The sequence below is a fragment of the Bradyrhizobium sp. FW305-F6 genome, assembly GCF_058782905.1.
This window is the reverse complement of record NZ_JBYSYD010000003.1, coordinates 388,596-440,739: the sequence shown is the minus strand read 5'-3', so window position 1 is coordinate 440,739 and position 52,144 is coordinate 388,596. Positions and strand designations below refer to the sequence as shown.

Sequence of the window (52,144 nt, the reverse complement as noted above, 5' to 3'; positions counted from 1 at the left end):
AGTCGTTGACCGCCGACTTCAGCCGGGCATCGCCGATATCGAGGGCCCGCATCCCCTGCGCGGCCTGCTCGGCCGCGGACTGGTTGCGTGCGAGCAGCCCGAGCGCGATCCGGCTCTGCGCCTCGGACAGGCGGGACGCCAGCTCGCGGTCCGCGGTGCCCGCGACGGCCGCGTCGAACTGCTCGCGCAGCGGCGGCAGTCCGGCGAGCAGCTGGGCGCGGCGTTCGATCAGGGTGGAGATCCGCTCCAGGCCGGTGCGATAGGTCGCGAGCCGCTCGGTGACCCCGTCGAGCATGTCCTGCTGCTCGGGCGCGAGCTCGATGCGGGTCTTTTTCAGGATCTCGCTGAGCGTCGATGCCGCCTCGCCCACCTGCTGGAACTGGATGCCGGCGCCGGGGTCCGTGACGAAGTCGCGCGCGGCGAGGCGCAATTCGTTCATGCGGCGGTCGATGTCCTCGGCGAGGTCCCCGACGCTCTGGAGCCGCTGCAGCTCGGCAAAGGTGGTGTCGATATGGCGGATCGCGATCACGCTCGCGGTCGAGGTGACGATGATCACCGCCAGCACCAACAGAAAGCTGCCGAAGGTGAGCTGGCCGATGGAGAGCGAGAAGATTCGCTTTTTCTCAGGGGTCGGCGTCAATTCGGCGGACATTGGTGCGTGTGGGGGGACTGGGCTATCGGAGGCCCAATATACGACGTATTGCAGCCCCGGGGGAACATGCCCCGGGCCACGGAACATCGTTAATATTCTGGACTGCCACCCCTCCTTGCGTCTCGGGGCTATGCGCCCTCCACGTTCGTCCCGGCCAGGCCGGGATCAGCCGGCGGCGCCGACCTCGAACACCTCGCCGTCATAGCCGGCCTCGCGGGGGATGCGGAGCTGGCGGCCGGTTTCGGTCTTGGTCATGACCGGCATGACCGTGACGATGGACAGGCCGCGGGCGTGCTCCAGCGCCGCGCTCACATTTGGCTGCTTGGCAAGACGGATCAGGTTGCGCGTGGTCGGGAATGGCAGCTTGAAGCGGCCGTTCTCGCCGCCCTCCACCGCCTCGCGCGGCGAGACCCAGATCGAGTCGGTGGACTCCAGGCCGTCATGGGCGCCGAGCTGGTCGGGCGGTGCGGCCGCGAGAAAGAACCAGGTGTCGAACCGCTTCGGCATGCCCTCCGGCGTGATCCAGTGCGCGTAAGGCAGGAGCGTGTCGAGCGCGAGCTGGAGGCCGTTCTCGGCGAGGATGTCGAGGAAGCTGACCTTGTGCTCGTTGAGCGCGACGCGATGCGCGTCCGCGATCTCCCCCGCACGCCGGGCATCGACAGGCGCGCCCGTCTGCTTCGAGCGGGCCAGCAGGATGCCGCTCTCTTCAAAAGTCTCGCGGATCGCGGCAATGCGAAACCCGCGGTCGGCTTCGCTCAAGCCTTCGCCGCCCGAATAGAGATCGGCGCGGGCGACGATCTCCTTGTCGCCGGCATCAACGCTGCCGCCGGGAAACACCAGCGCGCCCGAGTTGAACTCGATCTGATGATGGCGAACCATCATGAAGACCTCCAGCTCCTTCGCGCCGTCGCGCAGCAGGAGGATCGTCGAGGCCGGGCGGGATGCTGGTGTCTCGGCCATTCAATTAACCCGCGGCGCTGGATTGCGGGCCGAGATTGGCGCGCTTGTCGAAACGGGCAACCCGCGACAGCAGATAATCGACCTCGGCCTTCGCCGTCGCCGTCATCGTCGCACCGGGCTTGCGCTGCGCGCTGGAGGCGATGATGCCGCGCTTCTGCAGCACGTATTTGCGCACGGTGAGGCCGACGCCGGGCTGCTGCTCGTAGCGGATCAGCGGCAGATGCGCATCGAAGATGTCATGCGCGGCGTCACGCTTGCCGGCCTTGGAGAGGTTCACGACGTCGATCAGGAGCTCCGGGAACGCATAGCCGGTCATGGCGCCGTCGGCACCGCGCTCCATCTCGAAGTCCAGGAACGTGCCGCCATTGCCGCAGAGGATCGAGAGCGGGCGCAGCGAGCCGTCCTTCTGGAAGCCACGCAGCGTCGTGATCTTCTCGAGACCCGGCCAGTCCTCGTGCTTGAGCATCACACAGTTCGGATTGTCCATCACGATCTTGCGGATCACGGCGGGGGTGAACACGACCTGCAAGGTGAGCGGATAGTCCTGCAGCACCCAGGGCACATCAGGGCCGATCGCTTCTGCCGCCTGCTTGAAATAGCCGATGATCTGGTCGTCGGTGCGAAGCGAGGGCGGCGGCGCGATCATGACGCCGGCCGCGCCCGCATCCATCGAGGCCCTCGCCAGCGAACGCATGGTGGCAAAGCCCGGTGCGGAGACGCCGACGATCACCTGCATCTTCTTGGCGCGCTTGACGTAGCGCACCGCCACCTGCTCGGCTTCAGCGGCGTCGAGCTTCGGGGCCTCGCCGAGGATGCCCAGCACCGTGACGCCGTCGCAGCCGACCTCCTCGTAGAAATCGGTCAGGCGGTCGATCGAGCGCTCGTCGATCCGGCCGTCGTCGTGGAACGGCGTCGGGGCGATTGCGAAGGTGCCCTTGGCGTCGGCGGTGAGTTTCATTGGGTCTCTCTGTCCTATCAATTGTCGTCATTCCAGGATGGCCCGAAGGGCCAGGCCCGGAATCCATAACCCCAGCTGGTAATTATGGATTCCGGGCTCGCGACTTCGTCGCGCCCCGGAATGACAGTGTGGCTAAAACCGCCGCGCCCCCATCTTGATCTGCTCCTCGGAGAAAAATATCTCCTTGGCGTGATCGGCGATGTCCTGGGCCTTCCAGCCCGAATGCGGCGGTTTCCAACCGTCCATTTCCATCATCCGCATCTCGCGCACGCCGCGGGGCCCGGACACGCCCAGCACCTTGCCGGTCTGGTCGCCGGACAAGTCGCTGACCATGTATAGCACGGCCGGCGCGATGCCGTCCGGCCCGAGCGCGGCGCCGGGGTTCTCCTTATAGCGGGGCAGGTCTGCGGTCATGCGGGTCAGGGCGCCCGGGGCCAGCGTCCAGATCCGAATGTTGTATTTGCGGCCCTCGATCGCCAGCACGTTGGACAGGCCCCAAATGCCGCCCTTGGCCGCGCCGTAATTGGTCTGGCCGAAATTGCCGATCAGGCCCGATGTCGAGGAGGTGTTGACGATGACGCCGCCGCCGTTTTCCCGCATCCAGCGAAACACCGGCAGGGTGCAACAAAAGGTGCCCTTCAGATGGACCTTGATGACCTTGTCCCAGTCGGCCTCGCTGGCCTTGTGAAAGGTCTGGTCGCGCAAAATGCCGGCATTGTTGACGAGGATGTCGGCGCGGCCGAAATGCTTGATGGCGTCGTCGAACACCGATTGGCCGCCCTCCATGGTGGAGATGTCGGCGCCGTTGGCGACCGCCTTGCCGCCCTCGGCCTTGATCGCGTCCACCACCTGCTGCGCCATGGATGTGTCGGTACCGGAGCCATCGCGCGGACCACCGAGATCGTTGACGACCACCGAGGCCCCTTCCCGCGCGAACAGCTTGGCGTAGGCCTCACCGAGGCCGCCACCCGCGCCGGTGATCAGCGCGACCTTGCCGTCGAGTAGTCCCATGGTGGCTCCTCCCTGTTATGATCGTCATTCCGGGGCAGCGCGCAGCGCTGAACCCGGAATCCAGAAATTGTAGCGCAAGATTCCGGGGTCGCGCTTCGCGCGCCCCGGAATGACAAAGATGGCTAACCCAGCACCGTCTTGCCGTTCTTGATCACGGTCACCCCGCGCGACTTCACCTTGGCTTCGAAGGAGACCACGTTGCCGTCCTTCCAGAGGTCCATGGTCACGGTCTCGCCGGGATAGACCGGGGACGAGAACCGCGCGACGTGCTGGCGGAAGGCGGAGGCGTCGTAATCCGCGTACGTCTGCAGCACGCCGCGGCAGGTGATGCCGTAGGTGCACATGCCGTGCAGGATCGGGCGCGGAAAGCCGGCCTTCTTCGCGAACTCCGGATCGGAGTGCAGCGGATTGCGATCGCCGCAAAGGCGATAGACCAGCGCCTGGTCGGGGCGCGTCGTGATGTCGATGATCTGATCGGGCGCACGGGAGGGGATCTTGTGCGGATCGGACTGGGTCAGGTTCGGCCCGCCGAAGCCGCCGTCGCCGCGGGCAAAGCGCGAGGCAACCAGAGTGGCGAGCTTCTCGCCCTTCTCGTTTTTCAGAACGGTCTGGTGAACGATGACGACGCCCTTGTCCTTGCCCTTGTCGTAGACTTCGAGCACGGAGGAATCGGCGGTGATGTTCGCGGCCACTGGCAGCGGCTGGTGGAAGGTGATGTCGCGCTCGCCGTCGACCACCATGACTCGGTTCAGATTCATCTCGCCGGGCCCGGAGCCCCAGGCCGCGACGGAGGCGAAGGTCGGCACCACCTTCAGCGGACGCGGCGTGAACGTGCCCTCGTTGACGAAGGCGAGTTCGTTCTCGTCCATGGGGTCGGCGCCCAGGCCAATGCCGTAGGCATAGAGCATCACCTCGCGATCGGTGTAGGCGTATTTCTGGCCGATGTTCTTGAGGCCTTTGAGCTCTTCGTATCTGGCGGACATTCTGTTTGTTTCCTCCCGGTCTCTCCGCGAGCAGCGGCGCCCGTTGATGTGCCCTCTCCCCTTGTGGGAGAGGGCAACGAGAGCCGTGCGGCAAACTCATTTGGGTGAGGGGTTGCTTCCGCACGGAGCAATCTCTCTGTGGAGAAAGACCCCTCATCCGGCGCTTCGCGCCACCTTCTCCCACAAGGGGAGAAGGAAGAAGGCAATCAAGCCACGGTGAAAAACGGCAGCGGGGCGCCATCGGTCGGCTTGAACACCACCTTCACCTTCTGACCGATCTTCAGTTTCTCGAGATCGCAGTCGACGAAATTGGTCTGCACCGACGGGCCCTCCTTCAGCGTGACGTAGCCGATGGCGTAGGGGCCGGTCGGCGACTTCCGCATCAGGCTCCAGGTGTAGATGGTGCCTTCGCCCGAGGCTTCTTCCCACACCGTCTTGTCGGAGTAGCAGAACGGGCAGATCGAGCGCGGGAAGTAATGCGCTTCGCCGCAGGCGGTGCAGCGCTTGATCATGAACTTGCCCTCTTTCGCCGCGTCCCAGAACGCTGCGGTCTCGGGGTTCGTCACGGGGGCCGGATATTTCTTCGTGTCGCTCATCACACGCGCTCCAGAATGGCGGTCGAGGCGGCGTGGCGTACACCCAGAAGGCCGCCAGTGCCGTGGGCGATGGCGAGATCGCAGTTCTTGACCTGTACCTTCGGATGCGCCTCGCCGCGCAGCTGGCGCACGGCCTCGAGAATCTTGGTCATGCCGCCGCGGTTGACGGGATGGTTGCTGCAGAGGCCGCCGCCGTCGGTGTTGAAGGGCAACTTGCCGACGCCCGAGATCAGATTGCCGTCTGCGACGAACTTGCCGCCCTCGCCCTTCTTGCAAAAGCCGAGGTCTTCGAGCTGCATCAGCACCGTGATGGTGAAGCTGTCATAGATCGAGGCGTATTTGATGTCCTTCGGCGTGATGCCGGCTTCCTCGAACGCGCGCGGGCCGGACCAGATTCCGGCGGAGTAAGTGAGGTCGAGATCCTTGCCGCCGCGCGGGCCTTTCATCGCCTCGCCATGGCCGATGAGGCGCACCAGCGGCTTCTTCAGGCTCTTGGCGATCTCGGGCGTCGTCACGATCATCGCGCCGCCGCCGTCGGAGACGACGCAGCAATCCATGCGATGCAGGGGATCGGAGATCATCGGCGAGTTCAGCACGTCCTCGACGGTGACGACGTCCTTGAGCATCGCATGCGGATTGTACTGCGCGTGGTGCGAGGCCGCGACCTTGATCCAGGCGAGCTGCTCGGAGGTGGTGCCGTAGTCGTGCATATGGCGCATGGCACACATGCCATAGGCATTGTGCGTGGTCGCGCCGTAAGCCGTCTCGAAGTCGGCCTCGGCGCCGGCGGCGCGCGGCGGCATCGCGCCGGTGCGCGGCTTGCCGGCCAGCGTGACGAGCGCGATCGAGCACTTGCCCGCCGCGATCGCCTCGGCGGCATGGCCGAGATGGATGATGTAGGAACAGCCGCCGGTCTCCGTGGAATCGACATGGCGAAGCTTCTTGGTGTTCAGGCCGAGATAATCGACCATCGGCCAGGCCCCGCCGGGCGCATCGCCCGCGCAGAAATAGCCGTCGACATCGTCCTTGCTGATCCCGGCATCCTCAATCGCGCCCTTGGCGACCTCGGCATGAAGCTGGGCGGTGGATTTGTCCGGCGCGTGCCGGGTCGGGTGTTCGTAGATCCCGGCAATGTAGGCCTTGCCCTTGATGGTCAAACTTCAGGTCTCCGCTCGCGTGTCTCGTGGCGTCGTTTTTCTGAACCGCGGGGGGCGGATTGGCAAGCGAGGAAATATTCCGCCCGGCGAGATGGCGGCGGGTGGCGAAGGAGCCCGTCCAAAGCCAGGCCGTAGACAGGAAGCGCCCCTGCCCGCCGCGTCGTCATTGCGAGGAGCCCTTGCGACGAAGCAATCCAGAGTCCTTCCGCGGAAGGATCCTGGATTGCTTCGCTGCGCTCGCAATGACGGAATTCGCGGAGAACGACGCCGCTTTTTCCTCTCGCAACTGAATCGCAGACACACGCTCGCATCCTCGCGGCGCATCTCGCCCGAGTTTTGCTCCCGTCTTGCTCCCTCGGAAAACAGAGGGCGCAGGGAAGACCGGGTGCCGGCTGGGCACCCACGGTCCGCTGTGCGCGAATTGCGCGAAGACAGGTGCACAGCGGCATACAGGTGCGGCCAAACATCCGGCCTTCCCTGCGCAGTGGTTTGACGGCTTATGTCGCGCTCTCCCCGGGGAGCGATGCACTATTGCCCCCGTCGCCTCGCGAGTGACCCGCAAGACTTGACGCTCAGACCCCGGGCGTCAGGACCACACGATTTTGCCGTACGCGAGACCGCGCCCGTCGTGCACGAGGCAATCGCCCGCGCGACGCCGCCCGCGCCCACCGCCGCTCACCCCGCGTTTCGTGACGATCGCGATACGCCCCTTTGAGAGGGATGAGGTGGCGGATGGATACGACAAATCAGAATTTCGGTAAAGCGGAATGTTTTCGTGCGCACGGATTGACCGATACAATGGGTGTTTTGCCCGACGGGCGGCGCAAGGGATAGTGCTGTAGGGTGGGCAAAGCGAAAGCGTGCCCACGTCTTCTTCGTAGTCAATGGCAGGTGGTGGGCACGGCGCTTTGCGCCTTTGCCCACCCTACGGGAGCGCCTACTCCGCTGCGATCTGCCTGGGTGCGGGGGGCGGATTGGCCAAGTCCGCGGCGAGCTGGGCGTAGCGGGCCTTGGCGTCGGCGACGGCCTTCTCCTTCACCGGGCCGTAGCCGCGGATGCGGTCGGGCAGCGAGAGCAGCTCGACCGCGGTGTCGACCGTGACCGGCGACAACAGGCCGAGCACGGTGGCGACGTCCTTCTCGTAGCCGGCGATGAGGTCGCGTTCGAGCTTGCGGTCGGCGCTGCGGCCGAAGATGTCGAACGGCGTGCCGCGCAGGAACTTGAACTTTGCCAGCATGCGGAAGACGCTGAGCATCCACGGACCGAAGGCGCGCTTTTTGGGACGTCCCAGCGCATCGACGCCGGACGCCAGGATGGGCGGAGCCAGGTTGAAGCTGAACTTGAAGTCGCCCTCGAACTGGTCGCGGAGCTGCTGCTCGAAGGCGCCGTCAGTGTAGAGGCGCGCGACTTCGTACTCGTCCTTGTAGGCGAGCAGCTTGGCATAGTTCACCGCGACCGCGCGCGGCAGCGCATCGCCATAGCCGCCCTTCGCCGCGGCTTCGCGGACCTGATCGACCAGCTTGCGATAACGTCTTGCCAACCGGCCATTCTGGTAGGCGGTCAGGTGCTTGACGCGATGCTCGATCACCTCGTCGAGCGTCATTGCGTCCAGGGCCTTGGGCGGGACGACCTCATCCGTACCCTTCAGCATGCCGGCAAGGCGCGCAGGGTCCGCGACCGCGAGGCGGCCGAGGCGGAAGGCTTCCTTGTTCATCTTGATCGAGACGCCGTTGATCTCAATCGCCTGTTCGATCGCTGCCGCCGACAGCGGAAACAGGCCCTTCTGATAGGCATAGCCCATCATCATCATATTGGTGGCGATGGCATCACCGAGCAGCTGCTCGGCCGGCCTGGTGAAGTCGAAGAACACCGAGTCCTTGTGCAGCGCCGTCTCCAGCACCGCGTTGAGCTTGCGGGTCTGGAAGTTGAAGTCGCGGTTGAGGACGAAGTCGGCGGTGGGAATGACGTGGCTGTTGATGATGCCGCGGGTGCGGCTGGTGTCGCAGAGCGAGATGGTGTCCTTGGCGACCGCAACCACCTCGTCGGCGGCGAGCACGAGATCGGCCGTGCCGGTGACGATGCGCGAGCAGGTCACCTCCGCCGGATGATCCGACAGGCGAACGTGGCTGAGCACCGCCCCGCCCTTCTGCGCAAGGCCCGACATGTCGAGGATCATCGAGGCCTTGCCCTCGATATGGGCGGCCATGCCGAGCAGCGCGCCGATCGTGAGCACGCCGGTGCCGCCGACGCCGCCGACCGCGATGTTGTAGGGCTTGTCGAGAGTCGGTCGCGAGGCCGGCTCGGGCAGCTCGCCGATCTCGCTGAGCTCGGCCGGCGCACGGTGACGCGGCTTGCCGCCGTCGACGGTGACGAAGGACGGGCAGAAGCCCTTCAGGCAGGAATAGTCCTTGTTGCAGGACGACTGGTTGATGGCGCGCTTGCGGCCGAACTCGGTCTCCAGCGGCTCGACCGAGATGCAGTTCGACTGCACCGAGCAGTCGCCGCAGCCCTCGCAAACGGCGGGGTTGATCATGACGCGGCGCGCCGGATCCTCCATCAGGCCGCGCTTGCGGCGGCGGCGCTTCTCGGCGGCGCAGGTCTGCACGAACACGATCGCCGAGGTGCCCTTGAACTCCCGGCACATCTTCATGACGTTTTGCAGCTCGTCGCGATGGTACAGCTTGACGCCGGGCGCGATGGTGTCCGCCGGATAGGTGTCGGGCGCCTCCGAGACCAGGTAGATCTCGCGGATGCCTTCGGCGTGGAGCTGATGCGTGATCTGCTGCGGCGACAGGTCGCCGTCATGGCGCTGGCCGCCGGTCATGGCCACCGCGTCGTTGTAGAGGATCTTGTAGGTGATGTTGGCCTTGGAGGCGACCGCCTGGCGGATGGCAAGAATGCCGGAGTGAAAGTAAGTGCCGTCGCCGAGATTGGCGAAGATGTGGTTCTCGTTGGTGAACGGCGCGATGCCGACCCAGGGCACGCCCTCGCCGCCCATATGGGTGAAGGTCTCGGTCGAGCGGTCCATCCACAGAGCCATGAAGTGGCAGCCGATGCCGGCCAGCGCGCGGCTGCCTTCTGGAACCTTGGTCGAGGTGTTGTGGGGACAGCCGGAGCAGAAATACGGGGTGCGGGAGACCGGCGCCGTCGGGATCATCTGCGACGCCTGGCGGCCGTTGAACCAGTCGGCCTTGGCGCGGAGCATCTCCGCGATCTCGGGGTTGAGGTTGAGTCGAAGCAGGCGCTCGGTCAGCGAGGTCGCGAGCGAGGCGACGCTGAGCTCGGCGGCGAAGGTCAAAAAGCGCTTGTCGTGCTCGTCCATCTTGCCGACGATGCGCGGGCGTACGTCGTCGCGCCAGTTGAACAGCACCTGCTTGACCTGGTTCTCGACGATCTCGCGCCGCTCCTCGACGATGAAGATCTCCTCGAGGCCGACGGCGAACTCATGCACGCCTTCCGGCTCCAGCGGCCAGGGCATGCCGATCTTGTAGAGACGAAGGCCGATTTTCGCGGCGACCTGCTCGGTGATGCCGAGCTCGCGCAGCGCCTGCCGCACGTCCTCATAGCTCTTGCCGGACGCCATGATGCCGAAGCGGGCGTTCGGCGAATCCATGGTGACGCGGTTGACCTTGTTGGCGCGGGCGAAGGCAATCGCGGCAAAGCCCTTGTAGTCCTGCAGGCGTCGGTCCTGCTCGAAGCGGTCGTCGGGCCAGCGCAGATTGAGGCCTCCGGGCGGCAGCTCGAAATCGGTCGGGATGATGAAGGGCTTCATCTCGTCGGTGAGATCGATTTCGGCGGTGGTCTCCACCGTCTCCGTGATCACCTTCATGCCGACCCAGCAGCCCGAATAGCGCGACATCGCGATGCCGAGCAGGCCCATCTCGATCATCTCGTGGATGCTCGAGGGGTAGAGATACGGCATCAAGGCCGACATGAAAGCATGGTCGGACTGATGCGGGACGGTCGAGGACTTTGCGCCGTGGTCGTCGCCGGCAAGGCAGAGCACGCCGCCGTTCTTGGCGGAGCCCGCGGCATTGCCGTGGCGGAACACGTCGCCGCAGCGGTCGACGCCGGGGCCCTTGCCGTACCAGATGCCGACCACGCCGTCGTATTTGGCACCGGGCGAGAGGTTGAGCTGCTGCGAGCCCCAGACCGCGGTGGCCGCGAGGTCCTCGTTCACGCCGGGCTGGAACTTGATGTTGTACTGCTCGAGGTGCTTGCGGGCCGCGAACAGCTGCTGGTCGTAGCCGCCGAGCGGCGAGCCGCGATAACCGGAGATGAAGCCCGCGGTATTGAGGCCGTTGGCGCGGTCGCGCCGGATCTGGGCCATCGGCAGGCGGACCAGGGCCTGGATGCCCGTGGTGAAGACGTGTCCGGTTTCCTGGGTATATTTTTGATCGAGACTGATCGGACCCTGGTTGATGCCCATGCTGTCCTCTTTTGCCGCCCTGTTCCGGACGTGCTGACTTAAGCCGTTGCCTTCCCGTTGTTTTTAGCTAGGGCGCGCCGACCACCGCCGCCACTCTATGTCGGATATTTCATGGACTGCATCACAAATCTGGACCAGGGAGCCCGCCGGGACAAAATCGCAATTTAGTGGCCTGAAATACGCTGGGCGTTTTCAATTTGTGTCACCATACCCCCGGCATCGCGAAATGAATCGATGCTGCCTCGTGCGGGATGCGGGCGATTGGTCGCAGGAGTGGCTTTGATGCGGACGATTCTGGCTGGCCTGGCGCTCGCCGGCCTCGCGTTGTGCAGTGCGGCTGCAACGGCGGCCGGACCCTCGCCCGAGCTGATCGCCACTGGCAAGGCGCTGGTCGAGACCGGCGACTGCGCGGGCTGCCACACCGCCGATCCGGCCAAACCGTTCGCGGGCGGCAAGCGCATCGACACGCCCTTCGGTGCGATCTATGCGCCAAACCTGACGCCGGACCGAGACACAGGGATCGGTGCATGGACGGATGCCGATTTCACCCGCGCCTTGCGCTATGGCATCGCGCCGGACGGCTCGAACTATTACCCGGCGTTCCCCTATCCCTACTTCACGCGCATGACGAAGGACGACACGCTGGCAATCCGCGCCTATCTCGGCACGCTCGCGCCTGTGATGAACCGCAACAAGCCGCCGGAGCTGCGCTGGCCGTTCGGCTATCGCGGCCTGATGCGGCTCTGGAACGCCATGTATTTCAAGCCCGGCCTGTTCGAGCCGGACCAGAGCAAGAGCACGGCCTGGAACCGAGGCGGCTATCTCGTCACGGGGCTCGGCCATTGCGGCGCCTGCCATACCCCGAAAAACTATTTCGGCGCCGACAAGGATGCGCAGGCGCTCTCCGGCAACGAGGTCGGAGGCTGGTTTGCCCCGCGCCTCGACGGCGCCGTGCGCACCGGGCTGAAATCGTGGAGCGAGGCTGACATCACGGAGTATCTGCAAAGCGGGCGCAACGCCAAGAGCCATGCCGGAGGGCCGATGGCGGAGGTCGTCGTCAACTCGACCTCGAAGATGAGCGATGCCGATGTGCGCGCGATCGCCATTTACTTGAAGAGCCTGCCGTCGATGCGACGCGAGACGATCGTGACGCCGCCTGGCGATGCCGAGATGAAGGCCGGCCATGCGGTCTACGCAAAACTCTGCATCGCCTGCCATGAGGCCGACGGCACGGGAGCCCCGCGCATCTATCCGCCGCTGCCGGGCAATGCGCTGCTGCAATCCAACAACCCCTCCTCCACCTTGCGCATCATCCTCGACGGCGCCCACACCGTGACAACGCCGCGCGCGCCCAACACAGGCGAGATGCCGGGATACGCCAAACAACTGTCCGACCAGGAGATCGCGGCGGTGACGAACTACATCCGCAATTCCTGGGGCAATGCGGGCCTGCTGGTGACGCCGGCCCAGGTGGCGAAGGCAAGGAAGCGAGAGGCGAATGGGGAATAGCGACGGCGTTCACCGCTCCTTCTCTTCATCCCCCGCGAACACGAATTTCGGCATCTCCCATTTGTAGTACACCGCGAGCAGGCGGAAGCTGAGGCCGAGCACGAAGGTCAAGATCGTCCAGAGCTCGGCATTGAGATTGAAGCCGAACGCGGTCGCATAGAACAGGCCCGTCACCACCGAGACGCTGGCATAGAGCTCGGATCGGAACAGCAGCGGTACGTCGTTGCAGAGCACGTCGCGCAACACGCCGCCGGCGCAGCCGGTCACCATGCCCGAGACGATCACGATCGGCAGCGAGGCATCCATCTGCCAGCCGACATTGCAGCCGATCATGGTGAAAACGACGAGGCCGATCGCATCGAGCACGATGAAGGCGAGGTGCAGCCGATGCACGAGGCGCGCGATCAGGATCGTCAGCAACGCTGCCCCGCCCGGCAGTGCGAGGTAGATCGGGTTGGCCACCCATATCAGCGGATAGTGACCGAGAAACAGATCGCGCAGCGTGCCGCCGCCGAGCGCGGTAATGCAGGCGAGAAGACAAACGCCGACATAATCCATGCTGCGCCGCCCTGCGGCCAGTGCCGCCGTCATGCCCTCCGCGGTCAAGGCGACCAGAGCCAGAAAGTGCAGCACGCTATCGGTCGGCGGCAGACTCCACATCGGCTTCGTTCCCCTGTCGCAGCATGGAACCCGCGGTTCAGCTCCCAAGCCAACAGGTTCCCGATTCCCGACACCAGAGCAACATGCGACGAAAGCATAACAGGCGCGGAACGGAATCTCACATCTGAGGGTTGTCTTGGCGTCATAACCGAGGAGATCCAATCGATGGCTGACGACCGTTTTCCCAACGATCCGTACCGCCCGAACCTCGCCGACGATGAGTATTCTCGCACGGCGCGCCGGGATGCTGACCTTCAGGCCGATCCCCAGCTCAGCGAAGGCCCTGCCTCAAGCGGCAAGGTCGCGATGTTTGCGGTGGCAATCGCCCTGGTGCTGGGCGCCGTGTTCTATGGCTTGAACAATAGCAGCACGACGAACGAGGCCAGCAACCCGTCGGCCTCGCAGACGGCGCAGACGGCTCCGGCCAACCCGGCCGCACCTTCCGGCATGCGTGACGTGACCCCGCGCAGCAACACCGAGCCGGGCATGACCACCGGCGCGGCGCCGAGCAGGCCGGCTCCGGTTACGCCGGCACCGTCAGAGGGCGCGAAGTAAGAGCGAACCACGTAGGACTAAGAGAGCGGCGGGATACACAAGGTCCCGCCGCTTTTCCTTGTCCTGCTAACTGAACATCTTGTTGAGCTCGCCGCCGGGATAGCCTTTGCTGAGCTCTGCGAACGTCCCTTTCTCCGCCATCTCTTTCGCGGCGCGCATGAAGCCGCCCCAGGCGGCGCGGGCCAGCGAGCCACCGACGCTGATCCGTCGCACGCCGAGGTCCTCGGCTTCCTGCAGCGACAGGCCGCTTGCGCCGATCAAGAGGTTGAAGGGCTTTGGATGAACCGCCTTCACCACCGCGCTGATGTCCTCGCGGCTCTTCAGTCCCGGCGCATAGAGACAGTCGGCGCCGGCATCGGCATAGGCGGTCAGGCGGTCGATGACGAGCTTGAGGTCGGTCACGCCCCACAAATACGCCTCGCAGCGGCCGACCAGCAGCGTGCCGCTGTCCCCGATCGCCTTGCGCGAGGCCGTGATGCGCTCGACCGCGAGCGCACGGTCGTAGAGCGGCTTGTCCTTGTCGCCGGTGGAGTCCTCGATCGAGAGGCCTGCGACACCGGTGCGCACACAGCGCTCGACGTTGTCCGCGACCCTCTCCGGCTCGACCGCAAAGCCGCCCTCGAAATCCGCATTCACGGGGATGTCGACGGATGAGCTCAATGCTGCCAGATGCTGACAGACATCCTCGACGGTGACGTGATTGTCGGCCTTGCCGATGGTCCAGGCGAAGCCCGCGCTCGAGGATGCGATCGCCTTGAAACCGAGATGCTGCAGGCCTTTTGCGCTGCCGACATCGACCGGATTGGGCAGGATAAAGCAGCCGCTCTCGTGCATTTTCCTGAACGTCGCGCGCTTGTCGGCGGTCGTCACGTGCATGTTTCTCTCCCTTGTTGGTCGCGCAGACATAGGCGCCTGCTTTCGGGTCCGCTAGTGCGCGTCATGCACCGCGCGGCTGTCCTTCGGAGCCTGCTCGCGGTCGCTCATGCTGTAGTCCCGGATCACGCTGGCGATGCGCAGGTGATAATCGGCGAAGATCTTTGCGCGGCCTTTGGCCTGGGTGCGGCGATGCTCCATCGTGTTGCGCCAGGCCGCGACTGCTGCCTCATCCCGCCAGAACGACACCGACAGGATCTTGCCCTTCTCGGTCAGGCTCTCGAAGCGCTCGACCGAAATGAAACCGTCGATGGTTTGCAGCAGCGGCTTCAGATCGGCGGCGAGCTCGAAATAGTCCTGGCGGTGTTCCGGCTTGGGCCAGACTTCGAAGATCACGGCGATCATGGGCGTCTCCTCGCGTTGCTGACCTACAATACCACCTTGCGCAGGAAGGTGCGCTCTTCCGCGAGGATGAATTTCTCCGCCTCCGCGTAGTTGAAATTCGCGGTGCCGTCGAGATCTGCGCGCAGCCGCTTGCGGTAGGACTCGTACGCCGCCAGGCTCTCGAACGAAATCAGGGCGGAAGCGATGTTGTTGGTGCCCTCATGCGGCATGAAGTAGCCGACCAGATCGCCGCCACATCTCGGGATAATGGTGAGCCAGCGCTTCGCATATTCCTCGAATTGCGGGCGCTTGAAGGGATCGAGCTGGTAGCGGATGAAGACGGTGACGGACATCTGAACTTTTCCTGTTCTCGAGATTGCGCGAACAACCGTGAGCTCCTCATCCTGAGGAGCTTGCGAAGCAAACGTCTCGAAGGATGCAGGCCCGGCCGAGCCTCGCTGCGCCGTTCGTTCGCGACGACGGTGTGAGAACACGCTACGCGCTTGCCCGGCGACAATGCTTCGGTTACCATCGAAGCATGAAAGCAGGTCCTGACATTGCCATGATCGCCTCTCTCGTCGGCGACCCCGCGCGCGCCAACATGCTCACCGCGCTGATGAACGGCCGTGCGCTCACGGCGAGCGAGCTGGCGCAAGAAGCAGGCATCACACCGCAGACCGCGAGCTCGCATCTGTCGAAGCTGGAGGCCGGCGGCCTGATCGAGCCGGAAAAGCAGGGCCGCCACCGCTATTACCGCCTGACCGACGACGACGTCGCCGGCGTGCTCGAGGGCCTCGCGGGCCTCGCCGCGCGAACCGGCCACATGCGCGTCCGCACCGGACCGAAGGATCCGGCGCTACGGCGTGCGCGGATCTGCTACGACCACCTCGCCGGCGATCTCGGCGTGCAGATGCTGGACTCCTTCCGCGAACGAAATTTGATCAGGCAGAAGAAGCAGGACATCGCGCTGACGACCGAGGGCGAGCGCTTCCTCGCCAAGCATCTGCAGATCTCGCCCGCAATGCTCACGCATCCGCGCCGGCCGGTGTGCAAGGCCTGCCTGGACTGGAGCGAGCGGCGTCACCATCTCGCCGGCACGCTGGGCGCGGCGTTGATGCAGCGCTTCGCCGAGCTGAAATGGGCCGCGCGCGATGCCACGCCCGGCAGCCGCGTGGTGCATTTCACCCGTACCGGCGAGAAGCAGTTCGCCGCGCTGTTCGGGAATGATGCTGGCTAGCCCTCGCAACTCTTGAACCATTCGCCCCGCCGGGCGACCAATCGGGGCGAGGACGCTTTCGAGACCCCCATGCACCGCCTGCTACGTCTGCTTCCTGCCCTGCTTATTGCGGGGGACATCCTGCCGGCCCATGCGGATATCGCCCCCAAATTCGCCGACTATCCGGCCAAGGTCTTCACCGGAAAACCGGCAAGGCCGCGCCTCCACAACCAGTACTTGCGCGACGTTCGCGAGCAGTTTGATCGCGCCATTGGCGACGACAAGGTCAGCGCGGCCGGCCACTATTACGTCGTCAAGCTGCCCTGCGGCTCGACCTGCGTCGCCCCCGTACTGCTGGATGCCCGTACCGGCCGCATCACCGAACTGTTCACGGTGTCCGGCTGGCGTGAGGTCGGCGACGATTTCGACGCCGTGGTCAGCCGCGTCAGCAGCCGACTCATCGTCTTTCGCGGCGCGCGCAACGAGACCGGCGTCGTCGGCAATCACTACTACCTGCTCGGCGAAGGTGGCCGCCTGAAGCATCTGTACACGATGGATACCGACGGCAATTTCGAGAACTCGCCGAAGATCGAATGATGCATCCAGACGCCTTCCTCCAGCTGCCACAGGCACAACAATGCCCGGGCTGCATTCATGCCGCGTGCAGGTCATGATTGACAGGTTTGGATCGCGCCGTGTCCATGTGTGCAAAATTGTAACATGTCGAATCGTGTCTTTTGATTCATTGTGCGCCACAAGCGCCGAACCGCTAAAGAGTTGCTCCAGAGCCTTGCCACCAAAGGCTCGCCACTAAAGGCTCGCCACTAAAGCCTTCGCTTCCTTGTAAAGCATATGCAGATCTCAAATGGGCGGCGCCCGACGCCACGCCGGGCAGCCGCGTCGTCGACTTCACCCCCACCGGCGAGAAGCAGCTTGCCGCGCTGTTCGGCGACGGAAAGGACTGATCACGCCATTCGCGTGACGTCGCACGTTTGCGTGTGAACTCCCACTCTCGGCGTGGCCGGGCTTGACCCGGCCATCCACGCGCCTATGCGAACGGTCATTCAGTGACCGTTAGAGAGCCACCATGATCCGCACCCTCCCGGCCGCCCTCGCCGCCACTCTCCTTGCTTCCCTGCTCACCACCGCGCACGCCGCAGACACGCCCCCACGCGAGCCCTATGGCATCGCGCTCGAGGGTTTTGCCTATCCCTACCCCGTGCACCAGTTGCCGCTCGTCAACGACGGCGAGCAGCTCAGCATGGCCTACATGGACGTCGCCGCCGCGCAGCCGAACGGCCGCACCGTCGTGCTGCTGCACGGGCGCAATTTCCCGTCGAGCTATTGGGCGCCGGTGATCAAGATGCTGAACGAGGCCGGCTTCCGTGTCGTGGTGCCGGACCAGATCGGCTTCGGCAAATCCTCCAAGCCGCAGGGCGAGCTGCATTTCGACAATCTTGCACGCAACACCATCGCGCTGCTCGATCATCTCAAGATCGACAAGGCCGAGATCGTCGCCCACTCGCTCGGCGGCATGCTCGGCGTGCGCATCGCACGCGCCTATCCCGACCGCATCGCCCATCTGGTGCTGACCGCGCCGATCGGGCTCGAAGATTACCGCCTCTTCGTGCCGCCGACCCCGACCGAGAAGATGATCGAGACCGAGGACAAGCTTACGGCGGAGGGCTATCGCAAGCAGCTCCAGACCAACTACGCGATCAAGCTGCCGGCCGAGGCGATCACGCCGTTCATCGACGCCCGCTTCAACATCAAGGGCAGCCCCGACTATCCGCGCTGGCTGCGCGCCTTCGTCAGTTCCGGCCAGATGATCTACCGGGAGCCGGTGGCGCACGAGATTTCGCTGATCGCGCTGCCCACGTTGTTCATCATGGGAGCCGACGACCACAACGCGCCGGGCCGGCCACTCGCGCCCGAGGCGCTGCGGGCCAAGATGGGGCAGAACGCCGAACTGGCGAAGGCGCTGGCGGCCAAGATGCCGAATGCGCGGGCCGAGGTGATCCCGAACACCGGTCATCTCGTCTTCCTCGAGGCGCCCGAGAGGTACAAGGAGGTGGTGCTTGGTTTTCTCGGCCGCTAGCGACAATTACGTGTCGTCCGAGGCCTGATGCGCGGAACGTTCATGCCGCATTCAGGTCATGATTGGCAGGTTTGGATCGCGACGTGTCGGCGCGTCCCGATTCAGCGCGTTTAGTCGTCTCTCTGATTGATTGTGCGCCCCGAGCGCCATCCCCTAGGTCTGCCCCAAAGGACGAGAAGGAATATCCCATGAAATACCTGTTTGCCGCAGTCATGCTCGCCAGCGCGGCGGTCGTCGGTTTCAGCGAGACGGCCAGCGCCGCCGGCGGTTGCGGCCCGGGATGGTATCGTGGCCCCTATGGCAACTGCCGTCCGATGCGCGGCCCGGTTGTCGTTCGCCCCGCTCCGATCGTGGTCGCCCCGGCGCCGGTCGTCGTGGTGCCCCGCGCGCGTGTGTGCCCCTACGGCTTCCGCTGGTACGCCGGGCGCTGCCGTCCGGTCTGATCTCTCCATTCGCGTTGCAGAATGGCCGCTGGCGGAAGCCGGCGGCCGTTTTTTTTCGGAGGTGTTGCCGGCCGTTCGGCAGCTGCGGAAATGGAGCCCGTACAGAAACACAACGGGGACCGCCGGCAGCGGTCCCCGTCCAGTTCGCGAATGGTGGCGATCTCACCAATGATGGCGGCGGTGCCAGCGCCGGCGATGCCGGCGCCAATGACGGCGGTGCCAGCCCCGGTGGCGGTGATGGCCATGCCAGTGAACCTGCTCCGGGCTCAGCTCGGCAGCCTCCTCGCGGGTGGTGACAGCAGGCTGAGCGTCGGGATTGCCATGCGGCATGCGATTGGGGTCGACGACCGGCTGCGGTGACAGCGGCGCGGCCTGCGCCGCGGTCGCGGCGAAGGCCGCGGCTCCTGCCGTCAGTCCCAATGCAAGCTTCAAAAAGTTCCGGCGCTCCATGGCTTCTTCCTTCTTGGATCATCGCTTGTGATGCAGAAGGAGTGTCGCGGTGATGGCATGAACCGACGCTGAATCGCGCGTTCAGATTTGCAACGATGAGCATGAAGAATTCGTAGCCTCGATGGCGCAGTGCAATCCGGGGTTCGTGCTTGATGCGACGACGGCGGAGTGCGCTTGCGCTCAGGTCTACAGATCTCGCTAGGTCGCAAACTCCTGCGCCAGCACCAATGTCTCGCGCGTGCGCTTCACGTCGGGCCAGTCGCGGTTGAAGTCGGCGACGAGCTTCTGCAGCGCGTCCCCTCTCAGCATCGCCGCGAGCTTGGCCTCGTCATCGAACTGATACATGGCCTGGTGCAGCGAGGGATCATCGAGACTCCAGAATCGCAACGCCTTGCTGACGCCGAACGCCTTTACCGCATCGGGCAGGTGTTCCCTCTCGTACCATCGGTCGAAGGCGGCGCGCTTGTTGGGATCGGTGACGATGGCCCGGACGACGAAATAGGCTGCTGGCATCGGATTTCCTCCTGTTGTTTGACGCGACCCTAGCCGCTTCCGCCACCGGTGACAAAAAGAGTCGGCGCCGGTGTCGGAATGGACGTCCTTCCCTCGTCCTTTGCCTCGAAGCAGGACACGGAGACAGCACATGGCCGACCTCACCCTCACCACCTTCGATTGGGTTCCCGCTGCGCCGCGAGGCTTCGTGCGCGACTTCCGCGTGCGCTGGGCTCTCGAAGAGGCCGCCTTGCCGTATCGCGTCGCCAGCGTCCCCTTCGACGATCGCGGGCCCGCGCATTTCACCCACCAGCCGTTCGGCCAGGTTCCGTGGCTGACCGACGGCGACCTCTCGATCTTCGAGACAGGCGCGATCCTGCTGCATCTCGGCGGGCTCAGCGATAGGCTGATGCCCACAAGCCCGCGCGGCCGCGCCGAAACGACAGAGTGGGTATTCGCGGCACTCAATTCGGTGGAAATGGCCAGCCTGCCCTGGGGCATGTCGCAGTTCATGGGACATCCGACCGACACGGCGGCATGGGCATTCGTGGATGACTTCCTCAAGCTTCGGCTGAGGCGTCTCGAACCGGTGCTGGGCAGCCGCGAATGGCTGGCCGGCTCTTTCTCCGTAGCCGACATCCTGATGGCGGACGTGCTGCGCGTCGTCGATGGCTTCGACGGGTTGACGGACAGTCCGGCCTGCCGCGCCTACGTCTCGCGCGCGACCGGTCGGCCGGCATTCGCCAAGGCCCACGCCGACCAGATCGCCCATTTCGCCGCGGCGGATAAGGCACGGGAAACGTGATGTGTCTCACACAATTGGTTTAGAACCCGGCTTACAATCGTCGCCAACTGAAAGACGCCATTCGACAGGTGCAACATGACCCGCATCGAATATCTCAAGCAACAGATCGCCCGCGCCGAGCGGCTGGCAAAGGCCATCCTCGACCGCCAGACCGCCGACCGGCTTCAAGCCTTCGCCGCCGAATGCCGCACCGAACTGTCTGAGATGACGGTCAAGCAGGCCGCGTGAGTCGTGCTGGCGCAAGGCCTTGCATACGTAGGGCGGATTAGCGAAGCGTAATCTGCCACGTCTCCATCTGGTGACACATACCTTGGTCGATTACGCTTCGCTAATCCACCCTACGCATCACACCAGTTTCAGCGGCACATCGGTGACCACGCGAAGGTCGATGCGCCCGATCAACGCCGCCCGCCGCGCCTCCGCAGCACCGATGGCCTCGTCCGTCTGCCGCAACGTCGAGACGTTCGAGCCGAGCGAGACGATCCCGCCCAGCACCAGCGCGATCGATCCGAGCGCCGCGGTCTGGCCAAACCCGAACAGCCCGAGGATCGTCACCAGCAGGAGCGCTGCCCCGCCACCAATAGCAATCTTGGACGCCAGGATGTACTTGCGGCACCGCTCGGCAATCTCGGCTAGCCGCTCGATGCGATCTTCGATGTCGGCGATTTCGTCGGTTGGGTCGTCTTCGGTCATGAGATCTGTGAGCGAGCAAATCGGGACAATGGCGTCAGGTGTCTAGGACACCGGCACAACGCAAGCAGGGATAGGGCCAATCGACATAGCTGGCTCGCCCGAAGAATTCCAAGGCACAGCCGGTGCGTGAGCATGGTTTGCAGAGCTTGGCAACACGCTCACGCGAACATCCACGCGGTCCCGCCTATGATCGGTGATCGCTTCGTATCGGAGACTATCGGGCCCGCCGTAACCAGGTCGAGCCAAGTAGAAAACGCTTATGCCGCGAACCCAGCGCCCGACACAAGCTCGATCCGTTCCAGAGTCGCCCGCCACCTCGAAATCCTCGATACGGTAACAGACAAACCCATGCTCTGGTGACTTCATGAGCACGAGCCGGGGAAGCTCCACCGGCGCACAAGTCTTGTCGGCGTCGGCGTAACCTTCGATAACGGTCTCTTCTGGCGTTCGGACGGTAACGGTCAACTCGGTGTCTTGTGCGAAGCACGATATGCTCATCGCCAGCACTGCGGACCACGCACCCAATTTCAGGGCGCACCATCCTTTGGCGCTCCGCCACAAGCTCGATCGTCGACGCCAGATTGCCACCGACGCCTTCATCCCTCACAACGGCAAATTGTCGTGCTTCTTCGCCGGCATTTCCGTCTTCTTGTCCTTCAGCATCGCCAGCGCCCTTGCGATCCGCTTCCGCGTCGAGTGCGGCATGATGACGTCGTCGATGTAGCCGCGCTCGGCGGCGATGAAGGGCGACAGGAAGCGGTCCTCGTATTCCTTGGTGCGCGCGGCGATCTTGTCGGGGTCGCCGATGTCGCTGCGGAAGATGATCTCGACCGCGCCCTTGGCGCCCATCACCGCGATCTGGGCGGTCGGCCAGGCGTAGTTCATGTCGGCGCCGATCTCCTTGGAGGCCATGACGTCGAAGGCGCCGCCATAGGCCTTGCGGGTGATGATGGTGACGAGCGGCACGGTGCACTGCGAGTAGGCGAACAGCAGTTTTGCGCCGTGCTTGATCAGGCCGCCATATTCCTGCGCGGTACCGGGCAGGAAGCCCGGCACGTCGACGAAGGTGACGATCGGGATGTTGAAGGCATCGCAAAAACGAACAAAGCGCGCCGCCTTGCGTGATGCGTCGCTGTCGAGCACGCCGGCCAGCACCATCGGCTGGTTGGCAACGAACCCCACCGTGCGGCCGGCAATGCGGCCGAAGCCGGTCACGATGTTCTTGGCAAAGCTTTCCGCGATCTCGAAGAAGTCGCCCTCGTCCACGACCTTCAGGATCAATTCCTTCATGTCGTAGGGCTTGTTCGGATTGTCGGGGATCAGCGTGTCGAGCGACATGTCGACCCGCTCGATGTCGTCGAAGCTCGGCCATTCCGGCACGCCGTCGGTGTTGTTGGACGGCAGGAAGTCGATCAGGCGACGCATCTGCAAGAGCGTCTCGACATCGTTCTCGAAGGCGCCGTCGGCGATCGAGGAACGTGTGGCGTGCACCGAGGCGCCGCCGAGCTCCTCCGCCGTGACGACCTCGTTGGTCACGGTCTTCACCACATCGGGGCCGGTGACGAACATGTAGCTGGTGTTCTTCACCATGAAGATGAAGTCGGTCATGGCAGGCGAATAGACGTCACCGCCGGCGCAGGGGCCCATGATGACCGAGATCTGAGGGATCACGCCGGAGGCCAGCACGTTGCGGCGGAACACGTAGGAATAGCCGGCGAGCGCGGCAACGCCCTCCTGGATGCGGGCCCCGCCGGCGTCATAAAGGCCGATGATGGGCGCCCGCGCCTTCATCGCCATGTCCTGGAGCTTTGTGATCTTCAGCGCGTGCGTTTCCGACAGCGAGCCGCCGAACACCGTAAAGTCCTTGGCGAAGACGAAGGTCTTGCGGCCGTTGACGGTGCCCCACCCCGTGACGACGCCGTCGCCTGGGATCTTGTTCTTCTCCATTCCGAACTCGGTGGAGCGGTGCTCGACGAACATGTCGAACTCCTCGAACGATCCCTTGTCGAGCAGGAGCTCGATGCGCTCGCGCGCGGTCAGCTTGCCGCGGGCGTGCTGCGCCTCGATGCGCTTCTCCCCGCCGCCGAGCTTGGCACCGGCACGACGATCTTCAAGGGCGTCCAGGATGTGTTTCATTTGCTCCCGCCAGTTCTTAACTAAGCCACGCTTGCGGGGGGTTCTAACACGGCATTTTGCAGGCCGGGAAGCTGCTTTCGGCACCGCAGGGCTGCCTTGCCACAGCGGGAAAGCGCAAGGAATTACAAAGTTTTGCCTGGAGGCGGAGATGGACGACCGAGCGATCGAAACAGGGGCTGCGACTGGCGGCGTCAATATCCTGCTGCGGCTGGAGGGGCTGACCCTCTTCGTGGGCATGGTGGCGCTTTACGCGGCCTGGGACGGCTCGTGGCTGGTGTTCGTCCTGCTCTTCTTCGTTCCGGATTTGAGCTTTCTGGCATACCTCTCCGACGCCAGATTCGGCGCGATGGTATACAACGCCGCCCACAGCTACATGGCCCCGGTGTCCCTGCTGACACTGGGCTTCGGCCTCGCCTCACCGCTGACCTTGTCCATCGCCTTGATCTGGCTCGCCCATATCGGCATCGACCGGGCGCTGGGGTATGGGCTGAAATATTCGGCCGGGTTCGGCTTCACCCATCTGGGGCGGATCGGCCGGAAGGACGCCTGACCTCAGAATTTAGCGGTCGGCCATCACGTCATCCGGATCAGATCGCGCCGATCTCAGCCAAGCAGGCCTGCGTCAGCGGCATGCGCTCGCCGACGTGGCGCGGCTCTTTGCAATCCATGTTGAGCGCGAACACGGTCTGTGCCTCGCCCTTCTCGGCCCAGCCGACCATCCAGCCGAGCGACGGCTCGCCGCGTTCGGCCCCGAGCAGGCCCGACTTGGCGCGAATGATGCTGTCGCCCACCTTGGTCACCGGCAGGATGTCGGCGACGAGATCCTGGCTGCGCTTCGAGATCGGCAGCGCGCGGCGGCGCAGACGGTCGACGAAATCGATTTGCTCGACCGGATCGATGCGCAAATTTCCGGTGAGCCAGAACCGGTCGATGCCGCCGCCGATGTCGCGATTGCCGTAGTCGAACTCGTCAAGGTATTTTTGCATGCGCTCCTGGCCGATGCGGCGGGCGATCTCCTGATAGACCGGCACCGCGCTGACGGCGATCGCGCTGCGCAGCGTGTGATCCTTGTTCCAGGCTTCGATCGACCGCTTCACGCCGTCCCAGGCAAAGACGTCCTTGTCGGGGTCCGCGACGACGCCGGTCTCCAGCGCAATCAGCGAGTTGGGAATCTTGAAGGTCGAGGCCGGCAGCTTGCCCTCACCCGAACGATCCTTGTCGCTGGCGATGATCAGATAGTCCTCGACCTTGTAGCCGACGAAGGTGCCGGACGTGCCGAGATCGGTGAAGCGCTTGGCGAGACTATCGCGGATCTCGTTGCGCGGCGGCGCGACATGGCCCAGCGCGCGCTGCGGCAGGATGGCCGATGCGGCAAGAAGGCCGAGAGTGGAACGACGGGTGAGCAAGGGCGATGTCCGTTGAACAGTTGAAAGCGCCGCGACCATGCCGTCGCGACGTGGTGAAAGGATGACAGCCCGCTAGCGCCCTCGTCCCGAGAGCCGCAGCACGAACACCAGGACTTCCGCAACGGCCTTGTAGAGATCCGGCGGTATCTCGTCGCCCAGCTCGACCTTGGAGAGCGCCCCGGCCAGGATCTCGTTCTCCTCGATCGGGATGTCATGGGCCTTGGCGATCTCGACGATCTTCTCGCCGATCGTGCCCCTGCCCTTGGCGACGACCACCGGGGCGTTGGTGCCCTTCTCGTAGTGCAGGGCAATCGCTAGCTTGGGCGCCTCGCTCATGTCGCCCGATCCAGGAAGTGTCCGGCGCGGGCCGGTGCAGGCTGCGGCGGCGTGCCGTCGCGCACCACGATGTCGCCGGGCTTGAGCTCGGCCCTGGTCAGGGCCTGGTTGAGCTCTCCGATTCCGGCGCGAAGCTGCTGCGCGGTCGCCGGCCGCTCCGCCCACATCCGCACGAACGTCGTGTCGCCGTTCAGCGTGATCAAGGCATGCACGGGACCGGCCGGCTCGACGTCGAGCGAGAAGCGGGCGCGCCAGCCCCGCGTGTTGGCAGCATCCGCGGCTTCGTTGCCGCCGTCGCGCGAGATCTCGAACTGCGCCATCGCGGTGCCCTGCGGCGTCGCGAACGGAATTTCGAAGTTCCATTGCGGCACGGCCGGGTCGATGCGGTGCCCGCTGGCATCGGTGCGATCGGGCAGCGAGGCAATCTGCAACAGCGTCTGGCGCGCGATCGCGGCATCGGTGTCATCGAGCAGGCGGTGAACCGTGGCCGCAAGTGGCGTGTTCGGTGCGAGCGATGGCGAGGCGATGGCCTGCGACGCCGGCAATGCGCCACGGAACGGCGGTGGCGTGGTCGCCTGGCTGGCCGCCTCCGAGACATGGCCATCGGGCACGGCCTTGTTGGAGCCCGGCAAATTGCCGAGCATGCGTGGCAGGTTTTGCGTCATCTCCTGCAACAGGCTGGCGGCAAGGCCTGCGGTCATGGTCCGCGGCGATGCGGCCTGCGAAACGGCGGCGGCATCGGCCAGGACGGCAGCCGCGCGTGCGGCGTTGCGCGGCATTTCCTGGGGTTGGGCGATCTCCGCATCGGTTGACGGAACGGCAGCCGGCACGGTGCCACTTGTGGCCTGAGCCGGTGCGGCTGTTGCCGTCGTGCCAGCCGGGAGTGCGGCAGTGTTGAGCGTGGCCAGGGTCTGGCGCAGGACCAGCAGCGCGGCCTTGAGATCGGGCGTCGCCCCAGACGACGGCGCCGCGCCCGCCGCCAGCGAGGCCTCGAGGAACAGGCCGGATTTCTGAAAGGCCGTCTCGATATCGCCGCCATCGAGCCCGGCATGGAGCGGCGTCTGCTGCGCCAGCACGTCCAGCACGGCCTGCTTCAGTCCCGCCGGCAAATTGCTGCCGCTGACCACCGCGGCAAGATTGGCGAATAGCGTCGCCTGGCTGCCCTGCCTGGTCGCGGCCTCGGCGGAGGCTGCGCTGACGGCAACGTGTTCTGCCGGGGTCAGGGTGTTGCGCGCCGCACTTGCGGACGGCGCAAGCGGCGGGCTCTCCACCAGCGAGGCTGCGCGAGCCGTCAAGGTGACCTGATCGGGAAGCGCCTCGCTTGCACCGTTCATGACTGCGAGCCGGATCGTGCCGTCGTTCCTGGACACGGCGAGTTGGAGATTTTGGCCGGGGGTGAGCGCCACCTCCGACATCACATCCATCGAGAGGTTGGCGATCGCGATCCGCACCAGATTGTCGGCGAGTACGCTGACCACCTTGGCATCGACGACCCGGCCCGCTTGCAGCACAAGGTCCGGCGTCGCCGCATCAGCCAAGGGGCTGGCGGCGCTGACGGGGGCGATGGAGGTGACCGGCGTCGGCATCTCGGGGAGCCTCAGGGAACGCCGGCTACCCTACCGCTGCGTCGTAAACCTCTCGTTAAGGACCTTCGACGGCCGACGGCCTCACCGCCGCCAGAACCGTCACGGCGGCCTGGAAATCCTTCTGGCGTGTGGCGCGACGAGCGGCGGCCTCCTCGTCCACGCCCCATTGATCGATGTTCCAGTCCTCATCGACATGGGCCGCGGCCCAGACCTGGTCGGCGTCCCGCGCGCCCTGTGCCAGGGCCAGCGCGAGCAGCGCCGAGCCGGTCAGGGTTGTGACTATGTGGAGCGCCGCGACCGACCAGGCATCCCCCGGCAGTGCTGCGCGCGCGGCCCGGACCGCCTCGTCCGGCTGCTTCACATGCATGACGCCCTCGGACAGGATGAAATGCGCCCCCAGCGTCTGCGCCGCCCAAAACAGCACGGGATCCCAATGCGCGGCCTCGCGCGCGACCAGCCCTTCGGGATGGCCGGCGCGATAGAACAGCAGGTCGGTCTCGAAGTACTTCGCCAGATCGTCGCTGACGAGCTCGACCCGGTCGATCACGCCCTCGACCACGCTGTTGGCGATCCGGGTCAGCGGCATGGTGACGGGATCGATCGTCTCGGCTTGCACGGCCCATTCGGAGGCCACCGCGTCGGCGAGTTCGCGCGAGGGGATCACGACCTGGCGGCCGGAGGGGGTGCGGATCGGCTTGCCATCGAGGGTGATGGCGAAGCCGCCTTCGGCATCGGCGACGCCGGCTTCCTTGTAGAAGCGCTTGCGCAGCGGCGTGCGAGCGGACGCGCGCGCCGATTCCCGCGGATCCGGCGGAGGTCGCCCCGCAGCTTCTTCGAACAATTCGCGCATGGCCGTATCAGGTCCCTGTCGTCAGTCAGATTGCATGCGTTCGGTCAGTTGGCGCAACTTCGCGCATAAGTGCCGCGATCGGCCGGGCCAAGTCCCGCGGCTGCAGCATCGTCGAGGCACCTGGAGACGCGATCGCCGAATGAATTGCGCGGGAGCGGCTGGTAGTTGTAGCGCGGCGGCGCATCGAATTGCGGAACCTTCGGCACCTCGATCTTCGGCGGCGGTGGTGGCCGAGGCAGCGGGGGAGCGAGCTGCGAGGCACCCGGCAGCACATATTGCGCCTGGGCGGCTTGCCCCAGAGTGGACATCAGCACAACGCAGATCGCGAGCCGTCTCATGGCGGAGATGTCGTGAGTCCGCTGCCCCTGTTCAACCCTGCTATTCCTCCGGCGCGTTCTCGATGGGATCGAATCTCGATGCATCGAGGCCGAGCAGGTTCCACGACTGCTGCATATGCGGCGGCAACGGCGCCGTGGCGTCGATCACGCCGCCGCGCGGATGCGGAATGACGATACGCCGCGCGAGCAGATGAAGCCGGTTCTGCAGCCCGCCCGGCAGCTGCCAGTTCTCGATGTTGAAATATTTGGGATCGCCGACGATGGGATGGCCGATATGGGCCATGTGCGCGCGCAGCTGGTGGGTGCGGCCCGTCACCGGCTTCAGCGACACCCAGGTCAGCTTGTTGCCGGCGGTCTCGACCACCGCATAATACGTCACCGCGTGGCTGGCGCCCTCGTCGCCATGCTGGGCGATCCGCATGATGGTGTCGTCCTCGCTCTCTTCCTTGGCGAGGAAGGTCGAGATGCGGCCCTGCTTGGGCTTCGGCAGGCCCGGTACCAGAGCCCAATACACCTTTCGCGCCGAACGCGAGCGGAATGCGCCGGTGAGGTGCGAGGCGGCAAAGCGCGTCTTGGCGATCAGCAGACAGCCCGACGTCTCGCGGTCGATGCGATGCACGAGACGCGGCTTCTGGCCCTTGGCATCGCGCATCACCTCAAGCATCTGGTCGATGTGCCGCGTCATGCCCGAACCGCCCTGCACGGCAAGGCCGGCGGGCTTGTTCAGGACGAGGACGTCGTCGTCCTCGTAGATCGTCATCTCCTTCAGCGCCTTGAGCGTCTTCTGCGCGGCCTCCGAGAGCTCGCCGACGGCCTTCGGCGCGTCGAGCTTGAGCGGCGGGATGCGGACGCTCTGTCCCTCTTCCAGCCGATCCTTGCTGTCGACGCGCTTGCCGTCGACGCGCAGCTCGCCTTTGCGCACGACGCGCTGGATGTGGGAGAACGACAGCCCGGGAAAGCGCGCTTCAAGGAAGCGGTCGACGCGCATGTTGTTCTCGTCCGCCGTGACGGTGACGGTCTGCACCTTGGTCGGCAGCAAGGCCTCGACGGGCTTTTCGGGCGCAGGCCTTTCCAGTTCGATGTTGGGCGCACGCCGCTCGGCGCGCTCGCTCGCGAAGCGCGGTGGCTTCCCACTCGGCTTGCCGCCTGGGCGCGGTCCCGATTTCTTGGTGCTACGGGCCTTGAAGGGGCGCGCCTCCTTGCGCTCGTCGCGCGAACGGGGCTTTGGATCGGTTCTTTTGATGCGGCGGCTCATGGCTGCCTGCGTACCCTAAAAGCCGGCTGTCGTCACGGCGAAATGGCCGTATCTAGCCTGTCCCGCCCCGCTCCTTGCGCAGCTTGGCCCAGTAATCCAGCCGCTTCCTGATCTCGCGCTCGAAGCCGCGCTCGGGCGGGTCGTAGAAGGTCTGGCGGCCCAGGGCCTCCGGGAAGTAGTCCTGGCCGGAGAAGGCATCGGGGGCATCGTGGTCGTATTCGTACGCCGCGCCGTAGCCTTCCGACTTCATCAACTTGGTCGGGGAATTGAGGATGTGCTTTGGCGGCAGCAGCGATCCCGCCTGCTTGGCGGTCTGCATCGCCGCCTTGAAAGCGGTGTAGACCGCGTTCGATTTCGGCGCGGTGGCGAGATAGACGACCGCCTGCGCGATGGCAAGCTCGCCTTCGGGATGGCCGAGAAAGTCGAAGGCGTCTTTCGCCGCATTGGCGATGATCAGCGCCTGCGGATCGGCGAGGCCGATATCCTCCACCGCCATGCGCACGACACGGCGGGCCAGGAACAGCGGGTCCTCGCCGGCATCGAGCATGCGCGCGAGATAATACAGCGCCGCGTCGGGGTCGGAGCCGCGCACCGATTTATGCAGCGCCGAGATCAGGTTGTAATGGCCGTCGGCCGACTTGTCGTAGATCGGCGCGCGGCGTTGCAGGATGTCCTGCAACTGAGTGGCATTGAAAATCTCGTCCGCCCGCGCCGAACGCCAGACCTCTTCGGCGAGCGTCAGGGAGGCACGGCCATCGCCGTCGGCCATGCGGACCAGCACGGCGCGCGCCTCGGCGTCGAGTGGAAGCTTCCTGCCCTCGACGGCTTCGGCGTGCGCGAACAATTTCTCGATCGCGGCCGCGTCCAGCGAACGAAACACGAGCACGCGCGCGCGAGAGAGCAACGCCGCGTTGAGCTCGAAGGACGGGTTCTCGGTGGTGGCGCCCACCATGACGACGGTGCCGTCTTCCATCACTGGCAGAAACGAATCCTGCTGGGCGCGATTGAATCTGTGCACCTCGTCGACGAACAGCAGCGTGCCCTTGCCGAGCTCGCGGCGGGCCCGCGCCGCATCAAACGCCTTCTTTAGATCGGCCACGCCGGAGAACACCGCGGAGATCTGCTCGAAATGCAGATCGGTCGCATCCGCCAGGAGCCGCGCCACCGTGGTCTTGCCGGTGCCGGGCGGCCCCCAGAAGATGAGCGAGCCCAGCGTGCGCGTCTCCAGCATGCGCGTCAGCGCACCATCAGGGCCGAGGATGTGGTCCTGGCCGACAACCTCCGACAGCGCGCGCGGGCGCAGCCTGTCCGGCAGCGGATGCGGGGCGTCGTGGTCGAGCCCCGCCGCGGCGAAGAGAGTCGGCGTCTGCTGTGGTCGCTTCGGACTCATCCGCCCAGCGTGACGTTGATCTGCTGGCCGCCGCGCACCACCGTGATGCGCCAGATCCGCGGTCGTTCGCCCGCGGCCTTTTCGAGGTCCGCGGTCTTGCTGATCTTCTGGTTGTTGACGGCCAGGATGATATCGCCCTTCTGGAAGCCGACATTCGCGGCCGCGGTATCCCCGCCGATTTCGGTAATCACGACGCCTTCGGTGTCGGCGTCCAGACGCAGCTCGTCGGCGACAGCCGGCGTGATCGTCGAGACCTTCGCGCCCTGGAACGGCGAGCGCGCGGTGACGACGAGTTCGTTGCGACCTGCATCGGGGGCGGTCTCCAGCACGACGCTCAGCTTCACCGGCTTGCCGCCGCGCTGCACGTCGATCTGCGCGGTGCCGCCGAGCGGACGGGTCGCGAAACGGTAGTCGAAGGCGTTGGGATCATCGACGATCTGGCCGTCGATGCCGGTGATGAGGTCGGAGGATTTCAGCCCGGCCTTCGCTGCCGGCCCGTTCGACACGACGCTCGCGACCAGCGCACCAGTCGGCGAGCGCAGCCCCAGGCTCTCGGCGATCTCGGGCGTCACCGCCTGCAGTTTTGCCCCGAGCCATGGCCGCTTCACCGCCTTACCGCCGCTCTTGGCGGAGGCGACCACGACGCGCACCATGTTGGCGGGAATCGCAAAGCCGATGCCTTGCGAGCCGCCTGAGCGCGAATAGATCGCGGTGTTGATGCCTGCGAGCCTGCCGGCCATATCGACCAGCGCGCCGCCGGAATTGCCGGGGTTGATCGCCGCGTCGGTCTGGATGAAGAACTGATAGTCGGTGATGCCGACCTGCGTGCGCGCCAGCGCCGAGATGATGCCGTGGGTCACCGTCTGGCCGACGCCGAAGGGATTGCCGATCGCGAGCACGATGTCGCCAACCAACAGCTCGTCGGAATTGGTAAAGTCGAGCGTCGGGAACTTCTCCTTGGCATCCTTCAGGCGCAGCACGGCGAGATCGGTGCGGGAATCCTTCAGCAGGATCTCGGCCTCGAACTCGCGCTTGTCCGACAGCGACACTTTCACCTGGTCCGCGCCCTCAATGACGTGGACATTGGTGACGACGAGGCCGGAAGCATCGACGATGACGCCGGAGCCGAGCGAGCGCTGCATCTGCTCGGGCTGCTGGCCGGGAACGCCGAAGAAGCGGCGGAAGATCGGGTCGTCCAGCAGCGGATTGCGGTTCTGCACCAGCTTGGCGGCATAGACGTTGACGACGGCCGGCTGCACCCGTTGCACGATCGGCGCATAGGACAGCCGCAGCTCGGCTTGTGACGACGGGACGCGGCGGTCCTGCGCGGCAGCCGGATTAAAATGGGCCAAAAAAGCCACGCACAGCGCCGTGGCGGCGGCAGTCCAGGTCGCTCGAAACATTCCTACCTCTTGGAAAAGACGACGGAATATAGGCGCGTTCGCCGGCCAATAGAAGTGCGCCGGGCGGCAATATTCGGCCGCTTCACGGGGGTGTCCGGCTGCGAACGGGCTGTACGAATCGGCGATTTGCGCGGGCGGCAGGTTGGCATGATGCGTGTCATCTTGCATGGTGGTGGACGCTGGATTCGGTTGCGGCGAATTTGCATCAGCGGGAACTCAGGCAGCCGTGCGCAGCGTCGCGGAGCAGTCATCGATTACACCTAGGCTCTCCGTTCGCGACTTCAGGAAAACCGCCAAACGATGGAGCGTAACGTGAGCAGAACAAGAATTGCCGCCACCGCGATTGGTCTTGCCGGCGCGCTGGCGGCCTCGCAGGCGCAGGCCCAGTCGGCAAGCAACAGCGAGCAGGAGATCGCGCTCCTGAAACAGCAGTTGAAGATGCTGGAGCAGAAGCTCGACAAGCTCCAGAGTCAGACCGCGGCGAACACGGCGGCCACAGCAAAGGCGAAATCGGAAGCCAAGGCCGAGGCAAAGGCCGAGGCCCGCGCAGAGGCAAAGGCTGCGGTTGCCAATGCCAATGCGGCAATCCCCGTCAAGGGGCCGGCGCCGGCATCCGGCGTCGTCGTGACGATGCCGAATAATCGGCCGACGATCTGCACCGCCGATCAGGCCAATTGCGTCGCCATCACCAGCCGCCTGCATTACGATGTCGGCGGATACGACTATCGTCCCAACACCGCGGCCACCGTGCCCCAGAAGCTCGATAGCGGCCAGAACGTGCGCCGCGCGCGCATCGGCGTCACCGGCAAGTTCTTCCACGACTGGAATTTCGCGCTGGTCTACGATTTCGGCGGCTCGTCGGACGGATTCGGCGGCGCTGCACCGGGCTCGCTGCCGGGCGGCGGCCTCTCCGGCGTCGAGAATGCCTATATCAGCTACACCGGCTTAAAGCCGTTCGGCGGCAAGATGGCGGTTGAGGTCGGCATCATGGACCTGCCGTACACGCTCGACGAAGCGACGAGCTCGAACGACATCATGTTCATGGAGCGCGCCTCCCCCGGCGTGGTCGCCACCAACATCGCCGCCGGCGACTTCCGCTCCGCAGCCGGTGCGCGCTGGTTCAACGACCAGCTCTGGATCGGCGGCTATGTCACGGGACCATCGACGGGAGCGATCCATTCCGCTTCGAGCGTCTCGCCGCCGGGCACGAGCGAGCAATACGGCGCGGTGGCGCGAGTTGCCGGCAATCCCATCAACGCCAAGGACTACTCAGTGCATATCGGCGCCAATGCGCAATGGCTGATCCAGCCGCCGCGCAACCTGATCGCCAACACGCAGACGGTCACGCTGAGCGATCGTCCGGAATTGCGCCTCGATCCGACACCTCTGATCTCCACCGGCGCCATCGCCAACGTCTCGGGTGCGCAGGTCTACAGCATCGAAGCCGCGGCCACCTACGGTCCCTTCATCGTCCAGGGCGAGTACTTCTGGTACAATGTCGATCGCAGCGCCAACACCAGTGTTCCGCTGGTCGGCGCACCGAGCCTGAAGTTCCAGGGCGGCTACGCGCAGGCCGGCTATGTGCTGACCGGCGAAGGCCGGTCCTATAATGCGGCGAACGCGGCCTATGGCGGCGTCAAGCCTGCGCATCCGTTCTCGCTCGAGGGCGGCGGCTGGGGCGCATGGGAGATCGCAGGGCGCTTCTCGACGATCGACCTCAACGACCAGCTCGCGACCGCGGCCGGTGTCGCAGGCGGCCGGCAGACCGTCTACACGCTTGCGCTCAACTGGTACGTCAACGGTAACGTCCGCTTCATGCTCGACTATCTGCACGGCACGGTCTCGCGACAGGCCTCGCCCGTCTCGACCGCCGACGTCGGCTCGAAGTTCGACGCGGTCGCGATGCGCACCCAGTTCGCGTTCTAGGCCTCTTCACCTCTCCGGTTGGGAGAGGTCGCGCCCACCGGGTCGCGCCGAAGGCGCGCCCGATGACAGGCTCCGGCGCGGGTGAGGGGTTACGCGCTATCGAGAATGCCGCGCACCCTCACCCGAATTGCTCTGGACGATGCTGCGCATCGCCAGGCGCAATTCGACCTCTCCCCGTCGGGGAGAGGTGACGGCACCGCCCTCACCTTTCATCACGCCGCGCGCTTCGGCTTCTTCACGACCTCCGGCGCCGGCGCGCAGGACAGCCGCTCCTGATGGCTCTCGCCCCAGGCCTTCAGGGTGTCGATCACAGGCTTGAGGCTCTCGCCGAGCTCGGACAGGCAATATTCCACGCGCGGCGGCACCTCGGCATAGACCTTGCGGATGACCAGCTTGTCCTCCTCCAGCGCGCGCAGCTGCTTGGTGAGCATGCGCTGGGTGATACCGGGCATCCGGCGGCGCAGTTCGCCGAAGCGCTGGGTGCCGCTCTGCAGGTGGTAGAGGATCACGCCCTTCCACTTGCCGTCGATGAGGTCCAGCGTCGCCTCGACCGAGCAGCCGGGACGACGGGCGAAATTGCGCCGCTTCATACGTGTTTTCCCCAATAGTATCCAAACAGGGACTATATCCCCGAAATTACAGTACTTGCCAATCTGAAGCCAGAGCGACAGTTAGAGCGGCAGGCGAACAGCCCATCTGATGGAGACAAGCCATGAAGGCCGTCGGCTACAAAAAATCGCTTCCGATCGAGGACGCGGATTCACTGATCGATTTCGAGACCGCCAAGCCCGACCCCAAAGGGCGCGACATCCGCGTCGCGGTGAAGGCGATCTCGGCCAATCCGGTCGATTACAAGGTGCGCAAGCGCGCGAGCCCGCCCGAGGGCGAGACCAAGATCCTCGGCTATGACGCGGCCGGCGTGGTCGATGCGGTCGGCCCCGACGTGACGCTGTTCAAGCCGGGCGACGAGGTGTTCTACGCCGGCTCGATCCTGCGCCAGGGCACCAACGCCGAATTCCACCTGGTCGACGAGCGCATCGTCGGCAACAAGCCGAAGAGCCTGTCCTTCGCGCAGGCCGCCGCCCTTCCCCTCACCTCCATCACCGCCTGGGAGCTGCTGTTCGATCGGCTCGGCGCGCTACCCGGCAAGAGTTTAGATCCGCGCACGCTCCTGATCACGGGCGGCGCCGGTGGGGTCGGCTCGATCCTGATCCAGCTCGCCCGCCGTCTCACCGGTCTGACGGTGCTTGCCACCGCCACGCGGCCGGAGTCGCAGAAATGGTGCCTCGATCTCGGCGCGCATGCGGTGATCGACCACGGCAAGCCCATGAAGGAGCAGATCGAGAAGCTGAAGCTGCCACCGGTCGCGCTGGTCGCAAGCCTCACCTTCACCGACCAGCACTACAAGGCGATCGCCGACTTCATGGCACCGCAGGGCAGGTTCGGCCTGATCGACGATCCCCCGGAGTTCACCATGAGCACGTTCAAGGGCAAGGCGATCTCGGTGCACTGGGAGTCGATGTTCACGCGCTCCTCGTTCCAGACGCCGGACATGATCGCGCAGCATCATCTGCTCAATGATGTGGCCGACCTCATCGACAAGGGCGTGCTGCGCACCACGCTGGACCAGACCTTCGGCACGATCAACGCGGCCAACCTCAAGCGCGCGCACGCGCTGCTCGAGAGCGGCAAGTCGCGCGGCAAGATCGTGCTGGAGGGGTGGTAAAGGCTTCGTCGGGAGGGTTAGCCGAAGGCCAACCCACCCGCCTCTCAATCCGCGACACGGATGGCGGGTTACGTGCCTCTAGAACACTTTCGGTTCTGATTGAATCAGAACCGAAGCTCTAGATTCTTGTTTTGACGCGTTTTCTTCACGCGAGCCGGTATCCACTTCGTTCGAAAACGCTCTAACCTGCCCGACACCTTCGCTGCTACGTCTTCGCCATACCGCGCTCGATGAAGCCCTTGGCGAGCGCGTGATAGATCCCCTCCTCGCAAACCAGTCGCGAGACGAGATGCGCGATCAGGGCGGCCGCCATCAACGGCACGACCATGCCGTGATTGTCAGTCATCTCCGTGACGATGACGAAGGCGGTGATCGGCGCCTGTACCACCCCGGCGAAATAGGCGACCATGCCGAGCAGCATGATTGCACCGAGCGGCGCGTCGTGGAAGAAAGAGGCGACATTGCATCCGATCCCGGCACCGACGGCGAGCGAGGGCGCGAAGATGCCGCCGGGAATGCCGCTGATCGCGGCGAACGTCGTCGCCATCATCTTGAGGATGCCGAAATCCTGCGGCAGCGGCGCGCCCTGCTCCAGCGCCGTCTTCACCTGCTGATAGCCGGTGCCGTAAACGGTGTCGCCCGAGGCGAGGCCGCAGAGCGCGACGGCGAGACCGCAGGCGAAGGCGAACCAGAGCGGGTGGTCCTTGATCGCGCGCCCGACCGGCCCCTTGAATCCCCGCGCCGTGGCGATGACGATGCGGCTGTACAATCCGCCTGCGAGGCCCCCGATCACGCCACAGACCGGCACGGCCAGCCAATCGACGCCGCGCGCCAGCGACATCGCGCTACTGCCGAAATAAGCGTAATTGCCGGCCAGTGCGAGCGAGGTCAGGCCGGCCGCGATGACCGCAGCAATGATGAGGCTGGATGTGCGGCTCTCGAAAGCGCGGCTCATCTCCTCGATACCGAATACGATCCCCGCCAGCGGCGTGTTGAACGCGGCGGCAACGCCGGCGGCCGCTCCGGCCAGGATCAGGCCTGGCTGGCGGCGCGGCGACACGCGGCCAAGTGCGAACATGATGGACGCGCCGACCTGGACGGTCGGCCCTTCCCGGCCGACCGAGCCCCCACAGAGCAGGCCGAACAAAGTGAGGATCACCTTTCCAGCCGCGATCCGCATCGAGACCAGACTTTCGCGCGCGGACTGGTCGGTCAGATGCCGGGCGGCGATCGCCTGCGGGATGCCGCTGCCCTGCGCATTCGGAAACAGGCGGATGGTCAGATAGGCCGACAGCATGAAGCCGAGCGGCGTGATCGCCAGCACAATATAGCGCGACTTCGCCAGCAGGAACGCGAAGGCCTGCTGGGCCAGATCGGCGGCCTGCGCCAGCGCGACGGCCGCTGCGCCGACGGCCACGCCGCCGAGCAGGAAAATCGCCCGCCGGCGCCAGCGTGCATAGGTCAGGCGGACGCGCCGCTTGTCGCGAGTGGAGAAGGTCCGGAGCATGGAGGCTTAATCTAGCCGATCGTGCCCCGAACCAAAAGCCGGACTGCTGACGCGCGGGCGCTCAGGCGATGGTGTTGACGATGCCACCCTCCGCGCGCAGCGCTGCGCCGTTCGTGGCGGATGCCTCCTTCGAGGCGACATAGACCACCATGTTGGCGATCTCCTCCACGCTGGCGAAGCGCTGAATCAGCGAGCTGGGGCGATGCTGCCTAACGAAGTTGGCGGCGGCCTCGTCCACCGACTGGCCGTTTTGCTTGGCGAGATCCTTCACGAAGGTCTCGACGCCTTCCGACATGGTCGGTCCCGGCAGCACGGAATTGACGGTGACGCCGGTGCCGCGGGTGAGTTGGGCCAGGCCGCGCGCGATCGCAAGCTGGGCGGTCTTGGTCATGCCGTAGTGGATCATCTCGACGGGAATGTTGAGCCCGGACTCCGAGGAAATGAAGACGATGCGGCCCCAATTGCGCGCGAGCATGCCCTTCATGTACGCGCGCGACAGCCGCACGCCGCTCATGACGTTGACCTCGAAGAAGCGGGTCCAGTCCTCGTCCGGGATCTCGAAGAAATCCTTGGGCTCGAAGATGCCGGCATTGTTGATGAGAATGTCGACCTCGGGCAGCGCCGCAACGAGCGACTTGCAGCCTGCAGCGGTCGAGACGTCGGCGGCGATGCCGCGGACCTTGGCGCCCGTCCCTTCCAGCTTGCGCACGGCAGCGTCGACCTTGTCCTGGCCGCGGCCATTGATGACGACGCTGGCGCCGGAGGCTGCCAGGCCCTTGGCGATGGCGTGGCCGATGCCCGCGGTCGAGCCGGTGACGAGGGCAGTCTTTCCGGACAGGTCGATGTGCATGGGTCATCTCCATTGAGGACAACGGAGATATGTGCGCCGCAACCGCCATCGCAATCGGCGCTCACCGACGCGTGAGCTTGGGGAGACGAACGGGACACAGGCCAAGCGTGCAGACGCGCTGACAGGATGGCGGGCACAGCGCGCAAAGGGCGCACCTCTTGCCTACCTACGCTCCCAAACAAAAGCGGCGCCCTTTCGGGGCGCCGCTTTCAAGATCACATGCCGGCCGGCTTACGCCGCCTCGGCTTCCCTTTCCTGCACCGGGCCGGAATCCTGGCCCTTGGCATCGACGTCGCGATCGACGAACTCGATCACGGCCATCGCGGCGTTGTCGCCGTAGCGGAAGCCGGCCTTGATGATGCGGGTGTAGCCGCCCTGGCGGTCCTTGTAGCGGGTCGCGAGCACGTCGAACAGCTTCTTGACCTGATCCTTGTCGCGCATCTCGGAGATCGCCTGGCGGCGCATCGAGAGACCGCCCTTCTTGCCGAGGGTGACGAGCTTCTCGACGATCGGACGGAGCTCCTTGGCCTTCGGCAGCGTGGTGACGATCTGCTCGTGCTTGATCAGCGCGGCCGCCATGTTGGCGAACATCGCACGGCGATGCTCGGCCGTGCGGTTGAGCTTCCGATGAACCTTGCCGTGACGCATATGTTTATTCCTTACGTATGAACTGCCGCGACGGTTCGTCGGACATGTTGCTCAGGTGGGCTGCCTGCGTTCGCCCGGTCGTCATTCCGGGGCGGCTCGCAGAGCCGAACCCGGAATCTCGAGGTTCCGGGCTCGATGCTCGCGCATCGCCCCGGAACGACGAATACTCAGTAGTGATCCTCGAAGCGCTTGGCGAGCTCGTCGATGTTCTCCGGCGGCCAGCCCGGCACTTCCATGCCGAGATGCAGACCCATCTGGGCCAGCACTTCCTTGATCTCGTTCAGCGACTTGCGGCCGAAGTTCGGGGTGCGGAGCATTTCCGCTTCGCTCTTCTGCACGAGGTCGCCGATGTAGACGATGTTGTCGTTCTTCAGGCAGTTGGCCGAACGCACCGACAGCTCGAGCTCGTCCACCTTCTTGAGGAAGGCCGGGTTGAAGGCGAGGTCCGGGATGATCTCCTGGGCGACTTCCTTGCGCGGCTCTTCGAAGTTGACGAACACGTTGAGCTGATCCTGCAGGATGCGGGCGGCGTAAGCCACCGAGTCATCCGGCGTGATCGCGCCGTTGGTTTCGATCGTCATGGTCAGCTTGTCGTAGTCGAGGATCTGGCCCTCGCGGGTGTTCTCGACCTTGTAGGAGACCTTGCGGACCGGCGAGTACAGGCTGTCGACCGGAATCAGGCCGATCGGCGCGTCCTCGGGACGGTTACGCTCGGCGGGCACGTAGCCCTTGCCGGTCGAGACCGTGAACTCCATGCGGATCTCGGCGCCCTCGTCGAGGGTGCAGATCTGCAGGTCCGGATTGAGCACGACGACGTCGCCGACGGTCTGGATGTCGCCGGCGGTGACCACGCCGGGGCCGGACTTCTTCACGACCATGCGCTTGGGGCCTTCGCCCTGCATCTTGATCGAGATGTCCTTGATGTTGAGCACGATGTCGGTGACGTCCTCACGGACGCCTGCGATCGAGGAGAACTCGTGCAGCACGCCGTCGATGTGCACCGACTGCACCGCCGCGCCCTGGAGCGAGGAGAGCAGGATGCGGCGCAGCGCATTGCCGAGGGTCTGGCCGAAGCCGCGCTCGAGCGGCTCGGCGACGATCGTCGCGAAACGCGAGGGATCGCTGCCGGGCGTGACCTGGAGCTTGTTCGGCCGAATCAGTTCTTGCCAATTTTTCTGGATCGTCACTGTTTCACCCATACAGGCCAGTCTATTTGAGGCATCAAATACTGGCGTTGGAGAAAGGCCGCAGGTCGCACCGGCGGCTTCTTGCAAAGTCGTTGCGGGCGCCGATGCGCCCGCAACATGTCAAATCAAACGCGCCGACGCTTGCGGGGACGGCAACCGTTGTGCGGGATCGTGGTCACGTCGCGGATCGAGGTGACGGTGAAGCCCGCGGCCTGGAGCGCACGGAGCGCCGATTCGCGGCCCGAACCCGGACCGGCGACTTCGACTTCCAGCGTGCGCATGCCGTGCTCCTGCGCCTTCTTGGACACGTCCTCGGCGGCGACCTGCGCGGCGTACGGGGTCGACTTGCGCGAGCCCTTGAAGCCCATCGTGCCGGCCGAAGACCAGGCGATGGTATTGCCCTGCGCGTCGGTGATGGTGATGGTCGTGTTGTTGAACGACGAGTTCACGTGCGCGACGCCCGAGGCGATGTTCTTGCGCTCACGACGACGAACGCGGGTGGCTTCCTTGCCCATTGAGTCCCTTTCCTGAAGATCTCAAACGCCGCCGTAATGCCAGCGGCTACACCTGTGGAACGAAAAGCGCGTGGCGAACGGGTCTCCCCGCATCGCCACACGCGCGATTGGATTCGAAAACTTACTTCTTCTTGCCGGCGATGGCCTTGGCCGGACCCTTGCGCGTGCGCGCATTGGTGTGCGTCCGCTGACCGCGCACCGGCAGACCGCGACGATGACGCAGGCCGCGATAGCAGCCGAGGTCCATCAGACGCTTGATGTTGATGCCGACCTCACGACGCAGATCGCCCTCGACGAGATAATCGCGGTCGATCACTTCGCGGATCTGGAGCACTTCGGCGTCGCTGAGCTGATTGACGCGACGATCCACGGGGATCTTCACCTTCTCCAGGATCTCACCGGCGATCTTCTGACCGATGCCATGGATGTACTGGAGCGCGATCAGCACGCGCTTGTTGGTGGGAATGTTCACGCCGGCAATACGGGCCACGGCCTTCTCTCCTGTCGCCGATCCTCGTCAGGACCGGGCTTTAAGTGCTTGTGTTCTCGGGCAGGTGTTCACAAACGCGAACACGACGCCCACCCCCGGTCTTCCTGGGGCCCGGCATCGTCTGAAACTATCCGACTTGGATGCGGGGCTTATTAGGGGATTCCGGGGGCTTTCGTCAACCGCTGCTAGCGCTTGGCTCGCTTTTTCGTGACCTTTTTTGCCGCCTTCTTGGCACCCTTTTTGACAGTCTTCCGGGCGGACTTCTTGGCCGCTTTCTTGACGGTCTTCTTGGCGGCCTTCCTGGTACCTTTCACGGCCTTCTTGCCTGCCTTCTTGGCGGTTTTGGCCGATTTTGCAGCTTTCTTGGCTGCTTTCACCGGCTTTTCGGCCGTTTTCTTTGCCGCCTTGGTCCTCTTGGCCGGCGTCGCAGTGGCTGCGCTTCGGGCGTGGGACTTCGGTTCCACCGCCCCCAGCGCCAGAAGCTGGCGGTGAATCGCCCGGGTGACCTCGTCGATGGCCATCATGCCGTCGATGGTCGAGAGCTTCCGACGCTCGGAATAGTAGTGAATCAGCGGTTCCGTCTGGCTCCGGTAGCTGGCGAGTCGCTTGGTCAGGACCTCCGGAGTGTCGTCGACCCGGACCTCCTCCCCGCGCTCCTTCATCTGGGCAACGCGCGCCTCGACGCGGCTCAGCAGCGCGCTCTCGTTGACCCGAAGCTCGATCACGGCATCGAGCTTGAGATGCTTGCGCTTGAGCAGCTCGTCCAGCGCCTCGGCCTGAGGCACGGTGCGCGGGAAGCCGTCGAGGATGAAGCCGTTCTTGGCGTCGGGCTGGTCGATGCGGTCGGAGATGATTCCCACCACGACCTCATCGGGCACGAGACCGCCGCTGGCCATGATCTCCTTCGCCTTCAGCCCGACAGGCGTTCCGGCCGCAACCGCTGCACGCAACATCTCGCCGGTCGAGAGCTGGACGATGCCATAGCGCTGCACCAAGAGCTGCGCCTGGGTCCCCTTGCCCGACCCCGGCGGTCCCAGAAGTATAATTCTCATCGGCGTACGCCCCCCGAATTGGTGAGCGACACCTCGCGCACCTGTGCTTTGATATCAAGAGCGGTGCAGACCACAACCAGCGCCTCGCCGCCATTGACGACCATACTATAAGGCAGGCCGATCCCGTAAAGCTCGAACACCTCCGGAATCAACTGCAAGCCCGTCAGGTAGACGGCTCCGACCACCGTCGTCAATGACACGACACGATCGAGATAGCTCGCTGTCGCCTCGCCGGGTGCGATACCGGAGACTGTGCCGCCGTGCCGCGCCAGGGATTTGGCCGCGTCTTCGGGATTGACGACATAGGCGGTGTAGACGAAGGCGAGCGCGAACACCGCGATCGACACGAGGATCATGTGCGCTGGCTGCCCCAGTTGAAGGTGTCGGTAAGCCGCTGCGACCACGGGATGGTCACCGCCCAGGAAGAAGCCGGCAAAGGCAAGCGGCAGAAAGAAGATCCACGGCGCCACCGTGACCGGAATCAGGAACCCGGCGCTGTTGAGCTTGATCGGCAGAACGCCAGCCCGCGCCGGCAATTGCCGCGCGCCGACGTCGAGCGGGCCGAACTCGATCCGAACGTTTCGCCGCGCGCCTTCGACCAGGACGATCACGGCGACGGTCACGACCCAGAGCAAAGCGTGGACGAACACCAGATTGCCCGAGATCGCCCCGCTCCGCACGAGATTCGCGATGCCGGCGACGTCTTGCGGCAGCGAGATGAGGATGCCGACGCTCAAGATCAGCGCAAGGCCGTTGCCGATGCCGTAGCGGGTGATCTGTTCGCCGAGCCACAGCAGCACGAAGACGCCGCCGACCATCGAGGCCGTGGCCGTCGTCACGAACCAGCCGTCCGGATGTCTCACGAGACCCGGAATGGAAATCAGCGCGGAGGCGATGCCGTAGGCCTGAAAAGCAGCAAGAGCCAGCGTGATGCTGAGCGTTGCACGGGCGATCTTGCGCCGGCCGGCCTCGCCAGACCGCTCGAGCAAATCAAGGCCGCGCCACACCACCGACAGCAACCGGATAAGGATCGCCGCTGTCAGATAGGGAATGAGGCCGAGCGAAAAGAGCGAAAGACGGACGTTGAAGCTCGGCAGCGACGAAAGGGACGCAACATCCAGTCCCGCAATCGGGATCAGCGAGCCGAGCCTGAAAAGGAGCAGCGCGCCAATCGTGAAAGCGATTCGGCGCGCGAGCTCCCTGTTCATCTACGGCGGCCCCGCAACTTGGACTTGCGGATCAGGCCCTCGTACTGGTGCGCCAGCAGATAGCCCTGGACCTGCGCCACCGTATCCATGGTGACACTGACCACGATCAGCAAGGAGGTGCCGCCGAAGTAGAACGGCACCGAGGCGTAGGAGATCAGGATCTCGGGGATCAAGCAGACGATCGCCAGATAGATCGCACCCACCACGGTGATGCGCGACAGCACGTAATCGATATATTCCGCGGTGCGCTCGCCCGGGCGGATGCCCGGAATGAAGCCGCCGTGCTTCTTCAGATTGTCCGCGGTCTCCGTCGGGTTGAACACGATCGCGGTGTAGAAGAAGGCGAAGAACACGATCAGCGCCAGATACAGGATCAGGAACAGCGGGCGGCCATGGCCGAGCTGGGTGGTGATCCACTGGAGCCATTCCGGCCCGCTGCCGGTGTTGAAGTTCGCAACCGTGGTCGGCAGCAGAAGCAGCGAGGACGCGAAGATGGGCGGGATCACGCCGGAGGTGTTGAGCTTAAGCGGCAGATGCGAGGACTGGCCCTCGAACATCTTGTTGCCGACCTGGCGCTTCGGATACTGGATCAGAAGCCGGCGCTGGGCGCGCTCGATGAAGACGATGAAGGCGATCACGACGACGGCCATGACGATGACGACCAGGATCAGGCCGGTCGACATCGCGCCCTGACGGCCGAGCTCGAGCATTCCGGCGAGCGCAGCGGGGAGCTCGGCGACGATGCCGGCGAGAATGATCAGCGAAATGCCGTTGCCGATGCCGCGCGAGGTGATCTGCTCGCCGAGCCACATCAGGAACATGGTGCCGCCGGTCAGCGTGATAGAGGTCGAGAGCAGGAAAAACAGTCCAGGTTCGCTGACGACATTGCCGGCGCCCTGAAGTCCTACCGCGATGCCGTAGGACTGAAACAGAGCCAGGATCACCGTCAGGTAGCGGGTATACTGATTCAGCGTCTTGCGGCCGGCCTCCCCCTCCTTCTTCAGCGCCTCGAGCTGCGGCGAGACGGTGGTGAGGAGCTGGATGATGATCGAGGCCGAGATATACGGCATGATGTTCAGCGCGAAGATCGCCATGCGGTGGATGCCGCCGCCGGCGAACATGTTGAACATGCCGAGAATGCCGCCGGCCTGCGAGCGGAACACCTGCTCCCAGGCGCTCGGGTCGATGCCGGGCAGCGGAATGTAGGTCCCGAGCCGATAAACAAGCAGCGCACCCAGGGTGAACCAGATGCGCTTCTTCAGTTCGTCGGCCTTGGCAAACGCGCCGAAATTGAGATTGGCTGCCAGTTGTTCCGCTGCAGAGACCATCTTGGACTTTCTCCCGCCGCCTGTTGCGCCGTTGATGCCCGCGGCCGGGCTGAATTAGCGGACGCCGGACATTATCTGGGGCTCGGCTTCGATAAGTCCACGTCCCGCATGCGTAAAGGCCCGCGAGGCGCGGGCCAATGACGCAGTTGTTACGCCGCCTCGCCTTCTTCCTTTGCAGGGGCGAGGATCTTCACCGAGCCGCCGGCCTTCTCGACCGCCGCAATCGCGGTCTTGGTAGCGCCGTGCACTTCGATGTTGAGCTTGGATTTGAGCTCGCCGCGGCCGAGCAGCCGCAGGCCGGCCTTGGCGCGGCGCAGCACGCCGCCCTTCACCAGGGCCTCGACGTTGACGACGCTGCCGGCGTCGATCTTCTTGGCGTCGACCGCTTCCTGGAGCCGGTCGAGATTGATCTCGGCGAACTCGACGCGGAAGATGTTGTTGAAGCCGCGCTTGGGCAGACGGCGATGCATCGGCATCTGGCCGCCTTCGAACCCTTTGATGCGCACGCCCGAACGCGCGGTCTGACCCTTGCCGCCACGGCCGGACTGCTTGCCCTTGCCCGAACCGATGCCGCGGCCAACGCGCATACGCTTTTTGCGCGAGCCGGCATTGTCGGCGATATCGCTGAGCTTCATCGCCCTTCTCCTTGTGTCTTGCGCACGATCTTCACCGAAACCCGGTTCCCGTTCTTCGGGATCGCGCGCCCTTGCTTACTTCTCGTCGACGATGCGGACGAGATGGTGAACCTTCTCGATCATGCCGCGAACTGCCGGGGTGTCCGGCAGCTCGCTTGTACGGCCGATCTTGTTGAGCTTGAGCCCGATCAGGGTCGAGCGCTGCGAGTGATGGCGGCGGATCGCGCTGCCGGTCTGCTCGAGCTTGATCGTCTTTGCGGCCTTGGCCATCTTGGTCTACTCCGAAAAGCTTCCGTTAGTCGGCAGCCGCCTCGGCATCGCCGCCGATACGGCGCGACTGCAGAGTGGACACCTTGATGTTGCGGCGGGCTGCGACCGAACGCGGCGAATCCTGGTGCTTCAGCGCGTCGAAGGTCGCGCGCACCATGTTGTACGGGTTCGACGAGCCGATCGACTTCGCCACCACGTCCTGAACGCCGAGCGTCTCGAACACGGCGCGCATCGGGCCGCCGGCGATGATGCCGGTACCGGCCGGAGCTGCGCGCAGGTAGACACGGCCCGCGCCATGACGGCCGGCGATGTCGTGATGCAGCGTGCGGCCCTCGCGCAGCGAGACGCGGGTCAGGTTGCGTTTGGCGGACTCGGTCGCCTTGCGGATCGCCTCGGGCACTTCGCGCGCCTTGCCGTGACCGAAGCCGGCGCGGCCCTTCTGGTCGCCGATCACGACCAGCGCTGCGAAACCGAAGCGCTTGCCGCCCTTGACGACCTTGGCCACGCGGTTGATGTGGACGAGCTTGTCGACGAACTCGCTGTCGCGCTCCTCGCGCTCCCTGCGTTCACGTCCGCCGCCGCGTTGATCGCGTCCACCACGTTGTTCGCGTTCAGCTGCCATGGTTTTTCCAATCCTTCAGGGGCTTACGCCCCAATCCTCAAATTCTGTTAGAAGCTCAGCCCACTCTCACGCGCCGCATCGGCCAAAGCCTTGACGCGCCCGTGATAGAGATAGCTGCCGCGATCGAACACGACTTCCTTGACGCCCTTCTCGGCCGCGCGCTCGGCCAGCAACTTGCCGACCGCCTTCGCCGCATCGATGTCGGCACCGGTCTTGCCGCCGTCGCGCATCGACTTCTCGAGCGACGAGGCAGAGGCCAGCGTCTCGCCCTTCAGGTCGTCGATGACCTGGGCGTAGATGTGCTTGGACGAGCGGAACACCGACAGGCGCGGGCGGCCGCTGGCGGAGCGGCGCAGCTTCAGCCGCACACTCCGCTTGCGCCGGGCATTCGTAACCTTGGCTTTCGACATGACCGGCTCCGTTACTTCTTCTTGCCTTCCTTGCGGAAGATGAATTCGCCCACATACTTCACGCCCTTGCCCTTGTAGGGCTCCGGCGGACGGTAGGCGCGGATCTCGGCGGCGACCTGGCCGACGCGCTGGATGTCGCTGCCCGCCACCGTGATCTCGGTCGGCTTCGGCACCGTGATCGTGATCCCCTCGGGAATCGGATAGATCACGTCATGGCTGTAGCCGAGCGCGAGCTGCAGGTTCTTGCCCTGCATCGCGGCGCGATAGCCGACGCCGGTGATCTCGAGCTTCTTCTCGAAGCCCTTGGTGACGCCTTCGACCAGATTCGCGACCTGGGCGCGAGCGGTACCGTACAGCGCCCGCGCGCGGTTGGTCTCGGCTCGCGGCTTGACCTTGACCTGGCCGTTCTCGAGCTTCACCTCGACGTCGTCGTGGACGACGAACTGAAGCTGGCCCTTCGGCCCCTTCATCTTGACGGTCTGCCCATCGACGGTCGCGGTCACACCGGACGGAACCGCCACAGGCCTTTTGCCAACACGTGACATGGATCGAAAATCCTTCTCAGAACACCGTGAAGAGGACTTCACCGCCCACATTCGCGTCGCGCGCGCTGTGGTCGGCCATGATCCCCTTCGGCGTCGACAACACCGAAATGCCGAGTCCGTTGTTCACCCGCGGCAGGTTCTTCACCGAGGCGTAGACGCGGCGCCCCGGCTTGGAAACGCGTTCGATCTCGCGGATGACGGGCTCGCCGTCGAAATACTTCAGCTCGATCTCGATCTCGCTGCGGCCCGAGGAATGCTCGAGCGTGGCGTAACCGCGGATGTAGCCCTCGGCCTTCAGAACCTCGAGCACGTTCTCGCGCATCTTCGAACCGGGCGTCGAGACCTTGGTCTTCGAACGCATCTGCGCGTTGCGGATACGGGTGATCAGATCGCTGATTGGATCGTGCGTAGACATCTAAACGACCCTCCTTACCAGCTGGACTTCACGAGGCCCGGGACCATGCCCTTGGAGCCAAGGTCGCGCAGCGCGATACGGGACAGCTTGTTCTTGCGGTAGTTCGAGCGCGGGCGGCCCGACAGCTCGCAACGCAGGCGGATCCGGGTCGCCGACGAGTTGCGCGGCATTTCCGCCAGCTTCAGGGTCGCGGCGAACCGCTCCTCCATCGGCAGCGTCTTGTCGGCGATGATCGCCTTCAACCGCTCGCGCTTGGCGGCGGCGTTCTTCACCATCCGCTTGCGCCGGTTGTTCTTCTCGACTGAACTCTTCTTTGCCATGCTTGGCTCCTGGGTATCCGCGTTTGAGAGGCTCTAGGTCAGCGTCTCACTGCCGGAACGGGAAATTGAAAGCGGTCAACAAGGCCCTCGCCTCGTCGTCGGTCTTGGCCGTGGTGCAGACGGTGATGTCCATACCGCGGGCTTCCGTGACCTTGTCGAAGTCGATCTCGGGGAAAATGATGTGCTCCTTGATGCCGAGCGAGTAGTTGCCGCGGCCGTCGAAGCTCTTCGGGTTCAGGCCGCGGAAGTCGCGGACGCGCGGCAGCGCCACCGTAACCAGGCGGTCGATGAACTCGTACATGCGGGCCTTGCGCAGCGTGACCTTGCAGCCGATCGGCTGGTTCTCACGCAGCTTGAAGGTCGCGATCGCGATGCGCGAATAAGTCACAATCGCCTTCTGGCCGGCGATCTGGGTCAATTCGGCAGCGGCGGTCTCGGCCTTCTTGCGGTCGTTGACGGAATCGCCAACGCCCATGTTCAGCACGACCTTGTCCAGGCGCGGAACCTGCATGACGTTCTCGTAACCGAACTTCTCGGTCAGAGCAGTGCGGATCTTCGAATCATATTCCGCGCGCAGGCGCGGGGTGTAAGCGGCCTCAGCCATCGATCTCAGCTCCCGAGCTCTTGGCGATGCGGACCTTCTTGCCGTCCGCCAGAATCTTGAATCCGACGCGGGTCGGCTTTCCGTCCTTGCCGACATACGCGATGTTGGACAGTTGGATCGGCGCCTCTTTCGAGATGATGCCGCCCTCCTGGGCCTGCGTCTGCTTCTGGTGACGCTTGACCACGTTGATGCCGCGCACCAGCGCGGTACCGGCGTCGGGACGCACCTCGAACACCTCGCCGGTGCGGCCCTTGTCGCGGCCGGTCAGCACGACGACCTTGTCGCCCTTGCGGATCTTCGCAGCCATCACAGCACCTCCGGCGCGAGCGAGATGATCTTCATGTGGTTCTTGGCGCGCAGCTCGCGCGGCACGGGCCCGAAGATACGGGTGCCGACCGGCTCGGACTGGTTGTTGATCAGAACGGCGGCGTTGCGGTCGAAGCGGATGACCGAACCGTCGGCGCGGCGGATGTCCTTGCGGACGCGCACCACGACGGCCTTCATCACGTCGCCCTTCTTCACCTTGCCACGCGGAATCGCTTCCTTGATCGACACGACGATGATGTCGCCGATCGTGGCGTAGCGGCGCTTGGAACCCCCGAGCACCTTGATACACATGACACGGCGTGCGCCAGAATTGTCGGCCACGTCGAGGTTGGTCTGCATCTGAATCATTGATGCACCTCGTCCTCTTTCTCTTTGCGCCAGCCCAGCCGGCGCTCAACATTTCCCTGAAGTCAGCCGGCTAGAGCCAACAGATCAGGCGCTTTTCTTGTGTTCGCCCCGGATCACGACCCAGCGCTTCAACTTCGAAATCGGCTTCGTTTCCTCGATCCACACCATGTCGCCCGGCTTGAACTGGCTGCTCTCGTCGTGCGCGTGGTAGTTCTTCGAACGGCGGATCGTCTTCTTGTAGATCGGGTGCGTGAAGCGGCGATCGACGCGCACCACGATGGTCTTGGCCTGCTTGTCGCTGACGACCACGCCCTGCAAAGTACGTTTCGGCATCTTCGTAAGCCTCTTACTTCTTCTTCGCGCGCGTCTGCGCGGCGACGGTCTTGATCCGGGCGATGTCACGGCGGGCCTCGCGCAGGCGCGAGGTGTTCTCGAGCTGGCCGGTGGCGCGCTGGAAGCGCAGGTTGAAGCGCTCCTTCTTCAGGTTCAGGATGGCGTCATCCTGCTGATCGGGGCTCATCGCGCGGATGTCTTCGATCTTCATCTGGGCCATGGCCATTACTCCGCAATGCGCTCGACGAAGCGCGTCTTGATCGGCAGCTTGGCGGCCGCCAGCGTCAGCGCCTCACGCGCCGTCTGGGTGTTGACGCCGTCGATCTCGAACAGCACCCTGCCCGGCTTGACGCGCGCGACCCACAGTTCCGGCGATCCCTTGCCGGAGCCCATGCGGACTTCGGCCGGTTTCTTCGACACCGGAACGTCCGGGAACACGCGGATCCAGACGCGGCCGGCGCGCTTCATGTGACGGGTCAGCGCGCGGCGCGCGGCTTCGATCTGGCGCGCGGTGACGCGGTCAGGCTCGGTCGCCTTCAGGCCGAACTGGCCGAACGCCAACGTCGCGCCCGAAGACGCAACGCCGTGGATGCGGCCCTTATGCGCCTTCCGGAACTTCGTTTTCTTAGGTTGCATCATGGCTTTGAGCCCTCAAATTCCTGTGCGGCTTTAGGCTGCAGCCGTGTCGCGGCGCTGACGGCCACCACGATCGCCACTGCCGCCGGTCTCGCCTTCGGCCATTCTCTTGTCCTGGGCCATCGGATCGTGCTCGAGGATCTCACCCTTGAAGATCCAGACCTTGACGCCACAGGTGCCGAAGGTCGTGAACGCGGTCGCAACGCCGTAGTCGATATCCGCGCGCAGCGTGTGCAGCGGCACGCGGCCTTCGCGGTACCACTCCATGCGCGCGATTTCCGCACCGCCGAGGCGTCCTGAGCAGTTGATCCGGATGCCTTCCGCGCCGAGACGCATCGCCGACTGAACGGCGCGCTTCATGGCACGGCGGAACGCCACGCGGCGCTCGAGTTGCTGGGCGATCGACTCGGCCACCAGCGTCGCATCGAGCTCCGGCTTGCGGATCTCGACAATGTTGATGACGACGTCGGACGACGTGATGTCCGCGACCTTCTTGCGCAGCTTGTCGATGTCGGCACCCTTCTTGCCGATCACCACGCCCGGACGAGCCGAGTGGATGGTGACGCGGCACTTCTTGTGCGGACGCTCGATCACGATGCGGGCGACGGCAGCCTGCTTGAGCTCCTTGTGCAGGATCTCGCGGATCTTGACGTCCTCGTGCAGCAGCTTGCCATATTCCTGCTTGCCGGCGAACCAGCGGGAATCCCAGGTCCGGTTGATGCCGAGGCGCAGACCGATCGGATTGATCTTTTGACCCATCGTGTTCTCCTGCGCCCTTAAGCGGCTTCAGCTTCGACCTGACGAACGATGATCGTCAGCTGCGAAAACGGTTTGTAGACACGGCCCGAGCGGCCGCGACCGCGGGCGGCGAAGCGCTTCATCACGAGGCCGTTGCCGACGAAGGCCTGCGCCACGACGAGATCGTCGACGTCGAGGTCGTGGTTGTTCTCGGCGTTGGCGATAGCCGATTCCAGGCACTTCTTCACGTCGACCGCGATCCGCTTGCGCGAAAACTGCAGGTCGGCGAGCGCGGCAGACGCCTTCCGGCCGCGAATGAGCTGGGCGACCAGGTTGAGCTTCTGCGGGCTCACCCGCAGCATCCGGGCGACCGCCTTGGCCTCGTTCTCGGCGAGGCTCCGTTCGCGCTTTGGTTTGCTCATCGTTTAATCCTCAAGCCTTCTTGGCTTTCTTGTCGCCGGAGTGGCCATGGAAGGTCCGGGTCGGCGAGAACTCGCCGAACTTGTGGCCGACCATTTCCTCGTTGACGGCCACCGGCACGTGCTTTTGACCGTTGTAGACGCCGAAGGTCAGGCCGACGAACTGCGGCAGGATCGTCGAGCGACGGCTCCAGATCTTGATGACGTCGTGACGGCCGGACGCGCGCGCGGCATCTGCCTTCTTGAGCAGAGAACCCTCGACGAACGGGCCTTTCCAGACTGAACGAACCATGTCCGGCGTTCCTTACTTCTTCCGCTTGTGGCGGCTTAGGAGAATGAATTTGTTGGTCGACTTGTTGGTGCGCGTCTTCTTGCCCTTGGTCGGCTTGCCCCACGGCGTGACCGGGTGACGGCCGCCCGAGGTACGACCCTCACCACCGCCGTGCGGATGGTCGATCGGGTTCATCGAAACACCACGGTTATGCGGCTTGCGGCCAAGCCAACGGTTGCGGCCGGCCTTGCCGATCGAGGTGTTCATGTGATCCGGGTTCGACACTGCACCGATCGTGCCGCGGCAACGGCCGTGCACCAGGCGCTGCTCGCCCGAGTTCAGGCGGATGATGACGTAGTCCTGGTCGCGGCCGACGAGCTGGGCGTAGGTGCCGGCGGAACGGGCGAGCTGGCCGCCCTTCCCGATCTTGAGCTCGATGTTGTGGATGATCGTGCCAACCGGCATGTTGCCGAGCGGCATGACGTTGCCCGGCTTCACGTCGACGTAGTTGCCGGCGATGATGGTGTCACCCACGGCGAGGCGCTGCGGCGCCAGGATGTAGGCCTGCTCGCCATCCTGATACTTGATCAGCGCGATGAAGCCGCTGCGGTTCGGATCGTATTCCAGCCGCTCGACGGTCGCGGGAACGTCGATCTTCTCACGCTTGAAATCGACGGTGCGCAGCGTCCGCTTGTGACCGCCGCCACGGAAGCGCACGGTAATGCGACCGGTACTGTTGCGACCGCCCGAGGAGTGCTTGCCTTCGGTGAGCGCCTTGACCGGCTTGCCCTTGTACAGGGCCGAACGATCGACCATGACCAGCTGGCGCTGGCCGGGCGTCGTGGGATTGAATGTCTTCAGTGCCATCGTCGTACGACCTTACAGACCGGTGGTCACGTCGATCCGGTGTCCCTCTTCGAGGGTCACGATCGCGCGCTTGGAATTCGACTGCGAGCCGAGATTGCCGCGGAAGACCTTCGTCTTGCCCTTGCGGACCAGCGTGTTGACGCTCTTCACCTTGACGTCGAACAGCTTCTCGATCGCTTCCTTGATCTGCGGCTTGGTCGCCTTGGCGGCCACCTTGAACAGGACCTTGTTGTGCTCCGAGGCGATCGTGGCCTTCTCGGTCACGACCGGCGACAGGATCACGTCGTAATGGCGAGGCTCGATGTTCTTCGTCATTTGAAGCG

The 52,144-nt window shown here is 64.8% G+C and carries 64 protein-coding genes and 1 pseudogene (2 of these 65 only partly in view); 12 read left to right on the top strand and 53 right to left on the bottom strand.

Annotated features, from left to right (window positions below; all coding sequences use genetic code 11):
- From AC3WLX_RS22550 to AC3WLX_RS22515, 8 genes are all read right to left on the bottom strand, one after another.
- A protein-coding gene (locus AC3WLX_RS22550; protein WP_492337627.1) for a PAS domain S-box protein crosses the window boundary here: on the bottom strand, positions 1–652 show its start. Its footprint begins 2,036 nt before the window's first position; 652 of the gene's 2,688 nt are visible here — the first part of the coding sequence; its start codon is at positions 650–652; its stop codon lies beyond the left edge, outside the window.
- Positions 653–817: 165 nt separating this feature from the next.
- Positions 818–1,612 (bottom strand): NUDIX hydrolase, encoded by a 795-nt coding sequence (locus AC3WLX_RS22545; RefSeq protein WP_492337626.1) that lies wholly within the window; start codon positions 1,610–1,612, stop codon positions 818–820.
- 4 nt (positions 1,613–1,616) lie between these two features.
- Positions 1,617–2,570 carry a dihydrodipicolinate synthase family protein gene (locus AC3WLX_RS22540; protein WP_291624375.1) on the bottom strand — a complete coding sequence of 318 codons (954 nt, stop codon included), beginning with the start codon at positions 2,568–2,570 and terminating at the stop codon, positions 1,617–1,619.
- A 132-nt stretch (positions 2,571–2,702) separates the two neighbouring features.
- Complete coding sequence (locus AC3WLX_RS22535; protein ID WP_492337625.1) at positions 2,703–3,581, bottom strand: SDR family oxidoreductase; 879 nt, start codon at positions 3,579–3,581, stop codon at positions 2,703–2,705.
- 122 nt (positions 3,582–3,703) lie between these two features.
- Positions 3,704–4,564 (bottom strand): MaoC family dehydratase, encoded by an 861-nt coding sequence (locus tag AC3WLX_RS22530; protein ID WP_492337624.1) that lies wholly within the window; start codon positions 4,562–4,564, stop codon positions 3,704–3,706.
- A gap of 206 nt (positions 4,565–4,770) precedes the next feature.
- Positions 4,771–5,160 carry a Zn-ribbon domain-containing OB-fold protein gene (locus AC3WLX_RS22525; protein WP_492337623.1) on the bottom strand — a complete coding sequence of 130 codons (390 nt, stop codon included), beginning with the start codon at positions 5,158–5,160 and terminating at the stop codon, positions 4,771–4,773.
- Complete coding sequence (locus tag AC3WLX_RS22520) at positions 5,160–6,317, bottom strand: thiolase family protein (RefSeq protein ID WP_492337622.1); 1,158 nt, start codon at positions 6,315–6,317, stop codon at positions 5,160–5,162. Before AC3WLX_RS22520 ends, AC3WLX_RS22525 begins: the two co-directional genes overlap by 1 nt.
- A 937-nt stretch (positions 6,318–7,254) precedes the next feature.
- On the bottom strand, positions 7,255–10,746 hold the full coding sequence (locus tag AC3WLX_RS22515) for an indolepyruvate ferredoxin oxidoreductase family protein (protein WP_492337621.1): 3,492 nt from the start codon (positions 10,744–10,746) through the stop codon (positions 7,255–7,257).
- A 282-nt stretch (positions 10,747–11,028) separates the two neighbouring features.
- Between AC3WLX_RS22515 and AC3WLX_RS22510 the strand changes: the two genes are divergently transcribed.
- Entirely contained in the window at positions 11,029–12,255 is a 1,227-nt protein-coding gene (locus AC3WLX_RS22510; RefSeq protein ID WP_492337620.1) for a cytochrome c, read from the top strand.
- A gap of 9 nt (positions 12,256–12,264) precedes the next feature.
- Here AC3WLX_RS22510 and AC3WLX_RS22505 read toward each other — a convergent pair whose 3' ends face one another.
- On the bottom strand, positions 12,265–12,915 hold the full coding sequence (locus AC3WLX_RS22505) for a trimeric intracellular cation channel family protein (RefSeq protein WP_291625600.1): 651 nt from the start codon (positions 12,913–12,915) through the stop codon (positions 12,265–12,267).
- A gap of 165 nt (positions 12,916–13,080) precedes the next feature.
- Here AC3WLX_RS22505 and AC3WLX_RS22500 point away from each other — a divergent pair, with 165 nt between their 5' ends.
- Entirely contained in the window at positions 13,081–13,470 is a 390-nt protein-coding gene (locus AC3WLX_RS22500; RefSeq protein WP_291625603.1) for a hypothetical protein, read from the top strand.
- Between the two features lie 66 nt (positions 13,471–13,536).
- Here AC3WLX_RS22500 and AC3WLX_RS22495 read toward each other — a convergent pair whose 3' ends face one another.
- Genes AC3WLX_RS22495 through AC3WLX_RS22485 form a run of 3 tightly spaced genes read right to left on the bottom strand, consistent with a single transcriptional unit; the run spans position 13,537 to position 15,080 of the window.
- Positions 13,537–14,346: an isocitrate lyase/PEP mutase family protein gene (locus AC3WLX_RS22495; RefSeq protein WP_492337619.1), complete on the bottom strand. Its 810-nt coding sequence runs from the start codon at positions 14,344–14,346 to the stop codon at positions 13,537–13,539.
- A gap of 51 nt (positions 14,347–14,397) precedes the next feature.
- On the bottom strand, positions 14,398–14,748 hold the full coding sequence (locus AC3WLX_RS22490; protein ID WP_492337618.1) for an antibiotic biosynthesis monooxygenase family protein: 351 nt from the start codon (positions 14,746–14,748) through the stop codon (positions 14,398–14,400).
- Positions 14,749–14,771: 23 nt separating this feature from the next.
- The gene (locus AC3WLX_RS22485) at positions 14,772–15,080 is read right to left on the bottom strand and encodes an NIPSNAP family protein (protein WP_492337617.1); all 309 of its coding nucleotides are present in this window, start codon (positions 15,078–15,080) and stop codon (positions 14,772–14,774) included.
- Between the two features lie 185 nt (positions 15,081–15,265).
- Between AC3WLX_RS22485 and AC3WLX_RS22480 the strand changes: the two genes are divergently transcribed.
- The 5 genes and pseudogenes from AC3WLX_RS22480 to AC3WLX_RS22460 all read left to right on the top strand — a co-directional run bounded on the left by AC3WLX_RS22480 (position 15,266) and on the right by AC3WLX_RS22460 (position 18,484).
- Positions 15,266–15,964 (top strand): ArsR/SmtB family transcription factor, encoded by a 699-nt coding sequence (locus tag AC3WLX_RS22480; protein WP_492337616.1) that lies wholly within the window; start codon positions 15,266–15,268, stop codon positions 15,962–15,964.
- Positions 15,965–16,033: 69 nt separating this feature from the next.
- Positions 16,034–16,540: a hypothetical protein gene (locus tag AC3WLX_RS22475; RefSeq protein ID WP_492337615.1), complete on the top strand. Its 507-nt coding sequence runs from the start codon at positions 16,034–16,036 to the stop codon at positions 16,538–16,540.
- A gap of 254 nt (positions 16,541–16,794) precedes the next feature.
- A pseudogene (locus tag AC3WLX_RS22470) lies at positions 16,795–16,908 on the top strand (transcriptional regulator); the annotation flags it as partial.
- A 122-nt stretch (positions 16,909–17,030) separates the two neighbouring features.
- Positions 17,031–18,041, top strand: a complete 1,011-nt coding sequence (locus AC3WLX_RS22465) for an alpha/beta fold hydrolase (protein ID WP_492337614.1) — start codon at positions 17,031–17,033, stop codon at positions 18,039–18,041.
- Positions 18,042–18,229: 188 nt separating this feature from the next.
- A complete protein-coding gene (locus AC3WLX_RS22460; RefSeq protein ID WP_291629222.1) occupies positions 18,230–18,484 on the top strand; it encodes a GCG_CRPN prefix-to-repeats domain-containing protein in 255 nt (84 codons plus the stop codon).
- Positions 18,485–18,646: 162 nt separating this feature from the next.
- Here the strand turns inward: AC3WLX_RS22460 and AC3WLX_RS22455 are convergent, their stop codons facing one another.
- Positions 18,647–18,934 carry a twin-arginine translocation signal domain-containing protein gene (locus AC3WLX_RS22455; protein ID WP_291629220.1) on the bottom strand — a complete coding sequence of 96 codons (288 nt, stop codon included), beginning with the start codon at positions 18,932–18,934 and terminating at the stop codon, positions 18,647–18,649.
- A gap of 198 nt (positions 18,935–19,132) precedes the next feature.
- Positions 19,133–19,447 carry a hypothetical protein gene (locus AC3WLX_RS22450; RefSeq protein WP_492337613.1) on the bottom strand — a complete coding sequence of 105 codons (315 nt, stop codon included), beginning with the start codon at positions 19,445–19,447 and terminating at the stop codon, positions 19,133–19,135.
- 130 nt (positions 19,448–19,577) lie between these two features.
- Between AC3WLX_RS22450 and AC3WLX_RS22445 the strand changes: the two genes are divergently transcribed.
- Complete coding sequence (locus tag AC3WLX_RS22445; RefSeq protein ID WP_492337612.1) at positions 19,578–20,231, top strand: glutathione S-transferase family protein; 654 nt, start codon at positions 19,578–19,580, stop codon at positions 20,229–20,231.
- A gap of 75 nt (positions 20,232–20,306) precedes the next feature.
- Positions 20,307–20,459: a hypothetical protein gene (locus AC3WLX_RS22440; protein ID WP_291629215.1), complete on the top strand. Its 153-nt coding sequence runs from the start codon at positions 20,307–20,309 to the stop codon at positions 20,457–20,459.
- A gap of 117 nt (positions 20,460–20,576) precedes the next feature.
- Here the strand turns inward: AC3WLX_RS22440 and AC3WLX_RS22435 are convergent, their stop codons facing one another.
- On the bottom strand, positions 20,577–20,924 hold the full coding sequence (locus tag AC3WLX_RS22435; RefSeq protein WP_492337611.1) for a hypothetical protein: 348 nt from the start codon (positions 20,922–20,924) through the stop codon (positions 20,577–20,579).
- Positions 20,925–21,527: 603 nt separating this feature from the next.
- Complete coding sequence (locus AC3WLX_RS22430; RefSeq protein ID WP_492337610.1) at positions 21,528–23,060, bottom strand: acyl-CoA carboxylase subunit beta; 1,533 nt, start codon at positions 23,058–23,060, stop codon at positions 21,528–21,530.
- A 148-nt stretch (positions 23,061–23,208) separates the two neighbouring features.
- On the opposite strand from AC3WLX_RS22430, the gene AC3WLX_RS22425 reads away from it, so the two are divergent.
- A complete protein-coding gene (locus tag AC3WLX_RS22425; protein ID WP_492337609.1) occupies positions 23,209–23,610 on the top strand; it encodes a DUF4260 domain-containing protein in 402 nt (133 codons plus the stop codon).
- 37 nt (positions 23,611–23,647) lie between these two features.
- On the opposite strand, the gene blaOXA is transcribed toward AC3WLX_RS22425, so the two are convergent.
- The 8 genes from blaOXA to AC3WLX_RS22385 are packed head-to-tail and all read right to left on the bottom strand — an operon-like array spanning position 23,648 to position 31,624.
- Entirely contained in the window at positions 23,648–24,505 is an 858-nt protein-coding gene (blaOXA, locus tag AC3WLX_RS22420) for a class D beta-lactamase (RefSeq protein ID WP_492337608.1), read from the bottom strand.
- A gap of 33 nt (positions 24,506–24,538) precedes the next feature.
- The gene (locus AC3WLX_RS22415) at positions 24,539–24,802 is read right to left on the bottom strand and encodes an EscU/YscU/HrcU family type III secretion system export apparatus switch protein (RefSeq protein WP_291631199.1); all 264 of its coding nucleotides are present in this window, start codon (positions 24,800–24,802) and stop codon (positions 24,539–24,541) included.
- Positions 24,799–26,388: a flagellar hook-length control protein FliK gene (fliK, locus tag AC3WLX_RS22410; protein ID WP_492337607.1), complete on the bottom strand. Its 1,590-nt coding sequence runs from the start codon at positions 26,386–26,388 to the stop codon at positions 24,799–24,801. The genes AC3WLX_RS22415 and fliK overlap by 4 nt, the downstream gene beginning before the upstream one ends.
- Before the next feature lie 55 nt (positions 26,389–26,443).
- Positions 26,444–27,238 carry an ATP12 family chaperone protein gene (locus AC3WLX_RS22405; protein ID WP_492337606.1) on the bottom strand — a complete coding sequence of 265 codons (795 nt, stop codon included), beginning with the start codon at positions 27,236–27,238 and terminating at the stop codon, positions 26,444–26,446.
- 44 nt (positions 27,239–27,282) lie between these two features.
- Positions 27,283–27,576: a hypothetical protein gene (locus AC3WLX_RS22400; RefSeq protein ID WP_492337605.1), complete on the bottom strand. Its 294-nt coding sequence runs from the start codon at positions 27,574–27,576 to the stop codon at positions 27,283–27,285.
- Between the two features lie 40 nt (positions 27,577–27,616).
- Positions 27,617–28,831, bottom strand: coding sequence for an RluA family pseudouridine synthase (locus AC3WLX_RS22395; protein ID WP_492337604.1), 1,215 nt, complete (start codon positions 28,829–28,831; stop codon positions 27,617–27,619).
- 52 nt (positions 28,832–28,883) lie between these two features.
- Positions 28,884–30,221 (bottom strand): replication-associated recombination protein A, encoded by a 1,338-nt coding sequence (locus tag AC3WLX_RS22390; RefSeq protein WP_492337603.1) that lies wholly within the window; start codon positions 30,219–30,221, stop codon positions 28,884–28,886.
- Entirely contained in the window at positions 30,218–31,624 is a 1,407-nt protein-coding gene (locus tag AC3WLX_RS22385) for a DegQ family serine endoprotease (protein ID WP_492337602.1), read from the bottom strand. The genes AC3WLX_RS22390 and AC3WLX_RS22385 overlap by 4 nt, the downstream gene beginning before the upstream one ends.
- A gap of 312 nt (positions 31,625–31,936) precedes the next feature.
- Here AC3WLX_RS22385 and AC3WLX_RS22380 point away from each other — a divergent pair, with 312 nt between their 5' ends.
- On the top strand, positions 31,937–33,550 hold the full coding sequence (locus tag AC3WLX_RS22380) for an OprO/OprP family phosphate-selective porin (protein ID WP_291627542.1): 1,614 nt from the start codon (positions 31,937–31,939) through the stop codon (positions 33,548–33,550).
- Between the two features lie 212 nt (positions 33,551–33,762).
- Here the strand turns inward: AC3WLX_RS22380 and AC3WLX_RS22375 are convergent, their stop codons facing one another.
- Positions 33,763–34,140, bottom strand: coding sequence for a winged helix-turn-helix transcriptional regulator (locus AC3WLX_RS22375; RefSeq protein ID WP_291627544.1), 378 nt, complete (start codon positions 34,138–34,140; stop codon positions 33,763–33,765).
- A gap of 122 nt (positions 34,141–34,262) precedes the next feature.
- Here AC3WLX_RS22375 and AC3WLX_RS22370 point away from each other — a divergent pair, with 122 nt between their 5' ends.
- Positions 34,263–35,276 carry a zinc-binding alcohol dehydrogenase family protein gene (locus AC3WLX_RS22370; protein WP_492337601.1) on the top strand — a complete coding sequence of 338 codons (1,014 nt, stop codon included), beginning with the start codon at positions 34,263–34,265 and terminating at the stop codon, positions 35,274–35,276.
- Between the two features lie 205 nt (positions 35,277–35,481).
- Here AC3WLX_RS22370 and AC3WLX_RS22365 read toward each other — a convergent pair whose 3' ends face one another.
- The 28 genes from AC3WLX_RS22365 to rplD form a co-directional block, all read right to left on the bottom strand.
- The gene (locus tag AC3WLX_RS22365) at positions 35,482–36,783 is read right to left on the bottom strand and encodes a chloride channel protein (RefSeq protein ID WP_492337600.1); all 1,302 of its coding nucleotides are present in this window, start codon (positions 36,781–36,783) and stop codon (positions 35,482–35,484) included.
- A gap of 61 nt (positions 36,784–36,844) precedes the next feature.
- A complete protein-coding gene (locus tag AC3WLX_RS22360; RefSeq protein ID WP_492337599.1) occupies positions 36,845–37,633 on the bottom strand; it encodes an SDR family NAD(P)-dependent oxidoreductase in 789 nt (262 codons plus the stop codon).
- A 231-nt stretch (positions 37,634–37,864) separates the two neighbouring features.
- The gene (gene rplQ, locus AC3WLX_RS22355) at positions 37,865–38,281 is read right to left on the bottom strand and encodes a 50S ribosomal protein L17 (protein ID WP_291625028.1); all 417 of its coding nucleotides are present in this window, start codon (positions 38,279–38,281) and stop codon (positions 37,865–37,867) included.
- A 167-nt stretch (positions 38,282–38,448) separates the two neighbouring features.
- Entirely contained in the window at positions 38,449–39,480 is a 1,032-nt protein-coding gene (locus tag AC3WLX_RS22350) for a DNA-directed RNA polymerase subunit alpha (RefSeq protein ID WP_492337598.1), read from the bottom strand.
- Positions 39,481–39,593: 113 nt separating this feature from the next.
- Positions 39,594–39,983, bottom strand: a complete 390-nt coding sequence (gene rpsK / locus AC3WLX_RS22345) for a 30S ribosomal protein S11 (protein ID WP_007603045.1) — start codon at positions 39,981–39,983, stop codon at positions 39,594–39,596.
- A gap of 121 nt (positions 39,984–40,104) precedes the next feature.
- The gene (gene rpsM / locus AC3WLX_RS22340; RefSeq protein ID WP_008549231.1) at positions 40,105–40,473 is read right to left on the bottom strand and encodes a 30S ribosomal protein S13; all 369 of its coding nucleotides are present in this window, start codon (positions 40,471–40,473) and stop codon (positions 40,105–40,107) included.
- Between the two features lie 185 nt (positions 40,474–40,658).
- A complete protein-coding gene (locus AC3WLX_RS22335; RefSeq protein WP_291625035.1) occupies positions 40,659–41,525 on the bottom strand; it encodes an adenylate kinase in 867 nt (288 codons plus the stop codon).
- Positions 41,522–42,733 (bottom strand): preprotein translocase subunit SecY, encoded by a 1,212-nt coding sequence (locus AC3WLX_RS22330; protein ID WP_492337597.1) that lies wholly within the window; start codon positions 42,731–42,733, stop codon positions 41,522–41,524. The genes AC3WLX_RS22335 and AC3WLX_RS22330 overlap by 4 nt, the downstream gene beginning before the upstream one ends.
- Positions 42,730–44,061 (bottom strand): preprotein translocase subunit SecY, encoded by a 1,332-nt coding sequence (gene secY, locus AC3WLX_RS22325; RefSeq protein WP_291625039.1) that lies wholly within the window; start codon positions 44,059–44,061, stop codon positions 42,730–42,732. Before secY ends, AC3WLX_RS22330 begins: the two co-directional genes overlap by 4 nt.
- A 149-nt stretch (positions 44,062–44,210) precedes the next feature.
- Positions 44,211–44,696, bottom strand: coding sequence for a 50S ribosomal protein L15 (gene rplO, locus AC3WLX_RS22320; protein WP_018322273.1), 486 nt, complete (start codon positions 44,694–44,696; stop codon positions 44,211–44,213).
- A 75-nt stretch (positions 44,697–44,771) separates the two neighbouring features.
- Positions 44,772–44,966 (bottom strand): 50S ribosomal protein L30, encoded by a 195-nt coding sequence (gene rpmD / locus AC3WLX_RS22315; RefSeq protein WP_011088137.1) that lies wholly within the window; start codon positions 44,964–44,966, stop codon positions 44,772–44,774.
- A gap of 25 nt (positions 44,967–44,991) precedes the next feature.
- Entirely contained in the window at positions 44,992–45,588 is a 597-nt protein-coding gene (rpsE, locus tag AC3WLX_RS22310; protein ID WP_014494507.1) for a 30S ribosomal protein S5, read from the bottom strand.
- A 47-nt stretch (positions 45,589–45,635) separates the two neighbouring features.
- Positions 45,636–45,998 carry a 50S ribosomal protein L18 gene (rplR, locus tag AC3WLX_RS22305; protein ID WP_291625044.1) on the bottom strand — a complete coding sequence of 121 codons (363 nt, stop codon included), beginning with the start codon at positions 45,996–45,998 and terminating at the stop codon, positions 45,636–45,638.
- Positions 45,999–46,009: 11 nt separating this feature from the next.
- A complete protein-coding gene (gene rplF / locus AC3WLX_RS22300; protein ID WP_291625046.1) occupies positions 46,010–46,543 on the bottom strand; it encodes a 50S ribosomal protein L6 in 534 nt (177 codons plus the stop codon).
- Positions 46,544–46,559: 16 nt separating this feature from the next.
- Positions 46,560–46,958, bottom strand: a complete 399-nt coding sequence (gene rpsH / locus AC3WLX_RS22295; protein ID WP_024342456.1) for a 30S ribosomal protein S8 — start codon at positions 46,956–46,958, stop codon at positions 46,560–46,562.
- 14 nt (positions 46,959–46,972) lie between these two features.
- A complete protein-coding gene (gene rpsN / locus AC3WLX_RS22290) occupies positions 46,973–47,278 on the bottom strand; it encodes a 30S ribosomal protein S14 (protein WP_024342455.1) in 306 nt (101 codons plus the stop codon).
- Between the two features lie 46 nt (positions 47,279–47,324).
- On the bottom strand, positions 47,325–47,882 hold the full coding sequence (gene rplE, locus AC3WLX_RS22285) for a 50S ribosomal protein L5 (RefSeq protein ID WP_492337596.1): 558 nt from the start codon (positions 47,880–47,882) through the stop codon (positions 47,325–47,327).
- Complete coding sequence (gene rplX / locus AC3WLX_RS22280; RefSeq protein WP_008549245.1) at positions 47,875–48,189, bottom strand: 50S ribosomal protein L24; 315 nt, start codon at positions 48,187–48,189, stop codon at positions 47,875–47,877. The genes rplE and rplX overlap by 8 nt, the downstream gene beginning before the upstream one ends.
- Positions 48,189–48,557: a 50S ribosomal protein L14 gene (rplN, locus tag AC3WLX_RS22275; protein WP_007603030.1), complete on the bottom strand. Its 369-nt coding sequence runs from the start codon at positions 48,555–48,557 to the stop codon at positions 48,189–48,191. The genes rplX and rplN overlap by 1 nt, the downstream gene beginning before the upstream one ends.
- 84 nt (positions 48,558–48,641) lie before the next feature.
- Positions 48,642–48,890, bottom strand: a complete 249-nt coding sequence (gene rpsQ, locus AC3WLX_RS22270) for a 30S ribosomal protein S17 (RefSeq protein WP_438737544.1) — start codon at positions 48,888–48,890, stop codon at positions 48,642–48,644.
- A gap of 13 nt (positions 48,891–48,903) precedes the next feature.
- Complete coding sequence (rpmC, locus tag AC3WLX_RS22265; RefSeq protein ID WP_011088144.1) at positions 48,904–49,110, bottom strand: 50S ribosomal protein L29; 207 nt, start codon at positions 49,108–49,110, stop codon at positions 48,904–48,906.
- Positions 49,111–49,115: 5 nt separating this feature from the next.
- On the bottom strand, positions 49,116–49,529 hold the full coding sequence (rplP, locus tag AC3WLX_RS22260; protein ID WP_492337595.1) for a 50S ribosomal protein L16: 414 nt from the start codon (positions 49,527–49,529) through the stop codon (positions 49,116–49,118).
- A gap of 30 nt (positions 49,530–49,559) precedes the next feature.
- Positions 49,560–50,285 (bottom strand): 30S ribosomal protein S3, encoded by a 726-nt coding sequence (rpsC, locus tag AC3WLX_RS22255; RefSeq protein ID WP_014494500.1) that lies wholly within the window; start codon positions 50,283–50,285, stop codon positions 49,560–49,562.
- A gap of 17 nt (positions 50,286–50,302) precedes the next feature.
- Complete coding sequence (gene rplV, locus AC3WLX_RS22250) at positions 50,303–50,686, bottom strand: 50S ribosomal protein L22 (RefSeq protein WP_131867589.1); 384 nt, start codon at positions 50,684–50,686, stop codon at positions 50,303–50,305.
- 10 nt (positions 50,687–50,696) lie between these two features.
- On the bottom strand, positions 50,697–50,975 hold the full coding sequence (gene rpsS, locus AC3WLX_RS22245) for a 30S ribosomal protein S19 (RefSeq protein ID WP_008136357.1): 279 nt from the start codon (positions 50,973–50,975) through the stop codon (positions 50,697–50,699).
- 12 nt (positions 50,976–50,987) lie between these two features.
- The gene (gene rplB, locus AC3WLX_RS22240; RefSeq protein ID WP_091957434.1) at positions 50,988–51,821 is read right to left on the bottom strand and encodes a 50S ribosomal protein L2; all 834 of its coding nucleotides are present in this window, start codon (positions 51,819–51,821) and stop codon (positions 50,988–50,990) included.
- Between the two features lie 12 nt (positions 51,822–51,833).
- Entirely contained in the window at positions 51,834–52,136 is a 303-nt protein-coding gene (locus AC3WLX_RS22235; protein WP_008136362.1) for a 50S ribosomal protein L23, read from the bottom strand.
- Positions 52,133–52,144 carry the 3' portion of a 50S ribosomal protein L4 gene (rplD, locus tag AC3WLX_RS22230; RefSeq protein ID WP_018647243.1) on the bottom strand. 609 nt of this gene lie beyond the right edge of the window, so only the last 12 of its 621 coding nucleotides appear in the window; the start codon falls outside the window, past its right edge — the gene reads right to left on this strand; the stop codon is at positions 52,133–52,135. The genes AC3WLX_RS22235 and rplD overlap by 4 nt, the downstream gene beginning before the upstream one ends.

Excerpts from the sequence above, each read along its gene's own strand:
- AC3WLX_RS22545 (WP_492337626.1), bottom strand. The coding sequence starts at position 1,612 with ATGGCCGAGACACCAGCATCCCGCCCGGCCTCGACGATCCTCCTGCTG.
- AC3WLX_RS22540 (WP_291624375.1), bottom strand. The coding sequence starts at position 2,570 with ATGAAACTCACCGCCGACGCCAAGGGCACCTTCGCAATCGCCCCGACG.
- AC3WLX_RS22535 (WP_492337625.1), bottom strand. The coding sequence starts at position 3,581 with ATGGGACTACTCGACGGCAAGGTCGCGCTGATCACCGGCGCGGGTGGC.
- AC3WLX_RS22530 (WP_492337624.1), bottom strand. The coding sequence starts at position 4,564 with ATGTCCGCCAGATACGAAGAGCTCAAAGGCCTCAAGAACATCGGCCAG.
- AC3WLX_RS22525 (WP_492337623.1), bottom strand. The coding sequence starts at position 5,160 with ATGAGCGACACGAAGAAATATCCGGCCCCCGTGACGAACCCCGAGACC.
- AC3WLX_RS22515 (WP_492337621.1), bottom strand. The coding sequence starts at position 10,746 with ATGGGCATCAACCAGGGTCCGATCAGTCTCGATCAAAAATATACCCAG.
- AC3WLX_RS22510 (WP_492337620.1), top strand. The coding sequence starts at position 11,029 with ATGCGGACGATTCTGGCTGGCCTGGCGCTCGCCGGCCTCGCGTTGTGC.
- AC3WLX_RS22505 (WP_291625600.1), bottom strand. The coding sequence starts at position 12,915 with ATGTGGAGTCTGCCGCCGACCGATAGCGTGCTGCACTTTCTGGCTCTG.
- AC3WLX_RS22500 (WP_291625603.1), top strand. The coding sequence starts at position 13,081 with ATGGCTGACGACCGTTTTCCCAACGATCCGTACCGCCCGAACCTCGCC.
- AC3WLX_RS22495 (WP_492337619.1), bottom strand. The coding sequence starts at position 14,346 with ATGCACGTGACGACCGCCGACAAGCGCGCGACGTTCAGGAAAATGCAC.
- AC3WLX_RS22490 (WP_492337618.1), bottom strand. The coding sequence starts at position 14,748 with ATGATCGCCGTGATCTTCGAAGTCTGGCCCAAGCCGGAACACCGCCAG.
- AC3WLX_RS22485 (WP_492337617.1), bottom strand. The coding sequence starts at position 15,080 with ATGTCCGTCACCGTCTTCATCCGCTACCAGCTCGATCCCTTCAAGCGC.
- AC3WLX_RS22480 (WP_492337616.1), top strand. The coding sequence starts at position 15,266 with ATGAAAGCAGGTCCTGACATTGCCATGATCGCCTCTCTCGTCGGCGAC.
- AC3WLX_RS22475 (WP_492337615.1), top strand. The coding sequence starts at position 16,034 with ATGCACCGCCTGCTACGTCTGCTTCCTGCCCTGCTTATTGCGGGGGAC.
- AC3WLX_RS22465 (WP_492337614.1), top strand. The coding sequence starts at position 17,031 with ATGATCCGCACCCTCCCGGCCGCCCTCGCCGCCACTCTCCTTGCTTCC.
- AC3WLX_RS22460 (WP_291629222.1), top strand. The coding sequence starts at position 18,230 with ATGAAATACCTGTTTGCCGCAGTCATGCTCGCCAGCGCGGCGGTCGTC.
- AC3WLX_RS22455 (WP_291629220.1), bottom strand. The coding sequence starts at position 18,934 with ATGGAGCGCCGGAACTTTTTGAAGCTTGCATTGGGACTGACGGCAGGA.
- AC3WLX_RS22450 (WP_492337613.1), bottom strand. The coding sequence starts at position 19,447 with ATGCCAGCAGCCTATTTCGTCGTCCGGGCCATCGTCACCGATCCCAAC.
- AC3WLX_RS22445 (WP_492337612.1), top strand. The coding sequence starts at position 19,578 with ATGGCCGACCTCACCCTCACCACCTTCGATTGGGTTCCCGCTGCGCCG.
- AC3WLX_RS22440 (WP_291629215.1), top strand. The coding sequence starts at position 20,307 with ATGACCCGCATCGAATATCTCAAGCAACAGATCGCCCGCGCCGAGCGG.
- AC3WLX_RS22435 (WP_492337611.1), bottom strand. The coding sequence starts at position 20,924 with ATGACCGAAGACGACCCAACCGACGAAATCGCCGACATCGAAGATCGC.
- AC3WLX_RS22430 (WP_492337610.1), bottom strand. The coding sequence starts at position 23,060 with ATGAAACACATCCTGGACGCCCTTGAAGATCGTCGTGCCGGTGCCAAG.
- AC3WLX_RS22425 (WP_492337609.1), top strand. The coding sequence starts at position 23,209 with ATGGACGACCGAGCGATCGAAACAGGGGCTGCGACTGGCGGCGTCAAT.
- blaOXA (WP_492337608.1), bottom strand. The coding sequence starts at position 24,505 with ATGGTCGCGGCGCTTTCAACTGTTCAACGGACATCGCCCTTGCTCACC.
- AC3WLX_RS22415 (WP_291631199.1), bottom strand. The coding sequence starts at position 24,802 with ATGAGCGAGGCGCCCAAGCTAGCGATTGCCCTGCACTACGAGAAGGGC.
- fliK (WP_492337607.1), bottom strand. The coding sequence starts at position 26,388 with ATGCCGACGCCGGTCACCTCCATCGCCCCCGTCAGCGCCGCCAGCCCC.
- AC3WLX_RS22405 (WP_492337606.1), bottom strand. The coding sequence starts at position 27,238 with ATGCGCGAATTGTTCGAAGAAGCTGCGGGGCGACCTCCGCCGGATCCG.
- AC3WLX_RS22400 (WP_492337605.1), bottom strand. The coding sequence starts at position 27,576 with ATGAGACGGCTCGCGATCTGCGTTGTGCTGATGTCCACTCTGGGGCAA.
- AC3WLX_RS22395 (WP_492337604.1), bottom strand. The coding sequence starts at position 28,831 with ATGAGCCGCCGCATCAAAAGAACCGATCCAAAGCCCCGTTCGCGCGAC.
- AC3WLX_RS22390 (WP_492337603.1), bottom strand. The coding sequence starts at position 30,221 with ATGAGTCCGAAGCGACCACAGCAGACGCCGACTCTCTTCGCCGCGGCG.
- AC3WLX_RS22385 (WP_492337602.1), bottom strand. The coding sequence starts at position 31,624 with ATGTTTCGAGCGACCTGGACTGCCGCCGCCACGGCGCTGTGCGTGGCT.
- AC3WLX_RS22375 (WP_291627544.1), bottom strand. The coding sequence starts at position 34,140 with ATGAAGCGGCGCAATTTCGCCCGTCGTCCCGGCTGCTCGGTCGAGGCG.
- AC3WLX_RS22370 (WP_492337601.1), top strand. The coding sequence starts at position 34,263 with ATGAAGGCCGTCGGCTACAAAAAATCGCTTCCGATCGAGGACGCGGAT.
- AC3WLX_RS22365 (WP_492337600.1), bottom strand. The coding sequence starts at position 36,783 with ATGCTCCGGACCTTCTCCACTCGCGACAAGCGGCGCGTCCGCCTGACC.
- AC3WLX_RS22360 (WP_492337599.1), bottom strand. The coding sequence starts at position 37,633 with ATGCACATCGACCTGTCCGGAAAGACTGCCCTCGTCACCGGCTCGACC.
- rplQ (WP_291625028.1), bottom strand. The coding sequence starts at position 38,281 with ATGCGTCACGGCAAGGTTCATCGGAAGCTCAACCGCACGGCCGAGCAT.
- AC3WLX_RS22350 (WP_492337598.1), bottom strand. The coding sequence starts at position 39,480 with ATGGGTGAAACAGTGACGATCCAGAAAAATTGGCAAGAACTGATTCGG.
- rpsK (WP_007603045.1), bottom strand. The coding sequence starts at position 39,983 with ATGGGCAAGGAAGCCACCCGCGTTCGTCGTCGTGAGCGCAAGAACATC.
- AC3WLX_RS22335 (WP_291625035.1), bottom strand. The coding sequence starts at position 41,525 with ATGAGAATTATACTTCTGGGACCGCCGGGGTCGGGCAAGGGGACCCAG.
- AC3WLX_RS22330 (WP_492337597.1), bottom strand. The coding sequence starts at position 42,733 with ATGAACAGGGAGCTCGCGCGCCGAATCGCTTTCACGATTGGCGCGCTG.
- secY (WP_291625039.1), bottom strand. The coding sequence starts at position 44,061 with ATGGTCTCTGCAGCGGAACAACTGGCAGCCAATCTCAATTTCGGCGCG.
- rplO (WP_018322273.1), bottom strand. The coding sequence starts at position 44,696 with ATGAAGCTCAGCGATATCGCCGACAATGCCGGCTCGCGCAAAAAGCGT.
- rpmD (WP_011088137.1), bottom strand. The coding sequence starts at position 44,966 with ATGGCCAAGGCCGCAAAGACGATCAAGCTCGAGCAGACCGGCAGCGCG.
- rpsE (WP_014494507.1), bottom strand. The coding sequence starts at position 45,588 with ATGGCAGCTGAACGCGAACAACGTGGTGGACGCGATCAACGCGGCGGC.
- rplR (WP_291625044.1), bottom strand. The coding sequence starts at position 45,998 with ATGTCGAAAGCCAAGGTTACGAATGCCCGGCGCAAGCGGAGTGTGCGG.
- rplF (WP_291625046.1), bottom strand. The coding sequence starts at position 46,543 with ATGTCACGTGTTGGCAAAAGGCCTGTGGCGGTTCCGTCCGGTGTGACC.
- rpsH (WP_024342456.1), bottom strand. The coding sequence starts at position 46,958 with ATGTCTACGCACGATCCAATCAGCGATCTGATCACCCGTATCCGCAAC.
- rpsN (WP_024342455.1), bottom strand. The coding sequence starts at position 47,278 with ATGGCAAAGAAGAGTTCAGTCGAGAAGAACAACCGGCGCAAGCGGATG.
- rplE (WP_492337596.1), bottom strand. The coding sequence starts at position 47,882 with ATGGCTGAGGCCGCTTACACCCCGCGCCTGCGCGCGGAATATGATTCG.
- rplX (WP_008549245.1), bottom strand. The coding sequence starts at position 48,189 with ATGGCTGCGAAGATCCGCAAGGGCGACAAGGTCGTCGTGCTGACCGGC.
- rplN (WP_007603030.1), bottom strand. The coding sequence starts at position 48,557 with ATGATTCAGATGCAGACCAACCTCGACGTGGCCGACAATTCTGGCGCA.
- rpsQ (WP_438737544.1), bottom strand. The coding sequence starts at position 48,890 with ATGCCGAAACGTACTTTGCAGGGCGTGGTCGTCAGCGACAAGCAGGCC.
- rpmC (WP_011088144.1), bottom strand. The coding sequence starts at position 49,110 with ATGGCCCAGATGAAGATCGAAGACATCCGCGCGATGAGCCCCGATCAG.
- rplP (WP_492337595.1), bottom strand. The coding sequence starts at position 49,529 with ATGATGCAACCTAAGAAAACGAAGTTCCGGAAGGCGCATAAGGGCCGC.
- rpsC (WP_014494500.1), bottom strand. The coding sequence starts at position 50,285 with ATGGGTCAAAAGATCAATCCGATCGGTCTGCGCCTCGGCATCAACCGG.
- rplV (WP_131867589.1), bottom strand. The coding sequence starts at position 50,686 with ATGAGCAAACCAAAGCGCGAACGGAGCCTCGCCGAGAACGAGGCCAAG.
- rpsS (WP_008136357.1), bottom strand. The coding sequence starts at position 50,975 with ATGGTTCGTTCAGTCTGGAAAGGCCCGTTCGTCGAGGGTTCTCTGCTC.
- rplB (WP_091957434.1), bottom strand. The coding sequence starts at position 51,821 with ATGGCACTGAAGACATTCAATCCCACGACGCCCGGCCAGCGCCAGCTG.
- AC3WLX_RS22235 (WP_008136362.1), bottom strand. The coding sequence starts at position 52,136 with ATGACGAAGAACATCGAGCCTCGCCATTACGACGTGATCCTGTCGCCG.